Source organism: Streptomyces sp. NPDC043427, from assembly GCF_056436655.1.
In genome coordinates, this window is record NZ_JBWKCC010000020.1 from 55,613 (window position 1) to 113,283 (window position 57,671).

The 57,671-nt window shown below is 71.0% G+C and carries 42 protein-coding genes, 1 tRNA gene, 1 other RNA gene and 3 pseudogenes (2 of these 47 running past the window's edge); 15 read left to right on the forward strand and 32 right to left on the reverse strand.

What is annotated here, in order from left to right; all coding sequences use genetic code 11:
- Positions 1-815, forward strand: partial view of an MFS transporter gene (locus AC067M_RS28300; protein WP_478699857.1) — the 3' portion only. 475 nt of this gene lie to the left of the window's left edge; only the last 815 of its 1,290 coding nucleotides appear in the window; its start codon lies off the left edge, out of view; it ends in the stop codon at positions 813-815.
- Here the strand turns inward: AC067M_RS28300 and AC067M_RS28305 are convergent.
- Entirely contained in the window at positions 759-2,201 is a 1,443-nt protein-coding gene (locus tag AC067M_RS28305; protein ID WP_478699858.1) for an MFS transporter, read from the reverse strand. The genes AC067M_RS28300 and AC067M_RS28305 overlap by 57 nt on opposite strands.
- Before the next feature lie 284 nt (positions 2,202-2,485).
- On the opposite strand from AC067M_RS28305, the gene AC067M_RS28310 reads away from it, so the two are divergent.
- Positions 2,486-2,557, forward strand: a tRNA-Cys gene (locus AC067M_RS28310).
- A 386-nt stretch (positions 2,558-2,943) separates the two neighbouring features.
- Here the strand turns inward: AC067M_RS28310 and AC067M_RS28315 are convergent.
- A complete protein-coding gene (locus AC067M_RS28315) occupies positions 2,944-3,255 on the reverse strand; it encodes a calcium-binding protein (RefSeq protein WP_478699859.1) in 312 nt (103 codons plus the stop codon).
- Positions 3,256-3,521: 266 nt separating this feature from the next.
- On the opposite strand from AC067M_RS28315, the gene AC067M_RS28320 reads away from it, so the two are divergent.
- Both AC067M_RS28320 and AC067M_RS28325 read left to right on the forward strand, forming a co-directional pair.
- Complete coding sequence (locus AC067M_RS28320; protein ID WP_478699860.1) at positions 3,522-6,329, forward strand: DEAD/DEAH box helicase; 2,808 nt, start codon at positions 3,522-3,524, stop codon at positions 6,327-6,329.
- Positions 6,326-7,561 (forward strand): SWIM zinc finger family protein, encoded by a 1,236-nt coding sequence (locus AC067M_RS28325; RefSeq protein WP_478699861.1) that lies wholly within the window; start codon positions 6,326-6,328, stop codon positions 7,559-7,561. Before AC067M_RS28320 ends, AC067M_RS28325 begins: the two co-directional genes overlap by 4 nt.
- Before the next feature lie 76 nt (positions 7,562-7,637).
- Here AC067M_RS28325 and AC067M_RS28330 read toward each other — a convergent pair whose 3' ends face one another.
- The 9 genes and pseudogenes from AC067M_RS28330 to AC067M_RS28370 all read right to left on the reverse strand — a co-directional run bounded on the left by AC067M_RS28330 (position 7,638) and on the right by AC067M_RS28370 (position 19,011).
- Entirely contained in the window at positions 7,638-8,129 is a 492-nt protein-coding gene (locus AC067M_RS28330; protein WP_478699862.1) for a DUF6083 domain-containing protein, read from the reverse strand.
- A gap of 268 nt (positions 8,130-8,397) precedes the next feature.
- A complete protein-coding gene (locus AC067M_RS28335; protein ID WP_478699863.1) occupies positions 8,398-9,600 on the reverse strand; it encodes an SUKH-4 family immunity protein in 1,203 nt (400 codons plus the stop codon).
- A gap of 321 nt (positions 9,601-9,921) precedes the next feature.
- A complete protein-coding gene (locus tag AC067M_RS28340; RefSeq protein ID WP_478699864.1) occupies positions 9,922-12,231 on the reverse strand; it encodes a xanthine dehydrogenase family protein molybdopterin-binding subunit in 2,310 nt (769 codons plus the stop codon).
- A complete protein-coding gene (locus tag AC067M_RS28345; protein WP_478699865.1) occupies positions 12,228-14,675 on the reverse strand; it encodes a 2Fe-2S iron-sulfur cluster-binding protein in 2,448 nt (815 codons plus the stop codon). Before AC067M_RS28345 ends, AC067M_RS28340 begins: the two co-directional genes overlap by 4 nt.
- Positions 14,672-15,565: an FAD binding domain-containing protein gene (locus tag AC067M_RS28350; RefSeq protein WP_478699866.1), complete on the reverse strand. Its 894-nt coding sequence runs from the start codon at positions 15,563-15,565 to the stop codon at positions 14,672-14,674. The genes AC067M_RS28345 and AC067M_RS28350 overlap by 4 nt, the downstream gene beginning before the upstream one ends.
- 279 nt (positions 15,566-15,844) lie before the next feature.
- On the reverse strand, positions 15,845-17,470 hold the full coding sequence (locus AC067M_RS28355) for a beta-N-acetylhexosaminidase (RefSeq protein WP_478699867.1): 1,626 nt from the start codon (positions 17,468-17,470) through the stop codon (positions 15,845-15,847).
- A gap of 1 nt (position 17,471) precedes the next feature.
- A pseudogene (locus AC067M_RS28360) lies at positions 17,472-17,760 on the reverse strand (hypothetical protein); the annotation flags it as partial.
- Positions 17,761-17,934: 174 nt separating this feature from the next.
- Positions 17,935-18,216 carry a DUF3039 domain-containing protein gene (locus tag AC067M_RS28365; protein WP_478699868.1) on the reverse strand — a complete coding sequence of 94 codons (282 nt, stop codon included), beginning with the start codon at positions 18,214-18,216 and terminating at the stop codon, positions 17,935-17,937.
- A 222-nt stretch (positions 18,217-18,438) separates the two neighbouring features.
- Positions 18,439-19,011, reverse strand: a complete 573-nt coding sequence (locus AC067M_RS28370) for a YqgE/AlgH family protein (protein WP_478699869.1) — start codon at positions 19,009-19,011, stop codon at positions 18,439-18,441.
- Positions 19,012-19,321: 310 nt separating this feature from the next.
- Here AC067M_RS28370 and murA point away from each other — a divergent pair.
- Positions 19,322-20,659: pseudogene (murA, locus tag AC067M_RS28375) on the forward strand (UDP-N-acetylglucosamine 1-carboxyvinyltransferase); the annotation flags it as partial.
- 161 nt (positions 20,660-20,820) lie between these two features.
- On the opposite strand, the gene AC067M_RS28380 reads toward murA, so the two are convergent.
- The 10 genes from AC067M_RS28380 to AC067M_RS28425 form a co-directional block, all read right to left on the reverse strand.
- Positions 20,821-21,102, reverse strand: a complete 282-nt coding sequence (locus tag AC067M_RS28380) for an HU family DNA-binding protein (protein ID WP_004000874.1) — start codon at positions 21,100-21,102, stop codon at positions 20,821-20,823.
- Positions 21,103-21,505: 403 nt separating this feature from the next.
- Positions 21,506-22,933, reverse strand: coding sequence for an NAD-dependent malic enzyme (locus tag AC067M_RS28385; RefSeq protein ID WP_478699870.1), 1,428 nt, complete (start codon positions 22,931-22,933; stop codon positions 21,506-21,508).
- A 304-nt stretch (positions 22,934-23,237) separates the two neighbouring features.
- A complete protein-coding gene (locus AC067M_RS28390; RefSeq protein ID WP_478699871.1) occupies positions 23,238-25,772 on the reverse strand; it encodes a HelD family protein in 2,535 nt (844 codons plus the stop codon).
- Between the two features lie 82 nt (positions 25,773-25,854).
- Positions 25,855-26,625 (reverse strand): anti-sigma factor family protein, encoded by a 771-nt coding sequence (locus AC067M_RS28395; RefSeq protein WP_478699872.1) that lies wholly within the window; start codon positions 26,623-26,625, stop codon positions 25,855-25,857.
- 50 nt (positions 26,626-26,675) lie between these two features.
- The gene (locus tag AC067M_RS28400; RefSeq protein WP_037675339.1) at positions 26,676-27,197 is read right to left on the reverse strand and encodes a sigma-70 family RNA polymerase sigma factor; all 522 of its coding nucleotides are present in this window, start codon (positions 27,195-27,197) and stop codon (positions 26,676-26,678) included.
- Between the two features lie 361 nt (positions 27,198-27,558).
- Positions 27,559-28,161: a CGNR zinc finger domain-containing protein gene (locus AC067M_RS28405; protein ID WP_478699873.1), complete on the reverse strand. Its 603-nt coding sequence runs from the start codon at positions 28,159-28,161 to the stop codon at positions 27,559-27,561.
- 266 nt (positions 28,162-28,427) lie between these two features.
- On the reverse strand, positions 28,428-29,579 hold the full coding sequence (locus AC067M_RS28410) for a uroporphyrinogen-III synthase (RefSeq protein ID WP_478699874.1): 1,152 nt from the start codon (positions 29,577-29,579) through the stop codon (positions 28,428-28,430).
- 134 nt (positions 29,580-29,713) lie between these two features.
- Positions 29,714-31,096 (reverse strand): nitrate/nitrite transporter, encoded by a 1,383-nt coding sequence (locus AC067M_RS28415; RefSeq protein WP_478699875.1) that lies wholly within the window; start codon positions 31,094-31,096, stop codon positions 29,714-29,716.
- Between the two features lie 217 nt (positions 31,097-31,313).
- Positions 31,314-32,006 (reverse strand): response regulator, encoded by a 693-nt coding sequence (locus AC067M_RS28420; protein WP_478699876.1) that lies wholly within the window; start codon positions 32,004-32,006, stop codon positions 31,314-31,316.
- Positions 32,003-33,178: a sensor histidine kinase gene (locus AC067M_RS28425; protein WP_478699877.1), complete on the reverse strand. Its 1,176-nt coding sequence runs from the start codon at positions 33,176-33,178 to the stop codon at positions 32,003-32,005. The genes AC067M_RS28420 and AC067M_RS28425 overlap by 4 nt, the downstream gene beginning before the upstream one ends.
- A gap of 155 nt (positions 33,179-33,333) precedes the next feature.
- On the opposite strand from AC067M_RS28425, the gene AC067M_RS28430 reads away from it, so the two are divergent.
- Positions 33,334-34,254 carry an ABC transporter ATP-binding protein gene (locus AC067M_RS28430; RefSeq protein ID WP_478699878.1) on the forward strand — a complete coding sequence of 307 codons (921 nt, stop codon included), beginning with the start codon at positions 33,334-33,336 and terminating at the stop codon, positions 34,252-34,254.
- On the forward strand, positions 34,251-35,075 hold the full coding sequence (locus tag AC067M_RS28435; protein ID WP_478699879.1) for an ABC transporter permease: 825 nt from the start codon (positions 34,251-34,253) through the stop codon (positions 35,073-35,075). The genes AC067M_RS28430 and AC067M_RS28435 overlap by 4 nt, the downstream gene beginning before the upstream one ends.
- 63 nt (positions 35,076-35,138) lie before the next feature.
- Here AC067M_RS28435 and AC067M_RS28440 read toward each other — a convergent pair whose 3' ends face one another.
- The 4 genes from AC067M_RS28440 to AC067M_RS28455 form a co-directional block, all read right to left on the reverse strand.
- A complete protein-coding gene (locus tag AC067M_RS28440; RefSeq protein WP_478699880.1) occupies positions 35,139-36,353 on the reverse strand; it encodes an acyltransferase family protein in 1,215 nt (404 codons plus the stop codon).
- The gene (locus tag AC067M_RS28445; RefSeq protein WP_478699881.1) at positions 36,350-38,476 is read right to left on the reverse strand and encodes a bifunctional polysaccharide deacetylase/glycosyltransferase family 2 protein; all 2,127 of its coding nucleotides are present in this window, start codon (positions 38,474-38,476) and stop codon (positions 36,350-36,352) included. Before AC067M_RS28445 ends, AC067M_RS28440 begins: the two co-directional genes overlap by 4 nt.
- Before the next feature lie 83 nt (positions 38,477-38,559).
- Positions 38,560-39,468, reverse strand: a complete 909-nt coding sequence (locus AC067M_RS28450; protein ID WP_478699882.1) for a hypothetical protein — start codon at positions 39,466-39,468, stop codon at positions 38,560-38,562.
- Between the two features lie 228 nt (positions 39,469-39,696).
- Positions 39,697-40,662: a LysR family transcriptional regulator gene (locus AC067M_RS28455; protein ID WP_478699883.1), complete on the reverse strand. Its 966-nt coding sequence runs from the start codon at positions 40,660-40,662 to the stop codon at positions 39,697-39,699.
- A gap of 83 nt (positions 40,663-40,745) precedes the next feature.
- Here AC067M_RS28455 and AC067M_RS28460 point away from each other — a divergent pair, with 83 nt between their 5' ends.
- The 7 genes from AC067M_RS28460 (at position 40,746) to AC067M_RS28490 (ending at position 51,650) form a co-directional block, all read left to right on the forward strand.
- Positions 40,746-42,053, forward strand: a complete 1,308-nt coding sequence (locus AC067M_RS28460) for an MFS transporter (RefSeq protein WP_478699884.1) — start codon at positions 40,746-40,748, stop codon at positions 42,051-42,053.
- 295 nt (positions 42,054-42,348) lie between these two features.
- Complete coding sequence (locus tag AC067M_RS28465; RefSeq protein ID WP_478699885.1) at positions 42,349-43,644, forward strand: ABC transporter substrate-binding protein; 1,296 nt, start codon at positions 42,349-42,351, stop codon at positions 43,642-43,644.
- Positions 43,641-44,606: a carbohydrate ABC transporter permease gene (locus tag AC067M_RS28470; RefSeq protein ID WP_478699886.1), complete on the forward strand. Its 966-nt coding sequence runs from the start codon at positions 43,641-43,643 to the stop codon at positions 44,604-44,606. The genes AC067M_RS28465 and AC067M_RS28470 overlap by 4 nt, the downstream gene beginning before the upstream one ends.
- Positions 44,603-45,427: a carbohydrate ABC transporter permease gene (locus tag AC067M_RS28475; protein WP_478699887.1), complete on the forward strand. Its 825-nt coding sequence runs from the start codon at positions 44,603-44,605 to the stop codon at positions 45,425-45,427. Before AC067M_RS28470 ends, AC067M_RS28475 begins: the two co-directional genes overlap by 4 nt.
- A 14-nt stretch (positions 45,428-45,441) precedes the next feature.
- Complete coding sequence (gene yicI / locus AC067M_RS28480) at positions 45,442-47,691, forward strand: alpha-xylosidase (RefSeq protein ID WP_478699888.1); 2,250 nt, start codon at positions 45,442-45,444, stop codon at positions 47,689-47,691.
- Positions 47,691-48,698 carry a LacI family DNA-binding transcriptional regulator gene (locus tag AC067M_RS28485; RefSeq protein WP_478699889.1) on the forward strand — a complete coding sequence of 336 codons (1,008 nt, stop codon included), beginning with the start codon at positions 47,691-47,693 and terminating at the stop codon, positions 48,696-48,698. The genes yicI and AC067M_RS28485 overlap by 1 nt, the downstream gene beginning before the upstream one ends.
- A 39-nt stretch (positions 48,699-48,737) precedes the next feature.
- Complete coding sequence (locus AC067M_RS28490; RefSeq protein ID WP_478699890.1) at positions 48,738-51,650, forward strand: glycoside hydrolase family 3 C-terminal domain-containing protein; 2,913 nt, start codon at positions 48,738-48,740, stop codon at positions 51,648-51,650.
- Positions 51,651-51,660: 10 nt separating this feature from the next.
- Here the strand turns inward: AC067M_RS28490 and AC067M_RS28495 are convergent, their stop codons facing one another.
- From AC067M_RS28495 to AC067M_RS28515, 5 genes are all read right to left on the reverse strand, one after another.
- On the reverse strand, positions 51,661-52,305 hold the full coding sequence (locus AC067M_RS28495) for a hypothetical protein (RefSeq protein WP_478699891.1): 645 nt from the start codon (positions 52,303-52,305) through the stop codon (positions 51,661-51,663).
- On the reverse strand, positions 52,302-53,525 hold the full coding sequence (locus AC067M_RS28500; RefSeq protein WP_478699892.1) for a hypothetical protein: 1,224 nt from the start codon (positions 53,523-53,525) through the stop codon (positions 52,302-52,304). The genes AC067M_RS28495 and AC067M_RS28500 overlap by 4 nt, the downstream gene beginning before the upstream one ends.
- An 83-nt stretch (positions 53,526-53,608) precedes the next feature.
- Positions 53,609-53,997: a transfer-messenger RNA gene (gene ssrA / locus AC067M_RS28505) on the reverse strand.
- 97 nt (positions 53,998-54,094) lie between these two features.
- Positions 54,095-54,634, reverse strand: a complete 540-nt coding sequence (gene smpB, locus AC067M_RS28510; RefSeq protein ID WP_478699946.1) for an SsrA-binding protein SmpB — start codon at positions 54,632-54,634, stop codon at positions 54,095-54,097.
- A 75-nt stretch (positions 54,635-54,709) separates the two neighbouring features.
- Positions 54,710-55,879: a S41 family peptidase gene (locus tag AC067M_RS28515; protein WP_478699893.1), complete on the reverse strand. Its 1,170-nt coding sequence runs from the start codon at positions 55,877-55,879 to the stop codon at positions 54,710-54,712.
- Positions 55,880-56,039: 160 nt separating this feature from the next.
- Here AC067M_RS28515 and AC067M_RS28520 point away from each other — a divergent pair.
- Positions 56,040-56,144: pseudogene (locus AC067M_RS28520) on the forward strand (RNA-guided endonuclease TnpB family protein); the annotation flags it as partial.
- Positions 56,145-56,179: 35 nt separating this feature from the next.
- Here the strand turns inward: AC067M_RS28520 and ftsX are convergent.
- Both ftsX and ftsE read right to left on the reverse strand, forming a co-directional pair.
- Positions 56,180-57,097 (reverse strand): permease-like cell division protein FtsX, encoded by a 918-nt coding sequence (gene ftsX / locus AC067M_RS28525; protein WP_478699894.1) that lies wholly within the window; start codon positions 57,095-57,097, stop codon positions 56,180-56,182.
- A 29-nt stretch (positions 57,098-57,126) separates the two neighbouring features.
- Positions 57,127-57,671, reverse strand: partial view of a cell division ATP-binding protein FtsE gene (ftsE, locus tag AC067M_RS28530; protein ID WP_478699895.1) — the 3' portion only. 145 nt of this gene lie beyond the right edge of the window; 545 of the gene's 690 nt are visible here — the last part of the coding sequence; its start codon lies beyond the right edge, outside the window; the stop codon is at positions 57,127-57,129.

Genomic DNA, 57,671 nt, shown 5'->3' on the forward strand with positions numbered 1-57,671 from the left:
TGCTCGGGTACACGGCGGCGTTCCTGGTGGACATGGTGACGTTCCTGGTGTGCGCGGTGGCGGTGGCGCAGTTGCCCGTGCCGGAAGCGGCGCCGGGGCGGCCGGAGGCTTTTGGGAACGGGCGCGAGGAGAGTGAACGGCGTCGGGTGCCCCGTGCCGTCGCGGCCCTGGTCGCCGCCCCCGTCCTCGGTCTGATGGTGCTGCTGCGGGCGGTGGACGCGCTGGGGTCGTCCTCCCACAATGCCGCCCTGCCGGTCTACTCGACCGAGTTGGACACCGACAGCCCCGCGGTGTTCGTGAGCGTGTTCTGGTGCGTGTGGGCGGTCGGCAACGTCCTGGTCCAACAGGTGATCCAACGCTGGACGCGCCGCTCGGGCCGGGCCGTCGGCGCGCTGGGCTTCGGCTTCGGCACCATCGCGATGTCCGCCGGGTTCATCCTGGCCTTCGCCGGGCTGCCGTGGGCGGCGACGGTGCTGGTCGGGCTGGTGGCGGGCGCGGCCGACGGTCTGACCGAGGTGTCGTACACCTCCCATCTCCAGACCCTGCCGGACACCCTGCGCACGCACGCCTTCGGCCTGTCGGCCACGGTGGAGAGCCTCGGCTTCGGCGTCGGCATGGTCGCGGTGGGCGCCGCGCTGGAGGCGTACTCGCCGCTGGCGGTCGTCGCGGTCGCGCACGGTGTGGCCATTGCGATCGCGGTGGTGTTCGTGGCGATGGTGCTGCGGGAGCGGACGGGGGCCGGGGTGGAGTCGCTTCGCTCACTGCCTCCGTTCGCGCAGTCGGGTGGTCACCCACGCCCCCAGGAGAGCGACTGACGCCATGGGCAGGAAGACGGCGGCGAAGGCGGCGGGGTGGGAGGTGGCCGAGGCCGCGGTGGCGTTCTGTGTCGCGCCGTGGGTGACGTCACCGCCGCCGAGCGCGGCGAAGGCGGCACCCCCGGCCGCGAGCAGCAGAACGTTGGAGAGTCCGTCGGAAATCTGCAGGGCGGCGGAGTTGGTACCGGCTTCCTCCGGCGCGGAGAGGTGCAGCAGAAGCACACTGGTGGAGGAGATCACCAGCCCCATCCCGAAGCAGCCGAACGCCCACGCCACGGCGACGACCCACACGGGCACGGCGGGGAGCAGCACACTCGGCGCGGTGGCGATGGCCGCCGCCACCAGCACCATCCCCACCGTCATCAACCTCTCCCGGTACGGCTCCACCCGCGACCGTGACTGCACCCACGAAGCCAGCGCCCAGGTCGCCCCGCCCGCCGCGAGCGACAGCCCGGCGAGCGTCGGCGCGAGGCCCCGCTGGGTGACCAGCATCAGCGGTACGAAGGACTCGGCGCCGACGAAGGATCCCGCGGCCACGCCCCTCAACAGCACGACGGACGGCAGACCGCGCGCCGCCCGGTAGGTCCCCCGCGGCAACAGCCCGAGCACGGCCGGCACGAGCAGCGCGGCACCCACGACACCGGGCACGAGCGAGACCCAGCGCAGGTCCTGGGCGGCGTACTGAAGGAGCCCGGCGCCGAGAGAGATCCCGAGCGCGAGCCGGATACGACGCCGGTCGAAACCGCCTGCGGGAAGGCCCGCCACCGGACCGGCCGCCCGCCGCCGGATCTGCGGCAGCGCGAGCGCGAGCGGAAAGACGACAAGGACGGGTATCCCGACGAACACCCACCGCCACCCGAGCTGTTCGGTCACGACACCCGAGACGAGCGGCCCGACGACGGACGGCACGACCCAACTCGCCGCGAACGCGGCCATGATCGCCGGCCGCAGCGCCTGCGGATAGGCCCGGCCCACGACGACGTACAGCGCGACGATCACCAGCCCGCCCCCGAGCCCCTGCACGGCCCGCCCGAGGATGAACAGCCACATCACACCGGCCGTCCCCGACACCACCAACCCCGCCGCGAACGCGGCGATCCCCCCGGTCAACGCCCCCAGCGGCCCCCGCCGATCCGACCACTGCCCGGCCAGCACCATCCCGAACAAGCTCGTCGTGAAATACCCCGAGAACGCGAACCCGTACAACGACACCCCGTCCAGCTCCCGCGCCGCCACGGGCATCGCCGTCCCAACGGCGGTCGCCTCGAAGGCGATGAGCAGAACAACGGAAACGATGCCCACACTGAGGGCGCGATAGGACCGCCCCAACACCCCCTCGTCGGTCTCGCTGTCGTACGTGATCGCGGAGTTGTCGAGGGCGGCCATGCAGCCCAGCGTAAGGTCCGCAGCCGACGTTGCCCCCTGTCGGAAGCCGGACCCCTCCCTGCACCCTTGGTCCTACGACCACCCCGCCCACACCCCTTTCATGAACGGCGTGTGGCAGTCCCATTGCAGGCCCGGCGTGCCCCTTGAGCTCCCTCCTCACCCCGCCCTACGGTCATCTCACCGAGTTCGGACGGGAGCCTCTACTCCCCTACGAACTCGGAGTCCGGCCTTGGCCCAGAGGTTCGGCCCCGCCACGGCCGAGCAGGACCAGCAAGTCAAGACACGGCCGTGTGCCCGAGTGGTTTAGGGGCTCGCCTGCAAAGCGAGTTACGTGGGTTCGATTCCCGCCACGGCCTCTGACTGCCTGACCAGGCAAAGCGACAGGGCGGCACTCCTCCGGGGATGCCGCCCTGTCGGTTGTCCGTCTCAGTTGACGGGAATGAGGGGGCCAACCGCCCCAACCGCGGCCGACCTCGGCCTGTCGTTTGGATCAGGTCGCGTCGACGCGGCCACCTGGCCAGCGTAAGCGGTCTCCTCGGTGATCCTGCCGCCGTGGTGCCGCAAGTCCCCGAAGATCAGCGAGGTGCTGCCGCTGCTCTAGCTCAACGGCCTGTCCTCCGACGAATACTGCGGTATGCGCGCTACATGCTCTCTGTCTGCCGCAGTCGGTCCGGTCAGCGGCAGTCGGGGCGACTGTCCGTTCGAGCAGGGGCTCAGCTGGGCAGTTGTGCGACGGTCCGGTTCAGCGGGCCCAGTAGCGGTACGCCTCGATCCATTGCGAGCCCTCGGGGGCGGGTTCCGGCAGCGGCAGGTCCAGAATTCCGATGTCCTGTCGGACCGACCCCCGGGCGCAGCGCGCGACCACGCGTCCGTCGTCGGTCAGATCGACACCGACCACGCTCACCTCGACGCCGAGAACAGTCGTGGTGAACGGCACGGCAAGGCTCTCCTCGATCATCGTGAAGAAGCCGGTGAGCTGCTCATCCTCGCCGTAGGCGTCGACGGTGGCCTCTTCGATCAACGCCTCCAGCGCGACTGGGTCCCAGGTGCTCATGGCCTCACCGTAGCGCCGCACCGTACGGTTGAGGACCGGTGTGTTCAGCAGCGGCGTATCCGTCGCGGCGCCGTCGCCAGCAGTCAAGCCATGGCTCGCGGTTGCCAGCGTGTGACGTTGCCTGGTGGGGTTCGGTAGTGAGCGCGGCCCAGGGGAGGGTCCGGCAAGCGACAGGGCGGAAGAGAGTGGCACGAGCCGTCGTACGAGAGCCGAGTACGGGCGCGAGGAGCGCACCGCCGCTGGCCCGGCAGGAAACATCCGCCTTCGTGAGGGAGTTGCTCGGAGCCGGCTGGGCGGCGGTGTTCCTGCCCGGTGAGCCCGCCCGCCTTGGGCGGCTGCTGCTGTGGAAGCCGACCGGCGCAGCAGTCGGAGACAGTATGGCGCCCACCGGCCTTGATACCGAGGCGGTGGAGCTGGTCCTGCCGCACGGCCGCTCGGTCAGGCGGCGCAGGGTCGAGGGTTACGCGCTGCCTGTCGCCGTCGCTGTCTCCGCCCTGGCCGATGCGGAGCCGACGCATCCCTCCGGCGCCGCCTGGCAGGCCGCCACTCGCTTCGCGCTGCGGCTGCTTGCCGACGGCCGCCTCCACCCGGCGCTCACCCCCGCCGGTTACGACACCTGGCAGGTGGGTCCCTTTACCGCCGCCCAGCGCCAGACGCTGGACGCCCTGGCCGCCGCCTTCCCGCCACACGCCCACTGCCTGCCCGAGCCTGGCCCTGCTCCGGTACGGATCGCCGAACCGGCCGCGCTGGTACGCCAGTTCTGCGACGCGGTCGCCGATGATCTGGTCCGTACGCCGGCCGCGCCGCTCGCCATGGGAGCGCTGCCGTACGCCTGGCGCGAGGCCCGCGCCGTGCCCGCCTTGCGTGAATGGGCCGAGGAAACCCAGGCGGCGCTCACCGCCGAGGTCGGTGTCTCCCTGCGCGTCGACGTACCCGAAGGACGCCGACGGCAGTTCCGGGCCGTCCTGCAACTGCACACCGCGGCGGACCCGGCGCTCGTCATCGAGGCCGCACGGCTCTGGAGCGAGCCGACCGAAGTGGAGCGGCTGCTCGGCCCACGCGCCGAGACCGAGACCCTTCTCGCCCTGCGCCGAGGCGCCCGCGCCTGGCCCCCGCTGCGGCGGCTGCTCGACGATGCCGCTCCCGATCAGCTCCGGTTGACCGACGACGAGGCCTTCGAACTCCTTGGGGACGCCACGGACGCGCTGCGCGCGGCCGGTGTCGACGTGCACTGGCCGCGCGAACTGGTCAAGGCGCTCATCGCGACCGCGGAGATCGGGCAGCGCACCGCCCCCGGTTCCGCCGCGGGCGGCCTGCTGGACACCGAGGCGCTCCTCGACTTCCGCTGGCAGGTCTCCCTCGGCGGCGAGCCTCTCACCGAGGCCGAGATGGATGCTCTCGCAGAGTCACGCCGTCCCCTCGTCCGGCTTCGCGACCAGTGGGTGGTCGCCGGCCCGAAGCTGGTGGCCCGCGCCAAGCGCCGCCGGATGGAACCGCTCGCCCCCATGGAGGCGTTGAGCGCCGCGCTGACCGGCGAGGCCGAGTGGGACGGTGACCGTGTCCCCTGTGCGGCGGTCGGTGCGCTCGGCGACCTGGTCGCTCGTATCCGCGACCCCGAGTCCCGCACCCCTGTGCCCCGGCCCGCCGCCCTCAAGGCCACGTTGCGCGAGTACCAGAAGCGGGGCCTGGCCTGGCTGGCCGAGATGTGCGCACTCGGCCTCGGCGGCTGTCTCGCCGACGACATGGGCCTGGGCAAGACCATCACCTTGCTCGCTCTGCACCTGCACCGCCAGAGCGACCCCACCACCGCGGGCCCCACCCTTGTCGTCTGCCCGGCCTCCCTGCTCGGCAACTGGCAGCGCGAGGCCGCCAGATTCGCACCGCTCACCCCCGTACGCAGTTACTACGGCGGCGACCGCCACCTCAAGGACCTGGCCGGCGACGAGATCGTCCTGGTCACCTATGGGGTGCTGCGCCGCGACCGCGAAGTGCTTGCCGAGACAGCCTGGTCGCTGGTGGCCGCCGACGAGGCCCAGCACGTCAAGAACCCCTACGCCGTCACCGCCCGCGAACTGCGTGCTCTGCCTGCCCGCGCCCGCGTCGCTCTCACCGGCACCCCCGTGGAGAACAACCTCTCCGAGCTGTGGGCACTGCTCGACTGGACCACCCCCGGGCTCCTCGGCTCACTCACCGCCTTCCGTGACCGGCATGCCCGAGCCATCGAGGCGGGCGAGGATCCCGAGGCAGCCGAGCGCCTGTCCCGTCTCGTACGTCCCTTCCTGTTGCGCCGCAAGAAGTCCGACCCCGGCATCGCGCCCGAACTGCCGCCCAAGACCGAGACCGACCACGTCGTCCCGCTGACGGCCGAGCAGACCAGCCTGTACGAGGCACAGGTCCGCGAGAGCACGGCGAAGATCGCGGAGTCGGAGGGCATCGCCCGACGCGGTCTGGTACTCAAGCTGCTCACCGCGCTGAAGCAGATCTGCAACCACCCCGCCCAGTACTTGAAAGAGCACAGCCTGCGCCAGTCCACTGACCTGCGGGGCCGCTCGGGCAAGCTCGACCTGCTCGACGAACTTCTCGACACCATCACCGCCGAAGGCGAATCCGTGCTGGTCTTCACGCAGTACAAACAGATGGCGGCTCTGCTGGAGAAGCATCTCGCCGAGCGCGGCGTACCCACTCTCTTCCTGCACGGTGCCACCCCCGTCGCGCGGCGCGAGGAGATGGTGGACCGCTTCGAGCGCGGTGAAGTGCCGGTGTTCCTGCTGTCGTTGAAGGCGGCGGGCACCGGACTCAATCTCACCCGCGCCACTCACGTCGTGCACTACGACCGCTGGTGGAACCCGGCCGTCGAGGACCAGGCCACCGACCGCGCCTACCGCATCGGCCAGGACAAACCCGTCCAGGTACACAAGCTCCTCGCGGAGGGCACCGTGGAGGACAAGGTAGCGAAGCTGCTCGAAGCCAAGCGCGCCCTCGCCGACGCCGTCGTCGGCTCCGGCGAGGCAGCCCTGACCGAACTGTCCGACGCCGACCTCGCCGAACTCGTCGCCCTGGGAAGGCAGTCATGAGCCCCGCTGTCCCTGGCCCGCGCCGTGCGCCCGCCCGCGGCAAGCGAGCCTTCGCCGCGACCTGGTGGGGCCAGGCATGGGTGGCCGCCCTGGAGGACTCCACCCTGGACGCCGGACGGCTCTCGCGCGGACGCACCTACGCCCGCAAAGGCATGGTCGGCCCGGTCACCGTCGCTCCCGGCAAGGTCAATGCCGCTGTCCAGGGCAGCCGCCCACGCCCGTACCGCTCCTCAGTCCACCTGCCCGTCCTCACCGACCCTCAGTGGGACACCCTGCTCGACACGATCGCGGCCCGCGCCGGACATCTCGCAGCACTTCTCGACGACGAGATGCCCGCCGAACTCGTAGATGACGCCCGGCACGCAGGCGTCCCACTGCTCCCACTGCCCACCGAGCTCGATCCGGAGTGCTCCTGCCCCGACTGGGGATACCCCTGCAAGCACGCCGCCGCGCTCTGCTACGCCGTCGCCGCCACCATCGACACCGACCCATTCGTGCTCTTCACGCTGCGCGGCCGCAGTCGCGAGGAAGTCTTCGCCCAGCTGCGCCCACTCCGTACGGCAGCGCAGGAGACCGCCGCCCCACCGGCACCGGCCGGCATCCCGGCCGCCGCCGCGTACGCCCACTGGGCCGAAGAGCCCCCCGAACTGCCCGAACTCCCGGAACCCGCCGCCCACACCACGGCACTGCCCGTCGCCCCGCCACCCGGCACCGGCCTGGCCGCCGCGGACCTGGAACGCCTCATGGCCGACGCCACCGCGCGCGCCGCCCGGCTCCTCGCGGGCGACACCGCCGACCTGTACCTGACCCAGCACCAGGACGCCGTCCGCATCGCCGCAAGCAACCCCGGACCCGAGTGGTTCCACCACCTGATCCAGAACACCGGCACCAACCCCACTGCCTTCGCACGCCTCACCCGCGCCTGGCGCCACGGCGGCCCCACGGGCATCACCGTCGCCGAACAGCCCTACGCCCCCGACCCTACGGTGATGAAGGCCACCCGCATCGCCCTGGACGCGGCCCTCGCCGAGATGACCGACTCCCCCACACACCTCAGAACCTGGCGCAACCGCCTCACCCTCCCCCACCACGGCATCCAGCTGCGTCTGGGCCCCGACGCCCGCTGGTACCCCTACCTCCAGGACGACGACGGCGAATGGCGGCCCGCGGCACCAGCCGACAGTGACCCGGTCACCGCGCTCACAGCGGTCTGGTCGCAGAACGGGGAGTAAGGAGGCGATTCCCCGCTGACCAGGAACTACGAGCAGAAGCTGGACACACTCGATGACGGTACCAAGTGGTATGCCTTCAGCCGACGTTCGGCAACGCCCCCGGTGTGCCCTCCGCGTCCGCCTTCCGCTGCGCGCGGCGTGCGTTCTCCGCGCGGACGGCGTCCAGCCACCGCCACAGCCCGATCTCCTCCAGCGTGAGGCCGGGGCAGGCGAGCTGGTGCGGCACACGGCACAGGGCGCCGGGCTGTGGCTCGTTCTCGCGGCTGTTCCACGCGGTGCCGTTGGAGTCGACGTACCAGCGGTGCCAGGCAGGGACCATGTGGGCGGGTACGGGTAAGCCCGGTTCGAGGAGGACATGGGTGTCGTAGTACGTGGCGTGCCGGTCGCCGGTGAGCCCGCAGTGGGGGCAGACCGGTGGGCCCGGCGGTTCGGGGCCGGTGGCGCCCTCCATCGCGGCCTGGGCGCGGTCGGTGTTCTCCCACGGCTGTGGCGCGTCCGGTGGCCGGTGGCGGTGCCCGTCGGGGCCCGGCAACTGGATGATGCTCGACTCCTCGCCTGTGTCCCCCATGAGGTCGAGCGTGCGGCCGGTGTCCGGCGGCGGGTAGGGCGCGAATGGGGCGCAACGGGAGCAGACGGGCGGGGCGCGCTCAACCATGCTGATTGAGCGCCGTCAGTTCCGTCATCACCACGTCCGTGAGCGCCATTCTGTGGAGGCGGCACGTCGACGTTGCGGCGGCTTTCAGGGTGCCGTGTTCAGCGAGTTTGTTGGACGGGTAGCCGCCGTCAGGGCGGTTGGGTTACGCCGTACGAGGTGCGGCCCTCCTGTGCGGACCCGCCTACGCGTACAGCCCCCCGCCCGCCTGGTCCTCGAACACGCCCGGCCAGTAACGCCAGCCGTCGTCCTGCGGGGTCGCGGGGACGGCGTTGCAGGCGATGGGGTCGACCACGGCCAGGGTGCGGGTCATGGTGTCGGCCAGTTGTTCGTAGGCCTCGGTGAGGTCGTGTTCGGCGTCCAGGGTCTGTTCGCGGCAGATGAGCCAGAAGGTGAACGCGAGGGTGGAGATGTCGGCGTTCAGGGGGCGCAGGGTCGCGTCCGGCTCACTCCAGCACAAAACCGCGCCGGTCACCCCGTCGATCACCAGGCTGGTGTCCTCCAGGAGGTGGCCGAGGCGGATCAGGCGGTCCGCGCCGTCGGGGAGGCCCGCATCGGTGAGGTCGGCCTCCGCCGCGTACTCGGCGAGTGTCGGCAGGGGCATGTCCGTGTCCAGGGTGAACCAGATGACCTCCTCCGGCAGGCCCACCTCGCGCAGGAAGCGGCGGGTCGGCTCGTGGGTGAGGGCGGGCGGGAAGTCGACGTCCTCGAAGCGGACGATCGCGCCGGCGCCGAACTCCTCGTCCAGGAGGCGGGGCGGGAGGTCCAGGGCGAGTTCGGAGACGGTGCCACGGCCCGCGACCAGGGCCAGGGGGCGGATCACCGCCGCCATCTTCCAGAAGGGGGCCACATCACCTCCCGTGCCCTCCTCGTACAGAGCCAGCAGCTGGCGTGACGCCTCCGCCACCGCCTGCGGGCCGAAACGACCGGCGTACGCCGCGAACTGGCCGCGCAGGGCCGCCAGTTCGTCGGCCGCCGTGGCGAAGCGGACCAGCTTCTCCAGGGACGGTGCGAAGGGGCGGCGGTCCATCAGGTCGGGACGGTCGTGCAGGAAGTACGTCGTCGAGACCTCGCCCGTCGACCCGTCGAGCAGGACCGACTCCGTCTCCGGGCCCTCGGCGCCCAGCAGGCCCCCGATGACCAGCTGGTCCCGCAGCTCGGGCGACAGACGGCTGTCCGGATCGCCCGTGGAGTCCGCGACCGTGCGCAGGCCGTCGCGGCGCAGCGCCTCGAACGTCAACAGGCCGCCGACGCCCGGGAGTCCGGGGCCCGTCAGCCAGCGGCGCGTCGGCGCGTGGGTGACGTACCCGCGCAGCTCCGTCTCGGTCAGGACGATCATCGCGGTGCCGAAGGTGTCCGCGGTGTCCACGGTGCCGGTCGTGCTCATCGTTCTTCCCCCGCGTGAATGTTCCTCGTCCCCGGGCAGGGCAGGCACCGGCCGTACGCGGTGATCGCAGGCGGGCCTCCCCACTGCCCAGAACACTACGCCGCACCACTGACAACGGCGCGCAGCGCCAACGCCGTACCAAGGCAGCGCCGACCAGGGCCGTATCAGAAGACGTCAGGCGGCCCTCGCGCGTTCCCCGCTCAGCGCATCACGTGAGGTAGACCCCGCCCAGCACCACCGCGATCGCCGCCAGTACGAACACCAGCACCCACATCAGCACCTTGCCGACGCTGGGCGGCGGTTCGTACCGCGGTTCCTCGGTCACTGCGCGGTCACCACCGCGGCCTGTGGCCTTATGGGCAGCCTGTTCACCGGGCGGCCCGTCGCGGCGCGCACGGCGGAGGCGATGGCCGCCGGGGAGGTCACCACCGGGACCGCGCTGGCCGCCTTCGCGCCGAAGGGGGCGACCACGTCACGTTCCTCGACGAGTTTGACGATGTGGATGTCGGGGGCGTCGAGGGCGGTGGGCAGCGCGTAGCCCGTCAGGTCGGGGTGGCGGATCAGGCCTCGGGGGGTGCGGAGGTTCTCCGTGAGGGCGATGCCGACGCCCTGGGTGACGCCCGCCTCGATGCGCGCGGCGAGCTGGGTCGGGTTGAGCACCCGCCCGACATCCTGCGCGATCGCCAGCTCCACCACCCGTACGGAGCCCAGTTCGATGTCGACGTCGACGACCGCGCGGATCGCGCAGAAGGCGAGCCCGACGAAGGCGTCACCCTGCCCTGCGCCGTCCAGCGGCTCGGTGGGGTGCGGGCGGCACTGCGCGGTCGCCCACAGCTCCTTGCCCTCCAGCGCCTCGGTGACGGTGGTGGAGAGGACACCGTCGTACGAGGTGATCTTTCCGTCGGTGATCTGGAGCAGTTCGGTGGACATGCCGAACTTGTGGGCCAGGGGCTGGAGCAGTTGCGTGCGGACCATCTTCGCCGCGCGCTCCACCGCACCGCCCGACACCCACGTGTGGCGGCCGCGGCAGCCCGGGCCCGCGGGCGGCTGGTCGGTGTCCACGGGCGCCACGTGCACCTCGTCGACGCCGAGGGTCTCCTGGACGATCTGCCGGGCCAGGGTGGTGAAACCCTGGCCGGTCTCGACGGCCGCGCACAGCACGGTGGCGACGCCGTCGTGGACCTTCACGGTCGCCGTGGAGACCTCGTCCGCGCCCTCCGCCCCGAGCATGTGCACCATGCCCAGGCCGTAGCCCACGCCCCGGCGTACCGCGCCCGGCTCGCCCGCGCCCTCGGGGCCGCCCGGCAGCAGCCACTCCTCCTCGGGAGTGTCCTTGGGCAGGGCCGGCAGCGGGTAGTCCTGGACGGCCTGCAACAGCTCCGCGACCGGCGCCGGACACGTCACCGTCTGGCCTGTCGGGAGGACGTCACCGGTGGCCAGGGCGTTACGCAGGCGCAGTTCGGCCGGGTCGACGCCGAGCTTCTTCGCGAGCTTGTCCATCTGCGCCTCGTAGGCGGCGCACACCTGCATGGCGCCCTCGCCGCGCACATGGCCGGAGGGCGGGTTGTTGGTGCGCACGACCCAGCCCTCGATGAAGGCGTTCGGGACGACGTACGGGCCACAGGCGAAGGAGACGGCGGCGGCCAGGGCCTCCGACGACGTGTCCGCGTACGGGCCCGCGTCCAGCAGGATCTGTGCCTCGACCTTCACCAGCCTGCCCTCGGCGTCCGCGTGGTGGCGGTAGCGCAGCAGGGTGGGGTGTCTGTGGGAGTGCCCGAGGAAGGACTCCTCGCGGGTCGCGGTGAGCTTGACCGGGCGGCCGGTCTTCAGCGCGAGCAGGCCGAGCGGGAGTTGGAAGCCCTGGTCCTCGCGGTCGCCCGTGGCGCCGGGCACGCCGGTGACGACGATCTTCACGCGTTCGGTGTCGAGGCCGTAGCAGGCAGCGGCGGTGTCGCGGTCGGTGTGCGGGTCGGTGGAGGCCAGATAGAGCTCCACACCGCCGTCGGGGCGGGGCACGGCGAGCCCTGCCTCGGCGCCGATGGGGGCCGGGTCCGCGCGGCCGATGCGGTACAGGCCCTCGACGACGACCTCGCCGGCCGCGTCCGGGTCGCCGTGGCGCAGCGGGATGTGCCGGATCAGGTTGCCCTCGGGGTGCAGGGGCTCGGCCTCGAAGGCCTGCTCCGGGTCGAGCACCGGGTCGAGCACCTCGTACTCGACGATGACGGCCGCGGCGGCCATCCGCGCGGTGTCCGGATGGTCGGCGGCGACGGCCGCGATGGGCTCACCGTGGTGGCGAACGACGTCGGAGGCGAACACCGGACGGTCGGCCGTGCCCCTGCCGTACACCGGGCGGCCGGGGACGTCCTCGTGCGTGACGACGGCCCGTACGCCGGGCATGTCGCGCGCGTGGGAGGTGTCGATGGACACAATGCGCGCGTGCGGGTGCGGTGAGCGCAGCACGGCGGCCCACAGCAGGCCCTCGGCCCACAGGTCGGCCGCGTAGGGGAACGTGCCCTCCGTCTTGGCGCGGGCGTCGGCGGGCGGCAGGGAGGCGCCGAGGCCGTGCGGGATCGGATCGGGGGCAGGTGCTGCCTCCGCGGCGGTGGTCGCGGTGGCGGCTTCGTTGCTCACGCCTGGCCTCCGTCCTGGCCGTACGCCTGGTCATGCGGTCCGGTTGAATCCGTGGGTGCCTGAGGGCTGTTGGGCCCGTTGGCGCTCGGGAACCCCGGGGAGTCGAACGCCGACGGGTGGACGCCGCCGGCGCCCGGGCCCGCCTGGTGCGGAATACGTGCCTCGCCCGTGTCCGTCTCACCGTCGGCCCCGGTGTGCGCCTCGCGTCCGGCGACGACCTCCTTGACGGCCTCCAGGACGCCCCGGTAGCCGGAGCAGCGGCACAGGTTGCCGCACAGGGCCTGGCGGGTCTCCAGCTCGGTCGGCGCCGGGTTGCCCTCCAGCAGGTCGTGCACGGTCATCGCCATGCCGGGCACGCAGAAACCGCACTGCACCGCGCCGCACCGGGCGAGCGCGCGCTGCACGTCGGAGGGCTGACCGTCGACGGCCAGTCCCTCGACCGTGCGCACCTCGCTGCCGGCGGCGGTGACGGAGGGCACCAGGCAGGACGCCACGAGCCGCCCGTCGACCTGCACGTTGCAGGCCCCGCACTCGCCCTGCGAGCAGCCGTCCTTGGCGCCGGCCAGCCCGAGGCGCTCGCGCAGCACGTAGAGCAGCGACTCACCGATCCACGCGTCGGTGACGGGCCGGTCCACGCCGTTGACGCGCAGGACGTACGAGGCGAGCGGGTGCTCCTCCTGGGGAGGCGCGGGGGCGTCGTGCGGGGTGGCGGCGTCCGGGGCGGGGACGGCGGCGGGGGCGGGCTCCGGAGAGGCCTCTGTTCCGTCGCCGGGGGCGGTGTCCGCCACGTCCGACGCGCCCGGCACGTCGTCCGGGGAGGCCGAGGACTCCCCGGGTTCCGGGGATTCCGGGGATTCCGGCGTCGCCCCGGTGTCTTCCGCGGAGGCAGGGGCCGGTTCGAGTCCGGGGGCGGGACGCTCGGGAGGCAGCGGGGGCGAGACCTCGGAGGCCGCTCCGTCCGGGAGGCCTTCGGTCGTGCCGTCCCCGTCGCCGGGTGCCCGCCCGTCGGGGAAGTCCGCGGTTACGGCGGCCTGGGCACCGGAGTCCGAGCCGCCGGAGGCACCCGAGGGCGCGCCCTCTTCGTGTCCGACGGCCGCTCCGTCCGGCGAACCGGGACCCGCGTGGCCCTCGGCACCGAGTGCCGACTCGCCCGGGAAGCCTGAGGGCGCGTCACCCTCGGGCCCGGAAGTCGACCCGTCCGTGGCACCCGGTGTCGCGTCCGCGCCCCCGGAGACGGAGCCGTGCGGGGTACCGGGTTCCGTCGGCCGCGGGGTTCCGGCGTCCGTCTGCTCCGTGGAACCTGCCGGGGCGTCCGGGAAGCCGTCCGTCGGCGCGTCGGAGAACTCGCCCCTCGCCTCGTCCGGGAACCCGGTGGTCGCCCCTTCCGGGGAGCCGGAGGGCGTGTCGTACGCCGAGCCCGGCGCCGTGTCGTACGCCGTCCCGGCGCCGGAAGCCCGCAGCGGCTGCTCCGCGCCGGCCTCGCCGAAGGCGAACTCGCCGCCCTGCCCGAAGGTCGACTCACTCCCCCGCCCGAAGGCGGGCTCGCTCTGCTGCCCGTAGCCCGGCTCCGCTCCGGCCGGCCCGTGGCCTGCGGCAGTGTCCGCCGGGCCGGGCAGCGCGGGAGAGCCGGTGAACGTCTCGTACGCCGCGGCGGTCGAGGACGCCTCGGCGGCCGTGTGGGCCTCGTCGAGCGCCGCGTCGGCCGCGGAGGCATACCGCTCGGCCTCCGCCGCGCCCGCGGCCGGGGAAGGCCCGCCGTGGGCACCTCCGCCGGGCAGGCCCGGTGCGCCGGAGTCGTAGGGCCCCGGCGGCTGCGCGTACGGATCGGCACCCGGTGCCGTCCCACCGCCCCCGGGAGCCGTCTCCTGCGGCCCCCACGGCTGCCCACTCGCGCCGCCCGCCCCGGTCGCCCAGGGCGCGGGTGCGCCGCCCGGCAGCGTGGCCGGGGGCGTGCCGCCCCACTGCTCCAGCAGGACCGAGGTCGAGTACTCGCCCGACTCGTCGGGAAGGTCGCCGCCGGCGACGGGGATGGACCACTGGCCGGTGACGTCGTGGCCGGGACCCGGGGCCGGTTCGGGCCCGTTGGCGTCGCCGAAGTTCCACTGGCCCGTGGTCCCGGGGTTGTACGTGAACCGGTCGCCCGGGCCCGGCTCCTGCGCCGGTACGGCGTTCGGGTCGGGCCACTGGGTGCCGCCGGCCGGGGCTCCCCACGCGCCTGCCGCCGGGTCGGTTCCGTCGTGCGCGGGGGGTGTCGCCGTTATCTGCGGGGGCACGTAACCGTGGCCCGGCGCGGCGAGCGGGCTGTCGCCCGAAAGGAGTGCGTCGATGCCGCCCTCGGGGAGTTTCACGAAGGCGGTGGCGCCGTCGTCGTAGTCGCCCTGGGGCAAGGGGTCCCAGCGGCCGCCGCCCTGGGGCGTGCCCTCTCCGTGCTGGTCGTCGGTCACGACAGCGCCCTCCCCAGTGCTCGTCGGGCCAGCGCGGCGACGGTGCGCCGCAGGTGCAGTACGGCGGGCGGAAGCGGTTGTACGGACCCGTCCTCGGCCGGGACCGGGTCGGGGATGCAGGCCGCGGCGACGTACTCGCCGAAGGCGCTCAGCGCCTCCGGGACGATCGCGCGGTTGTTGTCCCAGTCGATCAGCTGGGCGACCCACTGCTCGGCCTCCAGGGGCCGCAGCGGCATCGGCGCTATGGCGCCCACCGCACATCTCACGCCCCGGCGCGCCGGGTCGAGGACCAGGGCCACGGAGGCCAGCGCGCGGCCCGGGCCGGTGCGGCCGGTCGCCTTCAGGAAGACCTGCGGCGCGTGCAGCAGCGGCACGCGCACATAGCCGATGAGTTCGCCGCCGCGCAGCATCTCCACCCCGGCCAGCAGGTGCGACACCGGGATCTCCCGGCGGGCTCCGCCCGGGCCCGCGATGATCAGTGTCGCTTCCAGAGCGGCCAGCACCGGCAGTGCGTCCCCGGTGGGGGCGGCCGAGGCGATGTTGCCGCCCAGGGTACCGGCGTTGCGGATCTGCGGCGGTCCCGCGGCGCGCGCGGAGGCCGCGAGCGCCGGGATGAGGGCGGCGAAGTCGGGGCGGCCCATGCGCGCGTGCGTGAGGCCGGCGCCGAGCAGGGCGTGGCCGTCCAGGTACTGCCAGCCGCGGATCTCGCTGATCCGCCCGAGACCGACCAGTCCGGTGGGCCTGAGTTGCCCGGAGTTGACGGCGGCCATCAGGTCGGTGCCGCCCGCGACGGGCACCGCGGCGGGCATGGCGGTGAGCGCCGCCACTGCCTCGTCCAGCGTCGTGGGCAGCGTGACGGCCTGCGCCGCCTGCGGTGCGTGCGTGCTCAAAACCGGCTGCCCCTTCCCGCTGCCCCACCTGGTCCCACCTGTGTTGCCGTACGGTACGTGCTGACAGGGCGGACGTGGCAACTCTGGCACATCTTCGCAACACCCGAGGACGGGGGTCCGCTAGGAGGCATTCGCCCACCTCACCAGGGGGATGGTCCGTTTTGGGGCGACATCACCGGTGCGCGGGAATTGCCACTCTTCAGCGATACAGCCGGAATTTTTCCGTCACTTGTTCTACATGTCCTGCTTCTTCTGCTTCTTCCGCTTCCTCTGCTTGTTCTACTTGTTCGGGGGCGGGCCGTCGATCGGCCGCCCCAGCACGCCCGGCCGCCGCTGCCACGGCCTCGGCCCGGACGGTGGCCGGTAGCCGACCCCCAGGGCGTCAAGTCGCCGGTAGTGGACGGCCATCCGCCGCTCGAAGTCCGCGAAGTCCCGCTCCCCCGGCGCGGGCAGCGCACTCCACGCCACCTCGGCGAAGGCCGCGAGCCTCGGGAAGGTCTGGTAGTCCACGCGTGCCTGGTCCTCCATCACCTCGGTCCACACGTTGGCCTGCGTGCCCAGCACACGGCGGGCCTCCTCCGCGTCGAGCTGCGGTGGAACCGGCTCGAAGCGGTAGACGTCCTCCAGGGTGCGCACGTAGCCGATCGGCACCGGCTCGTCCGGTCCGGGGTCCTGCCGGTGGTCGAGATACACGTGCTGCGACGGGCACATCACGACGTCGTGCCCGGCCCGCGCGGCCGCGATCCCGCCCGCGTACCCGCGCCAGGACGACACCGCCGCCCCCTCGGCCAGCCCGCCCTCCAGGATCTCGTCCCAGCCGATGAGCCTGCGCCCGCGCGCGCTGAGCCACCGGTCGAAGTGGCCGATGAACCATGCCTGGAGCGCGTCCTCGTCGGCGAGCCCCAGCTCCTTGATCCGCGCCTGGGTGGTGGGCGACTCCCGCCACTGGTCCTTGAGGCATTCGTCACCCCCGACGTGAACGAACCGGGCGGGGAACAACTCCAGGAGTTCTTCGAACACGCCCTCGTAGAAGCGCAGGGTGGTGTCCGTGGGGGCGAGTACGTTCGCGGAGATCCCCCAGTTGTCCCAGACGGTCAGAGAATTGGTGTCGATGACATCGGTGTTGCCGAGTTCCGGGTACGCGGCGATGGCGGCCTGCGAGTGGCCGGGGACGTCGATTTCGGGGACCACGGTGATATGCCGCTCCGCGGCGTAGGCGACGATCTCCCGGATGTCGTCCTGGGTGTAGTAGCCGCCGTGCGGCTTCTCCTCCCACAGCGGTGAGGCACCATGGCCGATTTTCGTGCGGCTGCGCCAGGAGCCGATCTCGGTGAGCTTCGGGTAGCGCTTGATCTCCACGCGCCAGCCCTGGTCGTCCGTCAGATGGAAGTGGAGGACGTTGAGTTTGTGGACGGCCATCAGGTCCAGGTAACGCAGAACGCCTTCCTTCGGCAGGAAGTGCCGGGCCACGTCGAGCATGAGTCCGCGCCAGCCGAAACGGGGGCTGTCCTCGATCGTGACGCAGGGAAGTTCCCAGTCCTGCTCCGGCCGGACCGCCGCCCGCCGGAAAGCGTCGGGGCCGAGCAGTTGACGGAAGGTCTGGGCGCCCCAGAAGACGCCGGCCGCGCTGCCGCCCTCGATACGGCGCGTGGGGCCGTCGACCACGACGCGGTACCCCTCCGGGTGCAGATCCGGCTCGATACTCAAGACGATGCTGTTGTCCGAGCCGCCCCCCTCGGGAAACGGCAGCCCCGTCGCCACTCCGACGGTGGCCCGCAGCCAGCGCGCGACGCCCTCGGTGCCGGGCCGCGCCACCAGGCGCGTCTCCTCGTCCAGGCTGCCGTAGCCGGCCTCGGTCAAGAACACGCGCCGCGGCGCAGGAATGAGTTCCGTCTCTGAAATCACGTCAGTCCTTCACCGCTCCGCCGAGGCCGGAGACGAGTCGTCGTTGCAGGTGTACGAAGAAGATCAGCACCGGAATCGTCAAGCGGGAAGCATCTGCCACAGGAATCACGCCCGGGCACCGTCTGAACCACCGAAAACATGATCAACAAAGCAGTCCGGAAGCGGAAGCGGAATAGCGTCACGGCGGTCGCCGCGAGAAACACGATCAACGTCGAGACGATCAAGACACCGCACACCACGACCAGACCGTCGATGACGTGTCGGCTGAATTCCCGCTGTTCGAGCACCTGGCTTCATGGAGGAGGTTAGAGACTTCATGAACACCCCCACAAGAGGTCTCGACCACTCCGTGACCGGTGGACGCACCCCGCGCAACGACAAAAGACGCGAAGGCCCCCGGAGCGCGTCAAAACGCGCCTCGAGGGCCTTCGTGAGGTCTGCCCGGGCGGGCGGCTACCGCCTACCTACTTGTCGCCATCCTTGCCCTGGTCGCCGCCGGCACCCATGGAGTCGTAGATCTCCTTGCACATGGGGCACACGGGGTACTTCTTCGGGTCGCGGCCCGGCACCCACACCTTGCCGCACAGCGCCACGACGGGAGTCCCGTCGAGGGCGCTCGCCATGATCTTGTCCTTCTGGACGTAGTGGGCGAAGCGCTCGTGGTCGCCGTCGCCGTGGGACACCTGCGGCGTCGGCTCTACGAGGGTCCCCGTACCAGTCCCGCGCTCGGGCTCAAGAGTGCTCATATCGCCAAGGGTAAACAACTGCGCGGGACTCTGGTTCGCAGGCATGCACAACGGGCGCCACGGGCTGTGAGACGTCGTTTGCGTTCGGCCCCGCCCGGAGGATCCCCAGAAGGGACCGGGGCGGTTGATCGCGCCCCGCCGCCACAACTCCCCATTCGAACACCTCCGTAGGCACCCGAAAGAGTGATCGACCCCCTGTGCGCTCTCCGCCCTTGGTCCGTGTCAGTTGAGCGAGGGGTCGTCCGGGTACGTCGCCACCATCGCCAGTTCACTGCGCTGGCGCCGCAGGACCTCACGCCAGAGTCTCTCGGGGGACGGGGAGGAGACATCACCCGGCTCGGACTCGACGACGTACCAGGCGCCCTCGACGAGCTCGTCCTCGAGCTGGCCGGGGCCCCAGCCGGCGTAGCCGGCGAAGATCCTCAGGGAGCCCACGGCGGAGGCGAGCAGTTCGGGCGGGGCCTCCAGGTCCACCAGGCCGATGGCGCCGTGGACCCGGCGCCAGCCCAGCGGGGCCCCGTCGACGGTCGTGCCGCCGGGGATGACGGCGATGCCGAGGGCGGAGTCGAGGGAGACCGGGCCGCCCTGGAAGACAACGCCGGGCTCACCGGTGAGGTCCGCCCAGCCCTCCAGGATGTCGCCCACGTCCACGGGAGTGGGACGGTTGAGGACGACGCCGAGGGAGCCCTCCTCGTCGTGGTCGAGAAGGAGCACCACCGCGCGGTCGAAGTTCGGGTCCGCCAGGGCGGGCGTGGCCACGAGCAGCCGCCCTGTGAGCGAGGACACCTCGGTCATGCCAGACATGATCCCGCATCTTCCCGTGGAGTGGGGAGGCAATCGGGCTTCGGGAGTGAACGCAGCCATGAATTGAAGAGGTGGCCTGGTAAGGCCTCGTTTTGAGGGTGGCGGTGGGAGACGGGCGGGCGCACGGGCGCGTCCCGAGCGCACGCGGCTCCATGGTGACCCCATGTGCACGACGATGAACGGTTCGTGTTGTGACACACCTATGACGTACCTGGCTGGTCCTTGGGCTTACAGAAGGGGGGTCCCCGGCGATTACCCTTTCCCTCCTGGCCCCTGCCCCACTCATCGGAACGCGAGATACATGACCGTCAACGACGATGTCCTGCTTGTCCACGGCGGAACCCCGCTGGAGGGCGAGATCCGTGTCCGCGGTGCGAAGAACCTCGTACCGAAGGCAATGGTCGCCGCGCTGCTGGGCAGTGCGCCAAGTCGACTGCGCAACGTTCCGGACATCCGTGACGTGCGTGTCGTACGAGGCCTGCTGCAGCTGCACGGTGTGACGGTCCGTCCGGGCGAGGAGCCGGGCGAGTTGGTGATGGACCCGTCGAACGTGGAGAGCGCGGACGTCGCCGACATCGACGCGCACGCCGGTTCGAGCCGCATCCCGATCCTGTTCTGCGGTCCGCTGTTGCACCGGCTCGGGCACGCCTTCATCCCCGGCCTCGGCGGCTGCGACATCGGCGGCCGACCGATCGACTTCCACTTCGAGGTGCTGCGGCAGTTCGGCGCGCGGATCGAGAAGCGGGCGGACGGGCAGTACCTGGAGGCTCCGCAGCGGCTGCGCGGCACGAAGATCCGGCTGCCGTACCCGTCCGTCGGCGCGACCGAGCAGGTGCTGCTGACGGCGGTCCTCGCGGAGGGTGTCACCGAGCTCTCCAACGCGGCGGTGGAGCCCGAGATCGAGGACCTGATCTGCGTCCTTCAGAAGATGGGCGCCATCATCGCGATGGACACCGACCGCACGATCCGCATCACCGGTGTGGACCAGCTCGGCGGCTACAACCACCGCGCCCTCCCGGACCGCCTGGAGGCCGCCTCGTGGGCGTCCGCGGCGCTGGCGACCGAGGGCAACATCCTCGTCCGCGGCGCCCAGCAGCGCTCGATGATGACGTTCCTGAACACCTACCGGAAGGTCGGCGGGGCCTTCGAGATCGACGACGAGGGCATCCGTTTCTGGCACCCCGGCGGGCAGTTGAAGTCCATCGCCCTCGAAACGGACGTGCACCCCGGCTTCCAGACGGACTGGCAGCAGCCGCTGGTCGTGGCGCTCACCCAGGCCACGGGTCTGTCGATCATCCACGAGACGGTCTACGAGTCCCGGCTGGGCTTCACCTCCGCGCTGAACCAGATGGGTGCCCACATCCAGCTCTACCGCGAGTGCCTCGGCGGCTCCGACTGCCGCTTCGGCCAGCGCAACTTCCTGCACTCCGCGGTCGTCTCCGGCCCCACCAAGCTCCAGGGCGCCGACCTGGTCATCCCCGACCTCCGCGGCGGCTTCTCCTACCTGATCGCCGCCCTCGCCGCCCAGGGCACGTCCCGCGTCCACGGCATCGACCTGATCAACCGCGGCTACGAGAACTTCATGGAGAAGCTCGTGGAGCTGGGAGCGAAGGTCGAGCTGCCCGGCAAGGCGCTCGGACAACCCCTCTCGCATACGCCGATGGGCGGCCACCCGGAATCCGGGTGGCCGCCCATCGGCGATTCACGCGCCCTTGACGGACGCGCCCCAAAGGGGCGCGGGGAACTGCGCGACCAGCCCACGGCGGCCCGCAGTCGCCCACGACGCTCTCAGCGGAGCGATTACTTGCCCTTGGCCGCTTCCTTGAGCTTCGAGCCCGCGGAGACCTTCACGCTGTAGCCGGCCGGGATCTGGATCGGGTCGCCGGTCTGCGGGTTGCGCGCGGTGCGAGCGGCACGGTGGGTGCGCTCGAAGGTCAGGAAGCCGGGGATGGTGACCTTCTCGTCGCCCTTGGAGACGATGTCGCCGACGACCTCGGCGAACGCGGCCAGCACGGCGTCGGCGTCCTTGCGGGTCACCTCGGCGCGGTCGGCCAGCGCGGCCACCAGCTCACTGCGGTTCATGTTGTTACTCCCGTGTTCTTCTTGCCAATGAGGCGTGCCACGCGGCGGAGCCGCATGTTGGGCACAGCGAAGCCGATGCTGCCAGGGTCCTCTGACAGTCCCCGGAGCCGGGTCCGTCGTCAGACCCTCGCGCCCAGGGACGCATCCTGCCCCTACCTGCGGCGGGAAAGCCAATCCGGCACCCGCAGGAGTCGCCAGAACACCCCTGGGAGTCACACGAAGAGCGCCACTGCCTCGGTGTGGTGACGCTCCGGTTCCTCCCGGCAGCGGACCGCAAGGCCCTGAGGACCTGAGCCTGGCCGCCACGATAGAGGGCGGCCCAAGGCCCCTGGTTCCACGACGCGCCGGTGCCCGGCCAGTCGTGGCGATCCTCACAACTGCGCGAATGGCCCTACGAGCGAGCCTACGACGCCGTCGGCGCCGTCGCTCCGACGGCCTTCGCGGCCTCCCGCACCGCGCCGGCGACGGCACCGGCGACCTTGTCGTTGAAGACGCTCGGAATGATGTAGTTCGGGTTCAGCTCGTCCTCGGTCACCACGTCCGCCAGCGCCTTCGCCGCCGCGAGCATCATCTCGGTGTTGACCGTGCGGGACTGCGCGTCCAGCAGACCGCGGAAGACGCCCGGGAAGACCAGCACGTTGTTGATCTGGTTCGGGAAGTCGGAGCGGCCGGTGGCCACGACCGCGGCGGTCTGGCGGGCGATCGCCGGGTCGACCTCGGGGTCGGGGTTCGCGAGCGCGAACACGATCGCGCTGTCGGCCATGGCCGCCACGTCGTCGCCGTCGAGGACGTTCGGGGCGGAGACGCCGATGAAGACGTCCGCGTCGCGCACGGCCTCCTTCAGCGAGCCGGTGAGGTTCTCGGGGTTGGTGTTGTCGGCGATCCAGCGCAGCGCCGAGCCCGGAGCGGCGTCGACGAGATCCTCGCGGCCGGAGTGCACGACGCCGTGGATGTCGGCGACGACGGCGTTCTTCACGCCCGCCGCGATCAGTAGCTTGAGGATGGCCGTTCCGGCCGCGCCGGCGCCGGACATGACGACGCGGATGTTCTCAATTGCCTTGCCCGCGACGCGAAGTGCGTTGGTGAGGGCGGCGAGGACGACGATCGCCGTGCCGTGCTGGTCGTCGTGGAAGACGGGGATGTCGAGGGCCTCGCGCAGCCGTGCCTCGATCTCGAAGCAGCGCGGCGCGGAGATGTCCTCCAGGTTTATGCCGGCGAACCCGGGGGCGATGGCCTTGACGATCTCGACGATCGCGTCGGTGTCCTGGGTGTCCAGGCAGATCGGCCAGGCGTCGATGCCGGCGAACCGCTTGAAGAGGGCCGCCTTGCCCTCCATGACCGGCAGGGCGGCCTTGGGGCCGATGTTGCCCAGGCCCAGCACGGCGGAGCCGTCCGTCACGACCGCAACGGAGTTGCGCTTGATGGTGAGGCGGCGGGCGTCCTCGGGGTTCTCGGCGATCGCCATGCAGACGCGCGCCACACCCGGCGTGTAGACCATGGAGAGGTCGTCACGGTTGCGGATGGGGTGCTTCGACGCCATCTCGATCTTGCCGCCGAGGTGCATGAGGAACGTACGGTCGGAGACCTTGCCCAGCGTGACGCCCTCGATGCCGCGCAGCTGCTCGACGATCTCGTCGGCGTGCGCGGTGGAGGTGGCCGCGATGGTGACGTCGATCCGGAGCTTCTCGTGCCCGGAAGCAGTGACGTCGAGGCCGGTCACCGAGCCTCCGTGGGACTCGACGGCTCCGGTGAGCTGGGAGACCGCGGTTCCGCTCGCGGGCACCTCCAACCGGACCGTCATCGAGTAGGAGACGCTGGGCGCCGTTGCCATGGCCGACTTCCTCTGCTTTCACCTGTGCCGCTGGATGTGCCGTCCGATCGTCGCACCTACCGCCCAGTACGCGGTAGCCGCCTGGGATTGCGAACGTTTTGTTCTCAACAGAAGAGGTCCACGTCACATGTGACGTGGACCTCTTCTGCATGCTCAGTGACACCGACCCGCCATGCTCGCCTCGCGGCAAGTGGTCGCTCGTAGCGACGAAGGTTGGGCCCGGGGGCTTGGATCGGGCCGGTGCCACATCCAGGCTAACAAACAGATCCCGTAAGGCCATTCCCGTGCGCGGAGTTCATCGGAATCAGTCCCTCAGCAGGTCCGGCACCCCCGCCGCGTCGGGTTCGTCCCGCTCCCCCGAGACGACCGTGAGCTGCTGGGTGGCGCGGGTCAGGGCGACGTAGAGGACCCGGAGGCCCGCCGGGGACTCGTCGGCGATCTCGGCCGGGGAGACCACCACGGTGGCGTCGTACTCCAGGCCCTTGGCCTCCAGGCTGCCCAGGGCCACCACGCGGTCGCCGAGGCCGACGAGCCAGCGCCGTGCCTCCTCGCGGCGGTTCATGGCGACGACGACGCCGACGGTGCCGTCGACCCGGTCCAGCAGCCGTTCGGCCTCGGCGCGGACGGTGGCGCCCAGGGCGCCCTCCACGGCCGCGAAACGCGGTACGACGCCGGTGGACCGGACCGCGGAGGGCGACTCGGCGCCGGGCATGGCGAGGGCCAGCACCTTGGCGGCGAGTTCGGCGATCTCGGCCGGGTTGCGGTAGTTCACGGTCAGCTGGAAGCGGCGGCGCGGGCGGGTGCCGAGGGCCTCGTCGCGGGCCTCGGCTGCCTCGTCGGGGTCGGACCAGGAGGACTGGGCCGGGTCGCCGACGACCGTCCAGGTGGCGTGCCGGCCGCGGCGGCCGACCATGCGCCACTGCATCGGCGTGAGGTCCTGGGCCTCGTCGACGATGACGTGCGCGTACTCGGTGCGCTCCTGGGCCAGGCGCTCGGCCCGTTCGCGCTGCGACTCCTCGCGTACGGGCATCAGCTCCTCCAGGCCGGTGAGCTGGTCGAGCGGGTCGTACTCGCGCCGCTTCTTCGGGCGGGCCGGGGCGCCGAGGATCGCCTGGAGCTCATCGAGCAGGGCGATGTCGTGCACGGAGTGGCCCTGGCGCTTCAGGGAGCGGGCGACCCTGCGCACCTCGCCGGGGTTCAGGATGCGGCGGGCCCAGCGGCCGAGGCGCCGCTCGTCCGCCATGGCGTCCAGGACGGCCCCGGGGGTCAGCTCGGGCCACCAGGCGTCGAGGAACGCGATGAAGCTGTCCTCGGAGGTGACGTCCTCGTCGAAGGAGGACCGCAGCTCGGCGGCGAGTTCGGGGTCGGTGTGCCGGCCGGCGGCGCCGGAGCGCTCCCACAGGGCGTCCAGGAGCAGCTTGCGGGCACGGGGACGCAGCAGGTTCACCGGCGCGGTGCCGCCGAGGGCCGCCTGGCGGACACGGGCGAGCTCGTCGGCCTCCAGCTCCAGGCGACGACCGAACGCGACGACGCGGAGACGGGTGGGCGGGCCGGCGGGGACGGTGTCCTCGGGAACGTCGAAGGCGAGCTGGCCGGCGAGGGCCGCGGCACCGGAGCCTCCGGCAGCAGGGGAACCGGCACGGGCCGCAGCACCGGACCCCTCGGCAGCATGCTGCCCCGCCGGAGCCGCGGCACCGGAGCCTGCGGCAACACCCGAACCGGCACGCCGGCCCGGCCGGGCACCCTCCTCGGCGGCCGCGGAGGCGCGGCGGCCGGCCGGGGCGGCGGGGCCGAGTTCCAGTGCCCCCCGCGCCGCCTTGCGGAGCACTCTCAGCATCCGGTACGAGCCCTTCGCGCGGGCCACCGCCGGGGAGTCGTACAGGGTGGCTTCCGTGCCGTCGACGAGGGAGCCGATGGCGCGGATGGCGACCTGGCCCTCCTCGCCGAGGGAGGGCAGGACGCCCTCGGTGTAGGCGACGAGCAGCGGGGTCGGGGAGACGATCAGGATGCCGCCGGCGTAACGGCGCCGGTCCTGGTAGAGGAGGTAGGCCGCGCGGTGCAGGGCGACGGCGGTCTTGCCGGTGCCGGGGCCGCCCTCGACGTACGTCACGGAGGCGGCGGGGGCGCGGATGACGAGGTCCTGCTCCGCCTGGATGGAGGCGACGATGTCGCGCATGGTGTGGCTGCGGGCCTGGCCGAGGGCGGCCATGAGGGCGCCGTCGCCGATGACGGGCAGTTCGCCGCCGTCGAGGTGGGCCTTCAGCTCGGGGCGCATGAGGTCGTCCTCGACGCCGAGGACCCTGCGGCCCTTGGAGCGGATGACGCGCCGGCGCACGACCCGGCCGGGGTCGACCGGCGTGGAGCGGTAGAAGGGGGCGGCCGCCGGGGCCCGCCAGTCGATCACGAGCGGGGTGTAGTCGGCGTCGAGGACACCGATGCGGCCGATGTGCAGGGTCTCGGCGATGTCGGCGGTGTTGTCCGGGCGGACCGCGCCCTCAGCCGGTTCCACGGCGGTGTAGGCACCGTCGGGCCCCTTCTTGCCGTCCTTGCCGAGGAGCAGGTCGATCCGGCCGAAGAGGAAGTCCTCGAACTCGTTGTTGAGCCGGTTGAGGTGGACACCCGCCCGGAAGACCTGGGCGTCCCGCTCTGCGAGCGCGCCGGGCGTGCCGACCTGGCCGCGCTTGGCCGCGTCGTGCATGAGGAACTCGGCCTCGTGGATCTTCTCCTCGAGGCGCTGGTACACCCGGTCGAGGTGTTCCTGTTCGACGCTGATCTCCCGATCACGAACGGAGTCGTGAACCGGGTCGAGCGCGGCTTCCTGCTGAGCCTGAGCGGCCACCGGGCCCCCTTCTGACGTGCTGGGCAGCCGTCAACCGTACGCGAAGGGGGCCAGTGGTGGCGAGGGGCTTGCGGGGCAGTCCCTACGCTTCGATCTGGACGAGCTTCTTGCCGTCGAAGGTCATGACCTCGAAGTGGTCGATCTCGTCCGGGGTGAAGGCGGCGCCGCCCTGGACGTAAAGCGGGTTCTTGGCCTGTTCCGTCTTGGCTCCGGGGAGGCCGTAGCCCCATTCCGGGACGGACCAGGAGGAGATGGTCTCGCGCTCGCCGTTCTTGCCGACGGCGATGAGCGAGCACTTGTTCGGGCCGGCCACGTTGTTCAGCTTGACCACGGCCTCGGTGCCCCAGGCCTTCTTCTCCATGCCGACGGTCGCCGTGACCTTGGTGGCGGCGTCGGTGCCGGTGACCTTCTGGGGGAGCTTGTCGAAGACCGACTTGGCGGGGCTGGCGCCCGCTTCGACCTTCGTACCGCCGCCGCCGTCGCTGTCGCCACCGGACGCCGCCATGGCCGCGAGCGGGCCGGCGATGATCAGCGCGACCGATGCCGCGAGCATGAAGAAGCTGCGCCGGCGCTTCTGCGCACGCTGGACGACGACCTCGTCGACGAGCTTCTCCGCCATCCGTGGGGCGGGCTTGGCGGACAGCGAGTCGCCGATGGTGGGTGTGCCGGAGCCGGGCAGGTCCGCGAGGGCGGCCAGCATCGGTTCCATCCCGGCGAGCTCGTCGAGCTGCTGGGCGCACCACTCGCAGGTGGCGAGGTGTGCTTCGAAGGCGGTTGCTTCTGCGTCGTCGAGGATCCCGAGGGCATAGGCGCCGACGGTCTCGTGCTCGTTCGGAGCCTGAGATCCCTGCATGGGCCCAGACATACCCGAACCACCTGTTCCGAATCCCCCGTACATGCTCATCACGCCGTCACCCCCCGCTCTTCCAGAGCAAGTTTCATCGACCTCAGTGCATAGAAGACCCGCGAGCGCACAGTGCCGCTGGGTATCCCCAGGGTCTGCGCCGCCTCATTGACGGTACGCCCCTTGAAGTAGGTCTCGACGAGCACCTCCCGGTGAGCCGGGGTCAGGTCGTCGAGTGCGTCCGACAGCGTCATCAGCCACAGCGCCTTGTCGATCTCGTCCTCCGCGGGGATGACCTCCAGCGGCGACGGGTCGACCTCCTGCGGCCGGGCCTGCCGGCTGCGGTGGCCGTCGATGACGATGCGGCGAGCGACCGTCACCAGCCAGGGGCGTACCGATCCGGTCGCCCGATTGAGCTGACCGGCGTTCTTCCAGGCACGGATGAGGGTTTCCTGCACGACGTCCTCGGCGCGCTGCCGGTCTCCGGCAACCAGACGAAGGACATAGGCGAGCAGCGGTCCCGCGTGCTCTCTGTAGAGGGCACGCATCAGCTCCTCATCAGGTTCCGAGGGCTGGGACATGCGATGTCGGGCCCTCGTTCCATGTTCATTGGCCACGACGGAATCTTTGCGCACGCCCACCTCCGATGTCCGGGGGTTCCCCCTGCCGGTCGCTCAACACGGGGTACGCACGGGGTGGGTTGCGTGTTCAAAGTGACGCGACACTTTTCTTCGGGGTGACGTGACGAGGGGGACATGGGTGCACATACTCCCCGCTTCTTCTTTACATTTCCGCCACGTTGGCAAGTTCGGGGGCGCTGCCCCTACGCCGCCGTAACCAAACAGAATGTTATCGAAATCACTTCGATGATCACTCCACAGAAGCCGTATATCGGGCGCCAGGAAGGCGTACGGCCGTGCACATACCCGTAGTTGGGGTCTCTCAAGCGCGTGTGAGGGCCACTCGACGGCGGTGCCGGGCCACTCTCTCGCGGTTCCCGCAGACCTCGCTGGAGCACCAACGGCGTCTGCGCCCGCGGGAGGTGTCGACGTACACGATGGGGCAGTTGTCCCCTTCGCACTGACGCAGTCCGGCGTGGGCGGCGGGGTCGGTGAGCAACTCCACGGCGTCCCGGGCGACGGCGGCGAGCAGCGCGGCGCAGGCGGGCGGCCCGGCCAACTCCCGTACGAGCGCCCCGTCCTCGCCCGGTACGGCGAGGGGGGCCGGGGGAGCGGCGCGGGCGAGGTCGTTGACGCGGGCGAGCGCGAGGCCGTAGGCCACCGCCCGCGCCTCGGGCGCGGCGAGCCGGCCGTGCACCAACAGGCCGACGGACCGGCGCAGTTCCCGGAAACCCACGACCCAGGAGGCGTCGGCGTGCGCCAGCGGGGTGCCGGCCGGGACGAGTCCGGAGCCGGTGATCCAGGCGCACAGGGGCGGAAGGGAGTCGAGGTGTTCGAAGGGGTGGGTGGTGGCGAGCAGATCCAGACAGATCCGCCCGGCGTCGAACCGCAGCTCGTACGAGGCCGTGGCCGTACCCAGTGCCATGTGCCTGTCACCGCCTAGGGGTTGCCCCGGGGAAGGGGCCAGTGAGAAGGGCGGGAAGAACCGTTGCCTTCTTACAGTGCCTTCCCGCTGGCGTGGCTGGAACCCCTTGTACCGGCGTGGGCTCCTTCTCGGCGCGGTCCAGCACGCCCAGCCCGTCCGGCGCTTGAGGACGAGGCCGTCCAGGTTGAAGCGGGGGTCTGGGGGCGGCGGCCCCCAGCGGGGTCGGCACCAGCGCACGGTGCCTCAAAAACACCGGGCCTCCGAACTCACGCGTCCGCGTACTTCGCGTCCGCCGCCGGGTCCAGCGCCAGCCGGTACCCCCTCTTCACCACCGTCTGGATCAACTTCGGCGCCCCCAGGGCCGTACGGAGGCGGGCCATCGCCGTCTCCACGGCGTGTTCGTCCCGGCCCGCACCCGGCAGCGCGCGGAGCAGGTCCGCGCGGGGGACGACCCAGCCCGGCCGGCGGGACAGGGCGCGCAGGAGTGACATTCCGGCGGGCGGTACGGGCTTGAGCTCGCCGTCCACCAGGACCGCGTGGCCGCGGATCTCCACCCGGTGCCCCGCGACCGGCAGAGACCGCGCCCGGCCGGGCAGTTCCTGGCACAGCAGTTGGACGAGGGGGCCGAGCCGGAAGCGCTCGGGCTGGACCGTGTCGATACCCCGGGCCTGCAACGGCAGCGCGGTGACCGGGCCGACGCAGGCCGGGAGCACGTCGTGGTTGAGGGCGGCCAGCACCTCGGGCAGCAGCCCGCGTTCCTCGGCCCGGGCCAGCAGGGACACGGCGGCCGGCGCGCTGGTGAAGGTGATCGCGTCGCAGCCGCGCGAGACGGTGGCGTCGAGGAGCCGGTCCACGGGCGAGAGGTCCTCGGGCGGCATCCACCGGTAGACGGGCACGCCGACGACCTCCGCTCCCGCCTCCCGCAGCGCCTCGACGAACCCGGGCAGCGGCTCGCCGTGCAGCTGGACGGCGACCCGACGGCCGTCGACGCCCTCCTCCAGCAGCCGGTCGAGCACCTCGGCCATGGACTCGCTGGACGGCGACCAGTCCTCGGTCAGCCCGGCGGCCCGGACCGACCCCTTGACCTTGGGCCCGCGGGCGAGCAGTTCCACCCCGCGCAGCCGCTCCAGCAGCGACTCGCCGAGCCCCCAGCCCTCGGCGGCCTCGACCCAGCCCCGGAAGCCGATCGCGGTGGTGGCCACGACGACGTCCGGTGCCTGGTCGATGAGGTCCTTGGTGGCGGCGAGCAGCTCACCGTCGTCGGAGAGCGGCACGATGCGCAAGGCCGGGGCGTGCAGAACCGCCGCGCCGCGTCGCTGGAGCAGCGCTCCGAGCTCGTCGGCCCGGCGCGCGGCCGTGACTCCTACCGTGAACCCCGCGAGGGGCCCGTGTTCCGGTCGCTGCTGTTGTTCGTACATCACACTCGTCCCGCTCGAGTTCGTCGCACCTACATGCCGAGCGAGCCTGTCAACGGTGCGTGACAGGCTCGGTTCGGCTTCATGTCGCCGGTGTTACGTCATACCCCCGGCACGTGTTCCGCCGGTGGTACAGCTCACACCTCGGCGTAGCTGAGCTGCGGCTTCGCCTCCGAAGCGCCGCCCGTGGCCGTGATCCGTCCGGCCGACCGGCGAAGGTATACGGCCCAGGTGACCACGAAGCAGACGCCGTAGTAGGCGAGGAAGGCGACGAACGCGCCGGTGCCCGAGCCGTAGGAGAGGAAGGACTGGCGGAAGGCCAGGTTGATGCCCACGCCGCCGAGCGCGCCCAGCGCTCCGATGAGGCCCATGGAGGCCCCGGACAGGCGCCGCCCGTAGCTCGCGGCCTCCTCGCCCTGGAGTCCCTTCGCCACGGCCTTGGCCTGGAAGATGCCGGGGATCATCTTGAACGTCGAGCCGTTACCGAGGCCGCTGAGGACGAACAGCACCACGAAGACGGCCACGAAGAGCGGCAGCGACTTCTGCATGCTGGCGTAGACGAGGCCACCGGTGGCGGCGGCCATGCCGACGTAGTTGTAGAGGGTGATGCGGGCGCCGCCGTAGCGGTCGGCGAGCCAGCCGCCGAGGGGGCGGATGAGGGAGCCGAGCAGCGGACCGATGAAGGTGAGGTACGCGGCCTGGAGCGGGGTGCGGCCGAACTGGTTCGTCAGGACCTGGCCGAAGGCGAAGCTGTAGCCGATGAACGAGCCGAACGTGCCGACGTAGAGGAAGGACATGATCCAGGTGTGGGCGTCCTTCACGGCGTCCTTGGCTGCGCCGGTGTCGTTCTTCACGGACGTGAGGTTGTCCATGAACAGCGCGGCGAGGACGGCGGCGACCAGGATCAGCGGGATGTAGATGCCGAGCAGCACGCGCGGTCCGCCGCTCGCGCCGATGACCGCGAGCGCGACCAGCTGGAGCACCGGCACACCGATGTTGCCGCCGCCCGCGTTCAGACCGAGCGCCCAGCCCTTCTTCCGCAGCGGGAAGAACGCGTTGATGTTGGTCATGGAGGAGGCGAAGTTGCCGCCGCCGATGCCGGCGAGCAGGCCGACGAGGAGGAAGGTGTTGAAGGAGGTCCCCGGCTCCATCACCGAGAACGCGGCGACCGTGGGGACGAGCAGGAGCCCGGCGGAGATGATCGTCCAGTTCCGACCGCCGAAGATGGCGACGGCGAAGGTGTAGGGGACGCGGACGACCGCGCCGACCAGGGTGACCACCGAGGTCAGCAGGAACTTGTCGGCCGGCGTCAGGCCGTACTCCGGGCCCATGAAGAGCACCAGCACCGACCACATGGTCCAGATCGAGAACCCGATGTGCTCGGAGAGGACGGAGAAGAACAGGTTGCGGCGGGCGACCTTCTCGCCGCTCTGCTGCCAGAAGGTCTCGTCCTCAGGATCCCAGTGCTCGATCCAGCGACCTCCCCTGTTTCGTGCGGGGGCTGTGCTAGGGGCTGTCATGACGCCTCCACGGGGCTTCGGGGCTCGGGTGCTCGGGTGCTCGGGTGCTCGGTCGGTGCGGGGCGAGTGAGCGGTGATGAGTCCGAAGGTAGGGAGGGCGCGTTTCCTGTCTATGGCTGTGGGTGACCGGAAAGGAACTTTGCTCTCACCTTCGACGAGGACAGGGTGAGAGGTTTTCCGCCGACCTTCACATACCGTCCCTCACCGTGCTCGCCGCTCAGGCACAAGAACTCGAACCTGGACGCCATGAGGGAGGCAGCGTGACGAGCCCCATCTCGAAGGCGGTGATCACGAGCTGGACCCGGTCCCGGGCGCCCAGTTTGGTGAGCAGCCGTGACACGTGCGACTTGGCGGTGGCCACCGTGATGAACAGGTCCTCCGCGATCTCGGTGTTCGACCGGCCGTGTCCGACGAGGGTCAGCACCTCCCGTTCCCGCTCGGTGATGTTCTCGACCGGCCGTGGGGAGCGCTCCGGGGCCGCCATGGGGCGCCCGACGAAGTCCGCGATCAGACGGCGCGTCACACTCGGCGCGATCAGTGCGTCGCCGGCGGCGACCACACGGATCGCCGCGAGGATGTCGTCCAGCGCCATGTCCTTGACCAGGAAGCCGCTCGCGCCGGCCCGGAGCGCGCCGTAGACGTGGTCGTCCTCGTCGAAGGTGGTCAGGACGAGGACACGGGTCGTCCCCGGACCGGCCATGATCAGACGGGTGGCCTCGATCCCGTCCATGCCGGGCATCCGTACGTCCATCACCACGACGTCGGGGCCGAGGTCGCTGACGAGCCTGACCGCCTCGGAGCCGGTGGCGGCCTCACCGACGACTTCCAGGTCGGGATGGTCGGCCATGAGCACGCGCAAACCGGACCGCACCAACGGCTGGTCGTCGGCGAGCACGATCCGGACGGTCATCGGGCCTCCACCGGAACCCCGACGGGCGCCGGCAGCGGCAGCCGGGCCGCCACCCGGAAGCCACCCTCGGGACGCGGGCCGGCACTGAGGTGGCCGTGCAGGAGTCCGACCCGCTCTCGCATGCCCACGATGCCGAAGCCCTGGGCCGACCCGTCCCCGGAGACGCCCCGCCCGTCGTCGACGACCTCCACGGACAGCTCCTGTTCCCCGTAGTCGACGGCCACCCGGCAACGCCCGGTGCCCGCGTGGCGGACCACGTTGGTCAGCGCCTCCTGGACGATACGGTAGGCGGACAGGTCGATGTCGGCCGGCAAGGGACGCCGTTCCCCGGTGCGGCGCACGTCGACGCGTACCCCTGCTTCCGCGGTCGCCGCCGCCAGCCGCTCGATGTCCTCGAGCCCCGGCGAGGGAGCGAGCGGTGCCTGCTCCGAGGCCCCCGCGCCAGGGTCGGCCCGACGGAGCGCCACCAGCGTCCGCCGTAGGCCCGCCAGGGTCTCTCTGCTGGTGGCCTCGATGGCTCGCAATGCCGCGCGGGCCTCCGCGGGCTGCGTCTGGACGACTCGGCTCCCCACTCCGGCCTGGATGGCGATGATGCCGATGCTGTGCGCGACCATGTCGTGCAGCTCCCGCGCGATCCGCAGCCGTTCGGCGGTCACGGCCTCGGCCACCCCTTGCGAACGCAGGGCCACCGCGTGCTCGCGACGCTCGCGACTCAGCAGACCGACCATGCAGCTTGCGCCCATCGCCAAGAGGGCGATCACGACGTTGACGATCAGGTTGTCCCCGTGTGCGAAGACGCCGATCACCAAGAGCTGCACGGTGAACGACACGGCCACGGTGACGATCGAGGTCCGGCGCGTGCGGGTGGCGACAATGAGGCCCAGGACGAGGTCCACTGCCAGATACGACAGGAACTGGCCCTGGAACGACACCTCCAGGCTTTCGTGGACGGAGCTCGCAGTGCCCGCCACCACGGCGGTGGACCCGAAGAGCGTCATGGCCAGAGCCAGCAGTGGCATCCGTCGCAGCACACCGACGAGCAGGCTCACAGCCAGCAGCGCCCCGACGGCGTGGACCGTGCCCGAGGCCCGCGGCGCACCCCCCACCAGCAGACCCACCGTGATGAGATACAGGACACCGCCTGCCCAGGCCATGCCCTTGGTACTCGTCATCGGCGGTGTGCCCTCTGCGTGCATGCCGCGAGACTAATCAGCCGCCGCCCCCGCGGCATCGGCCCGTGGACGTACGCCCACGGGCCAACCCGGGCCGCGCGATTGCCGCCCACGGCCCCATGCCGTGACGCGAACCTCCCGGCAGGGTTGCCCCTGTGATCGAAGTCAACGACCTCACCAAGCGCTACGGCGGCAAGACGGCCGTCGACCATCTGTCCTTCACCGTGCGGCCGGGCCAGGTCACCGGATTCCTCGGCCCCAACGGAGCCGGCAAGTCCACCACCCTGCGGATGATCCTCGGCCTGGACGCGCCCACCGGCGGCACCGCCACCGTCAACGGCGTCCCCTTCCACCATCATCCGCGCGGACTGCGGCACGTCGGCGCCCTCCTCGACGCCGGTCAGGTCCACGGCGGCCGCAGCGCCGCCGCCCACCTGTCCGCACTGGCCCGCAGCAACGGCATCCCGCGGCGCCGGGTGGACGAGGTGCTTCAGGAGGTGGGGCTGGCCGATGCGGCGGGCCGCCGCATCGGCGGGTTCTCACTCGGTATGAAGCAGCGGCTGGGCATCGCCACCGCCCTGCTCGGCGATCCGCCCGTGCTCATGTTCGACGAGCCGGTCAACGGCATGGACCCGGAGGGCGTGCTCTGGGTACGCCGGCTCTTCCGCCGCCTGGCCACCGAGGGGCGCACGGTCTTCCTCTCCAGCCACCTGATGTCGGAAATGGAGAACACCGCCGACCATCTGATCGTCATCGGCCGGGGCCGCCTCATCGCCGCCGAGCCGCTACGGGACTTCGCGGCCCGCAGCACCCACAGCAGCGTGGTGGTGGGGACACCGCAGGCCGCCGAACTGGCGGCGGTGCTGACGGCGGCGGGCGCCTCGGTCGAGCCGGAGGGCTCGGCGGGCGCCGAGAAGCTCGCCGTGACCGGGCTCCCTGCGGACCGGATCGGGGCGCTCGCCTTCGAGAACGGTATCCGGCTGGACGAGCTGACCACCCGTACCGCCTCGCTGGAGGCGGCCTTCATGGAACTGACCGCCGACAGCGTCGAATACCTGGCAGGACAGCCCCGATGACCGCACTCGCCTCCGTCTCCCCGGCCACCCCCGTCGCCGTGCCACCCGCCCGCTTCCGCGATCTGCTCGCCTCCGAGTGGATCAAGATGCGGTCTCTGCGCTCCACCCCGTGGACGATCGGTCTCACCGTCCTGTTCGTCATCGGGTCCGCCGCCGTGGCGACGCTGGCGGACGACGCCGCCCGCTCCGGCCCCGCTGATTTCCTGCCCTTCGACGCCTACCCCGCGGCCGGCTACTGGACGCTGATGCTCGTCGCCGGCAGCATGGGCGCCCTCACCGTCGTGAGCGAGTACAGCAGCGGGCTGATCCGCACCACCACCGTGGCCGTCCCGGCCCGCGGCTCGGTGGTGCTGGCCAAGGCGGCCGTCACCGCCGTGCTGTGGACCGTGGTCGGCACGGCCGCCTCCACCGGTTCCTTCCTGGTCTCCCAGGCCGTCCTGGACGGGCACCATGCCGGCGTTCCGATCACCCACCCCGGGGTGTTCCGGGCGATGGTGGCATCCGCGTTGCTGGCTCCGGTCTGTGCCCTGGTCGGTCTGGGCCTCGGCGTCCTGCTCCGGCATGCCGCCGGGACCATGGTCACCAGCGTCTTCAGCCTGCTGATGCTGCCCACCATGTTCTCCGAGAGCAACCGCTGGTCGGCGGACATCAAACACGCGCTGGTGTCGGCCGCCTGGAACCGCCTGGTCCAGAACTGGGGGCCGCAACCCGGATCCCTGGGCTACACCGCCACGGTCCCCGGCTCCTGGATCGTGTACGTGCTCTGGCCGCTGATCGCGGTCGCACTCGCCGTGCTCGTCGTGAGGCACCGCGACGTGTGAGAGGCGCCGAGCCGCGAGGAGGTCGTCATCCAGTTGACGCCCCTCGCGGACGGGGGACGGCCCTCAGGCCCGGTGCACTCCCGCACGGCCGCGCCCGAGTCGCGGCTGCGACCCGTCCGGCCACAGCCGCGGCCTGCGCCGTGCGGCGAGGTCCTCCGCCCAGCCGAAGCAGACCACACAGCCGGCGACGAGGATCCAGACGAGGACGAGCACCGGCCAGGAGCTCTCCAGGAGCCAGGAGAAGTGCACCTCCAGGGCCTCGAAGCCCCAGAGCCGGTCCCACAGTGCCGCCGCGACGACGATGCAGACGTTGTGCCAGAGGTAGATCGTCACCGCGCGGGAGTTGAGGAGCGTGATCAGGCGGTCCCAGCGGCGCAGCCGGCGCGGCCACTCGGTCCAGGTCGGGCTGAGGTGCAGGAGCAGCAGGACCGTCGCGAAGGACCACAGGGCCTGGCCGAAGGGGATGTCGTCGAGGTCGTGGCCGGGCCGGAAGCCGTGGGTGAGGGCGTACCAGAGGCCCACGGCGGCGACGGCGGGCGCCACGGACGGGACGACGTACCGGGGCAGGCGTTTCAGGATGCCTTCCTGGTGGGCCATGCCGAGGAGCCAGCAGGCGCCGAAGGTGGCGAAGTCGGCGACGGCGGAGTCGAGCCGTGTGCTGGGGATGCTGACCCAGCCCCAGGTGACGGCGCCGGTGAGGGCGACCGGGGCGAGGATCGTCGGCCACGGCAGCGCCCGCAGGGCCTTGAGCAGGAACGGGGAGAGCAGGACGTACCAGAGGTAGGCGCGGACGTACCAGAGCGGGACGGCGAGCTGGGCCGCCCAGTCCTCGCTGAGGAAGCCGTGGACGCCGGGGAGGGTCTCGGCGGCCGACGGTTCGCTCAGCGGCAGGATCCAGTAGGCGAGGTGGAACCACCACCAGCCCGGGTGGCCCTCGGAGTCCGGTCCCCAGCCCTGGAGCAGCATGCCGGTCACGCCGATCGCGCCGAGCAGCCACAGCGGTGGCAGCAGTCGGCGCAGTCGGCCGCGTACGACCTGCAGGGCGGGTCGCTTGAGAGAGCGGGCCATGAGGTTGCCGGCGAGGGCGAACATCACGCCCATCGACGGGAACACCACGGGGAGCCAGGCCCAGCCCATCAGGTGGTAGAAGACGACGCGGAAGAGGGCGACCGCGCGCAGCAGGTCGAAGTAGCGGTCGCGGGCCGGTGGTTTGCGCGCCGGTTCGACCGGGGCGGGCTCGTCCTGGGTGTCGGTGGGCAGGGTGGGAGTCGTGGTCATCGGGCCGCCTCCTGGTCCACGGCCTTCTGGCGGGCCGCCGCCTCGGCGGGCGGCGCGGCCACCTGGCCCTTGCGCCGAAGTTTCTGCCAGCGCAGCCGGCCGCCGGTCAGGGCGGTGATCCAGGACTGGAGCAGGACGACGTACATGAGCTGGCGGTAGAGGATCTGCTGCAGGGGCAGTGAGATCAGCGGGGTGAGGCGTTCGCGGTCGAGGACGAAGGCGTACGCGGCGCAGGCGGCCTGGATGGCCAGTACGCCGAACCAGGCGGCGATCGTCTTGCCGGTGGGCCCGAAGAACAGCCCGTAGAAGAGGAACACGTCGAACAGGGGCGCCAGCAGCGGCGCGACGATCATGAACAGTGCCACCAGGGGCAGGCCCACGCGGCCGAAGCGGCCCGAGGGGCCCCGTTGGACGAGCGCGCGGCGGTGCTTCCAGATCGCCTGCATCGTCCCGTACGACCAGCGGTAGCGCTGCGACCACAGCTGCTGGACCGACTCGGGGGCCTCCGTCCAGGCGCGGGCCTTCTCCGCGTACACCACCCGCCAGCCGTCGCGGTGGATGGCCATGGTGATGTCGGTGTCCTCGGCGAGGGTGTCGTCGCTCATGCCGCCGACCCGGTCGAGGGCCCTGCGGCGGAAGGCGCCGACCGCGCCGGGGATGGTGGGCATGCACTGCAGGACGTCGTACATACGGCGGTCGAGGTTGAAGCCCATCACGTACTCGATGTGCTGCCAGGCACCGATGAGGGTGTCCTTGTTGCCGACCTTGGCGTTGCCGGCGACGGCGCCGACGCGCGGGTCGGCGAAGGGCTGGACGAGTTCGCGGACGGTGGCCGGTTCGAAGACGGTGTCGCCGTCCATCATCACGATCAGGTCGTGTTGGGCGTTGGCGATGCCGCGGTTGAGGGCGGCGGGCTTGCCCGCGTTGAGCTGTCTGACGACGCGTACGTTCGGCAGGTCCAGGTCCTCCACGATGCGGGCCGTGCCGTCGGCGGAGCCGTCGTCGATGACGAGGACCTCGATGGGGTGCTCGCTGCGCATCAGGGAACGCACGGTGTTCTCGATGCACTTGGCCTCGTTGTACGCCGGGACCAGCACCGAGACCGGCTCGGTGACCGGCGCGTCCGGACCCCAGGCGAAGCCCTTGCGGCGGGTGCGGCGGACGTGGATGCCGGAGAGCAGCAGCATCAGGCCGAAGCGGGCGAGGACCAGGAAGCCGATCACCGCGAGGCAGACGACCAGGACGGTGGTGATGGTGTCGGAGGCCCCCACCAGGAAGACCCAGGCCTTGCCCTTCCACAGGTCGAGGCCGGTGACCTCGGTGTGCGCGGAGGGGGCGTTCAGGGCTTCGGTGAGGTTCTGGAACCGGTAGCCGCGCTCCTTGAGTTCGGGCAGGAGCCGGTCGAGGGCCTGGACGGTCTGGTGGCGGTCGCCACCGGAGTCGTGCATCAGGACAATCGCGCCCTTGCCGTCCTTCGGGGTGGAGTTGCGGACGATCTCCGCGACGCCGGGCCTGCGCCAGTCCTCGCTGTCGTCGGTGGTCAGGACGGTGATGTAGCCGTGGCTGCCGACGTACTGGGTGACCGGCCAGGTCGCGTCGTCCATGGCGGAGGCGGTGGAGGAGTACGGCGGCCGGAACAGCGAGGAGCGGATGCCGACGGCGCCCGCGAGCGCCATCTGGTTCTGGGACAGCTCCCAGTCGATGCGCTTCTTGGTCTGGAGGGAGAGGTCGGGGTGGTTGAAGGTGTGCAGGCCGATCTCGTGGCCCTCGGCCGCCATGCGCCGGACCAGGTCGGGGTAGCGGGAGGCCATGGTGCCGGTGATGAAGAAGACGCCGTGCGCGTGATGCTTCTTCATCACGTCGAGGACCTTGGGCGTCCAGGCCGGGTCGGGGCCGTCGTCGAAGGTGAGGACGATCCGGTGGTCCGGCACGTCGAGGGTGGTGGCGGTGCGGCCGCGGGTGTCGATGACGGGGCCGCCCTCGAGGATCTTCTCGGGCACCCGGTCGGCGGCTGCCTCCGAGCGGATGCGGTGGTCGGCGAGGATCTCGCTGTGCACGTAGCCGCGCAGCATCAGCATCGCCGCCATGGCGACCAGGAGGAGCAGCGGCAGCAGTTGCCGCATCGGAAGCGGGCGTCGTCGAGCGGCCGTCGAACCGCCTGCCTTCCCGGTCTGCCTGGCGGATCGACGGTTGGTGCGGGTTGCCATCAGACGACGTTCTCCGGGGACGGGGAGGCGGGGCTCGACGAGTCCGGCGCCGGGGACGACGTCTGCTCGGACGCGGTGGGCACCGGCGAGGGCGTTCCCTCGGCCATGGTGCCGGTGCCGTCCCCGGCCGGGGACGGGGAGGAGACGGGCGAGGGGCTGTCGCTCGTCGGGGAGGGCTGCGGGGAGGACGGCGGCGGCGGCAGGACCGGCGCGCTCGAACCGGGGGCCGGGCCGGGCGTGGTGACGGCCGGGGTCGGCTTGACGGGGGCGCTGGTCGTGGGCCCGGGTTTGGCGGACGGGCTCGGTCCGGGCACGCCGGCGGAGGCGCTGGGCCGCGGAGTGCTGCCCGGCTTGAGGGCCACGCCGCCCACGGAGGGCGTGACGACCACGCCGGGCAGGAAGGGGCCGACCGGGCCGGGCAGGAGGGGGCCGACCGGCGGCAGGACCGGAGCGGTGGTCCTGCTGGGCTGCGGCGGGCTGTCGGCCTCGACCGTGGAGGCGGGTTTGTCATCGTTCTGGACCGGTACCGGCAGCCACGGCGCGTCGGAGTTGCCCGACAGGAGCGTGCCGACGATGACGGCGGCGTAGGAGGCGCAGGCGACGCCCAAGCAGATGCCGAGGCGACGGATCCGGAGCCTGCGGCGGCCGGTCTCGTCGACGAACACCGGTCCGTCGGAGGCTTCCTGGGCGCCGCCCGCCTCGCCCGCGCCCTGCGGCACGGCGTCACCGGACCGCACGGGGTCGAGCTGGACGGTCACCTCGCGCGGGTCGCTGGCCGCGGCCCCGCTGTCGCCGGGCTGTTCCTGCCAGGGGTCCCGGATTTCGGTGCCGGGGAGCTCGGCCACCGGGACCGGTGAGCCGTCACTCGCTCCGGTTTCCGGGAATTCCTGTGTGTTGACGCCCGTCACCGGTGTGCCTCGGGTCGAGGATGCCGCTTCGGGCCACTCCGGTTGAGCGTCTTCCCGCCATTTCTTCACGTGCGCTGTTCCCCCCACGGGACGATTCCGGGTGCGCGAAACGACCCGAGCGCACGTCGATGGAACCCGGCCCCCACCGGATTTTGCGCGCCCCCTTGACACAGGGCGCTCGGGGGCCCTGAATCTAGCGCAGAGGCGACCGGTAAGTGCGCCAACGCGTCAATTGCCTGTTTTTAGCATGTCCACGTCGATGGCCGGAATCCATCCATCAGCGGGCCGTATGAGCCATCCCTCCTCGGCCGACAGAAGGGCCGCGGCCCGTCGAAGCGCATCGAATCCCGGATGCACCAGGCCCTTTCGCCACACGAGCGACACCGGGGACAGTGGGACGGGATCGACGAGCGGCCGCAGCACCGTTCCGGGCATGGCCGGAAAATTCACCACTGCGAGGACGGGATTGCCCGTCTTCGACATGATCCGCCGGAACTCCTCGTCCCCGACGGCCAGCGGAACGGCCGGTGCCACCTCGATCTCCCGTCCGTCGAACAGCAGTTGGGCGAGATCGGTCCACTCCGGCGTGCGCGGGTTCCCGGCGCCCGCGTACACCCGCTCCCCCGCCAGCGCGGCCAGCGGCACCTCCTCCAGCGCCGCCAGCCGGTGCTCCTCGGGCAGCACCACCGCCATCGGCTCGAGGCGTACGGGCTGATGGTCGAGCTGGGACCGCAACGCCGGGGCCAAGCCCGCGAACCGGCCGAACGACGCGTCGAGCCGGCCGGCGATCATCTCGCCCGCGGCGCCCGTCAGCCCGCTCTCGTAGCGGGCCATCAGCTCGCAGTCGGGGGCGAGTTCACGCGCCCGGTGCAGCACGCGCCGCCCGGTGCCCAGCCCCGGGGAGTTGAGGTCCACCAACAAGGGCCTGGCCTGCCCGAACGCGGCCAGCAGCGCGTCCTGCGCCGCCAGCACACGGCGCGCGTACGGCACCAGCCGCTCGCCGTCGGCCGTCAGCGTCACCTGCCTGGTCGTCCGCACGAACAGCTCCGCGCCCAACTCCCGCTCCAGCCGCCGCACATCCCGGCTGAGCGCCTGCTGGGCGACGTAGAGGCGGGTCGCTGCACGCGTGAAGTGCAGATCCTCGGCGACGGCGAGGAAGGCGCGCAGGAGTCGGGGGTCGAGGTGTTGGGGCATCGGGCGAACTTACAACGCGGGTGCGTCAATCGGTACGGAGTAGGTGTTGGACCCCGTGATCACTCCCGGGCGACGGTGAGCACATGCCGCAATCGCCCCCGCACCGACGACCCCTGTACACCGTCACCGCCGACGCGCTGGTCGCCGTCGACTTCGACGCCCGCCGCGCCCCGGCTCGCGAGCGCCCGCCCGGCCCCTACCGTCGCCTCCTCGGCCTCCCGGGCGCCCGGGCGTTCACACTCGGGAATCTGATCGCGCGGCTGCCCATGGGCATGTTCAGCGTGAGCGCGGTCGTGATGATCGCCGGGACGCGTGGCTCGTACGCCCTCGCCGGCGCGGTCACCGCGACCGGGCTCGCGACGACCGCGCTGGTCGCCCCCTGGATCGCGCGGCTCGTCGACCGTCACGGCCAGGCACGGATCGCCGTACCGGCCGCGCTGATCGCCGCTCTCGGCTCGCTCGCGCTGCTGCTGTGCGTGCGTCACGGCGCCCCCGACTGGACCCTGTTCGCCGCGTACGCCGCGACCGCGACGACCCCCAACACGGGCGGGATGTCCCGGGCCCGCTGGGCGCACCTGCTGAAGGGCGACGCACGCGCCCTGCACACCGCGAACTCCTTCGAGCAGGCCGCGGACGAGCTGTGCTTCATGCTGGGCCCGGTCCTCGCGGCCTTCCTGAGCGGCACGCTCTTTCCGGAGGCGGGCACCCTGGTCGGCGTGGTGCTGCTGGTGACCGGCGTCCTGCTCTTCGCCGCCCAGCGCTCGACCGAGCCGCCACCGCGGCGCCGGCCGCCCGGTGGCGCCCCCTACCGCGCCCCCGGCATACCGCCGCTGCTGGCCGCCTGCCTCGCCATGGGAGCGGTGTTCGGCGCGACGGAGGTCGTCACGATCGCGTTCGCGGACGCACAGGGGCACCGTACGGCCGCGGGGGTCGTGCTCGCGCTCCAGGCGGCCGGTTCGTGCGTCGCGGGCCTGGCCTACGGGGCGATGAAGCCGGCCGGTCCGGCCGAGTCCCGCTACCCGTGGTGCGTCGCCGCGATGACGTCCCTGCTCACGCTGCCGCTGCTCGCGGCGACCCTCACCGGCTCGCTCCTCGCCCTGTCCGGCGCACTGCTGGTCGCCGGGATGGCGACCGCCCCGACCATGGTCACCGGCATGGCCCTCGTCCAGGAGCGCACCCCGCCCGGCCGTCTGAACGAGGGCATGTCCCTCGCGGTGACCGCCCTGCTCGGCGGCATCGCCTGCGGCAGCGCGACCGGCGGCTGGGTCGTGGAACACGCCTCCCCGGCCGCCGGTTTCGGAGTCCCGCCGGCGGCCGCGGCAACGGCCCTGCTGATCGCGCTCACCCTCACCGCCCACCGACCTGGTAGCGGCGGGCCCGCAGCCGCATGACAACGGGAGCGGGCCGTGGCGGTGCGTCGCAGCCCGTCGCTCAGCTGGTCCCGACGCCGCTGAACTGTGGAAGCACACAGAGGGACGCGACCCGCGACGGGCTGGACGCACCGCCACGGCCCCGACCCACCCACTCACAACAGGCGCCAATTCGTGCACACCCCATTGACGCACTCTCAGCCGCCACATACCTTCGCCCGTCGAAGCGCTTCGACGTCACGCATCGAATCGATTCGATGAGCGCTGCGTGACAACCCGAGACCCATCCGAACTCCGACCCCTCTGGAGACCCTGGATGTTGACGGCACGAAGGCGTGTGGTGGCGAGCGCGGTGATCCTGACGGGATCCCTGCTGATGACCTCCTGCGGCGGATCGGACGACGACGGCTCCTCCGACGGCAAGACCCTGCGGCTGTGGCACTACGAGGCCCCGAACAGCGCGATGGGCATCGCCTGGAACGAGGCCATCAAGGAGTTCGAGGCCACGCACCCGGGCGTGAAGGTGAAGTACGAGGAAAAGAGCTTCGAGCAGATCCAGAAGACCGCCCCGATGGTCCTGAACTCCTCCGACGCGCCCGACCTCATGGAGTACAACAAGGGCAACGCGACGGCGGGCCTGCTCTCCAAGCAGGGACTCCTCACGGATCTGACCCCGGAGGCGACCAAGCGCGGCTGGGACAAGAAACTCAGCGCGGGCGTGCGCACCACCAGCGTGTACGACACCAACGGCGTGATGGGCTCCGGCAAGTGGTACGGCGTGCCCAACTATGCCGAGTACACGATGGTGTTCCACAACAAGGACCTCTTCGCCAAGTACAAGATCGCCGAGCCGAAGACGTTCGACGAGCTGACCGCCGCGATGGACACCTTCGTCAAGAACGGCGTCACCCCGCTGGCCAACGCGGGCGCCGAGTACATCGCCCAGCAGTACCTCTACCAGCTGGCCCTCTCCAAGGCCGACCGCTCATGGGTCGACTCCTACGAGCTGTACAAGGGCAAGACGGACTTCCACGACCAGGCCTGGACGTACGCCGCCGAGACCTTCGCCGACTGGGTGAAGAAGGGGTACTTCGGCAAGAACTCCACCAGCACCAAGGCCGAGGAGGCCGGCGTCTCCTTCATCCAGGGCAAGGCGCCGATCCTGTTCTCCGGCAGCTGGTGGTACGGCCGCTTCCAGGACGAGGCCAAGTTCGACTGGGGCACCTTCCTGTGGCCCGGCTCGAACCTGACCCTGGGCTCCGGCGGCAACCTGTGGGTCGTCCCGAAGAACGCCAAGAACAAGGACCTCGCCTACGACTTCATCGACATCACCATGTCGAAGAAGATCCAGGACCTCCTCGGCAACAAGGGCGGCGTCCCGGTCGCGGCCGACGCCAACGCCATCACCGACCCCAAGGCCAAGACCCTCATCGCCAACTTCAACACACTGAGCCAGCGGGACGGCCTGGCCTTCTACCCGGACTGGCCGGTCCCCGGCTTCTACGACGTCCTCGTCTCCGAGACCCAGAAGCTGATCACGGGCAGCGGGAAACCGGACGCCTACCTCGACGCCCTCCAGGAGGCGTACGACAAGGGCGCGCCGAAGCAATGACGGTGACCGTCGAACGGGACGCGCGGGTGGTCGGCAAGGGCCACGGCCCCCGGCCCCCGCGCCGCCCCCGCTCCTCGTACGCGCTGTTCCTGCTCCCGGGCGCCCTCGCCTTCGCCGCGGTGGTCGTCGTCCCGTTTCTGATGAACACGGGCGTGAGCTTCACCGACTGGCAGGGCGTGGGCAGCCCGAAGTGGGCCGGGCTCGCCAACTACCGCGAGCTGATGGACGACTCGGAGTTCTGGGAGTCCTTCCGGCACAGCCTGTTCATGGTCGTCGCCATGGCGGCGATCCCCACGGTCCTCGGACTGGTCCTGGCGGCCGCCCTGTTCGACTTCGTCGGCAAGCACTTCGGGGCGAGGACGGCCGCCGTACTCCGTGCCTGCTTCTACCTCCCCCAGGTCCTGCCGATCGCGGTCGCGGGCATCGTCTGGAGCTGGATCCTGGCCCCCGACAACGGCTCGCTCAACGAACTCCTCAAGGCGATCGGCCTGGGTTCCTGGCAGCAGGACTGGCTCGGCGACCCCGATCTCGCGCTGTACAGCGTGATGGGCGTGATGGTGTGGGTGCAGCTCGGCTTCCCGCTGGTCGTCTTCATGGCCGGCCTGCAACGCGTCGACCCGCAGCTGTACGAGGCGGCCGAGCTGGACGGCGCCGGCTGGTGGCGCCGCTTCTGGCACATCACGCTGCCGCAGATCCGCCCGGAGACGTATGTCGTCCTCACCTGGTGTTCGATCGCCGCGCTGAAGGTGTTCGGCGCGGTGTACGTCCTGACCAAGGGCGGACCCGGCGGCGCCACGAACGTCCCGTCCTACTTCTCCTTCACCACGTTCTTCGAGAAGACCCAGGTCGGCTACGGCGCCGCGATCTCCACCGTCCTGACCGTGATCATCCTCGCCCTCTCGCTGGTCGGCCTGAAGCTCCAGACCCGCGCGGAGGACGCCGAGGAAGGGGTGCGCACATGACGAGGGCCCTACGCCGTTACCCGGTTCTGATCGCCCTCTGCCTCGCCGCCCTCTTCATGGTCGTCCCGTTCCTGATCGTGGCGGTCAACGCGGTCAAGTCCCCGGCCGAGTACTCCCGGAGCGGCCCGCTGAGCCTGCCCGACGGCCTCTACCTGGACGGCCTGAAGGACTTCTGGGAGCGGGTGGACTACAGCCAGAAGCTGATGAACTCCGTGCTGATCAGCGGCTCGGTGGCGATCCTCGCGGTGGTCCTGTCAGTCCTCAACGCCTACGCGATCGGCATCGGCCGCATCAAGGGCCGCACCTGGGTGCTGGCCTTCTTCGTCCTGGCCAACATGCTGCCGCAGGAGGCGCTGGTCTACCCGGTGTACCACCTGAGCAAGCAGGTCGGCCTGTACGACACCAGGCTCAGCGTGATCATCGTCTTCACGGTGATCCAGGCGGCCTTCGGCACGTATCTCCTGTCCTCCGTGCTCGGACAGTTCCCCCGGGAGATCATCGAGGCCGCCCGTATCGACGGCGCGAACAAGTGGCAGGTCCTGTGGCGGATCGTCGTCCCCGTCAGCCGACCCACCCTCGGAGTGCTGATGGTGTTCTTCTTCATCTGGACCTGGAACGAGTTCCTGCTCCCCCTGGTCATGCTGATCTCCAACGACAACCAGACGGTGTCGGTGGCCCTCGGTGTCCTGCAGGGCCAGCGCCTGATGGACGCCACGATGACCAACGCGGCGGCCTTGCTCGGCGTCCTGCCCGCCCTCGTGTTCTTCCTCGTCTTCCAGCGAACGCTCACCCGCGGCATCGCGGCGGGAGCCGTGAAGTAAGGAACCCCCCACCCATGAAGTTCACCGACGGTTACTGGCTGCTGCGCGAGGGCGTCACCGCGTCCTACCCGGCCGAGGTGCACGACGTGACCGCGTCGGACGGCACGCTGGAGATCCACGCGCCGACCAGGCCCATCCGCTCCCGCGGCGACCTGATGACGGGACCCGTCATGACGATCAACGCGCACACCCCCATGCCCGACGTCATCGGCCTCACCCTGACCCACTTCACGGGCGAGGAGCAGCACGGCCCCGAGTTCGAGCTCACCGGGAGCGAGACCACCCCCCAGGTCTCCTACGACGACGAGCACGCGACCCTGACCTCCGGCGCGCTGTCCGTGAAGGTCGCCCGAGGCGGCCCCTGGCACGTCGAGTTCCTCGCCCACGGCCGCGTCCTCACCTCCAGCGGCCACAAGAGCATGGGCATCATGCGGGACGCGACCGGCGCGCACTACCTGCGCGAACAGCTCAACCTGGGCGTGGGGACCAGCGTCTACGGCCTCGGTGAACGCTTCGGCCCCCTGGTCAAGAACGGCCAGGTCGTCGACGTCTGGCAGTCCGACGGCGGCACCTGCAGCGAGCAGGCGTACAAGAACGTGCCTTTCTACCTGACGGACGCGGGCTACGGCGTCTTCGTCGACCACCCCGGCAAGGTGTCCTTCGAGGTGGCCTCGGAGGTCGTGTCGCGGGCACAGTTCAGCGCGGAGACCCAGGAGTTGACGTACTACGTCATCTACGGGCCGACCCCGAAGGACATACTGCGCAAGTACACGGCCCTCACCGGCCGCCCGGCCCTGCCGCCCGCCTGGTCGTTCGGGCTGTGGCTGTCGACGTCGTTCACCACGTCCTACGACGAGGAGACCGTCACCTCCTTCATCGACGGCATGCGGGAGCGCGAACTGCCGCTGTCCGTGTTCCACTTCGACTGCTTCTGGATGCGCGAGTTCCACTGGTGCGACTTCCAGTGGGATCCACGGGTGTTCCCGGACCCGGAGGGCATGCTGGCCCGGCTGAAGGATCGCGGGCTGCGGATCAGCGTGTGGATCAATCCGTACATCGCGCAGAGGTCGCCGTTGTTCGCGGAGGGCAAGGCGCTCGGGCATCTGCTGAAGCGGCCGGACGGCAGCGTCTGGCAGTGGGACATGTGGCAGCCCGGCATGGCACTGGTCGACTTCACCAGCCCGGCCGCCCGCGACTGGTACGCGTCGAAGCTGGAGGCGCTGCTCGCGCAGGGCGTCGACTGCTTCAAGACCGACTTCGGCGAGCGCGTCCCGCTCGACGTGACCTGGTCCGACGGCTCCGACCCGGAGCGGATGCACAACTACTACACGTACCTCTACAACCGCACCGTCTTCGATGTGCTGCGCAGGCACCGGGGCGAGAACGAGGCGGTCCTCTTCGCCCGGTCGGCGACGAGCGGGAGCCAGAAGTTCCCCGTGCACTGGGGCGGCGACTGCGAGGCGACGTACGAGTCGATGGCGGAGTCGCTGCGCGGCGGGCTCTCCCTCGGGCTGTCCGGCTTCGGCTTCTGGAGCCACGACATCGGCGGCTTCGAGGGCACCCCCACCCCGGCCCTCTTCAAACGGTGGCTGGCCTTCGGCCTGCTCTCCTCCCACAGCCGCCTGCACGGCTCCTCCTCCTACCGCGTGCCGTGGCTGTTCGACGAGGAATCGGTGGATGTGCTGCGGCACTTCACGCGGCTGAAGCTCCGGCTCATGCCGTATCTCTACGAGGCCGCCCGCGTCGCCCACAGCGAGGGCCTGCCGATGATGCGGGCGATGGTGCTGGAGTTCCCGGACGACCCCGGGTGCGCTCACCTGGAACGGCAGTACATGCTCGGCCCGGACCTGCTCGTCGCGCCCGTGTTCTCCGACGAGGGGGACGTCTCCTACTACGTCCCCGAGGGCACATGGACCCACTTCGTCACCGGCGAGACCGTGACCGGGCCGCGCTGGGTGCGCGAGCAGCACGAGTTCTCCAGCGTGCCGCTCCTTGTGCGGCCGGGTGCGGTGATCCCGGTGGGCGCGGTGGACGACCGGCCCGACTATCCGCACGCCGACGGGGTCACCCTGCGGGCGTACGGGCTGCGGCGCGGCGTCCAGGTGACCGTTCCGGTCGGGGACGCCACCTTCACCGTGGTACGGGAGGGGGACACGCTGCGGGCGTCCTCCAGTGATCCCTCGGCGCCGTGGGCGCTCGCGGTCGGCGAACGGATCGCGCGGGCGCAGGCGGGCACCGGCTTCCTCACCCTGGAGCTGGACTGATGGTCAAGATCACCGATGTGGCGAAGCACGCCGGTGTCTCGCCCAGCACGGTCTCGTACGCGCTGAGCGGCAAGCGCCCGATCTCCGAGGAGACCCGGCAGCGCGTCGAGGTGGCCATCCGCGAGCTGGGCTACCGGCCGCACGCGGGTGCCCGGGCGCTGGCCAGCAGCAAGTCGAACGTGCTGGCGTTGGTCGTACCGCTGCGGGCGGGGATCCATGTGCCGGTCGTCATGCAGTTCGCGGTCTCCGTGGTGACCACCGCGCGCCGGCACGACCACGATGTCCTGCTGCTCACCCAGGAAGAGGGCGAGGAGGGGCTGCGGCGGGTCGCGGACACCGCGCTGGTCGACGCGCTGATCGTGATGGACGTCCAGCTCGACGACCCCCGGCTGGCGCTGCTGCGCTCGCTGGAGAGACCGTCCGTGATGATCGGCTTTCCCTCCGACGCGGCCGGGCTGACCTGCATCGACCTCGACTTCCGGGCGGCCGGCGAGGTGTGCGTGGACCATCTGGCGCGGCTCGGGCACCGGGTGGTGGCGCTCGTCGGGTCGCCGCCGGAGGTGTATGTGCGCGGGACGGCGTTCGCGCAGCGCGTGGTGCAGGGGTTCACCGCCGCCGCCGACCGCAGCGGGCTGGCGTCGTCCGTCCATCCGTGCGAGGCCGGGCCCGCCGCCGCCCGCCGGGTCGCCGAGCAGCTGCTGCGCGAGCAGCCCGCGCTGACCGGGGTGGTCGTGCACAACGAGCCGGTCCTGGAGCCGCTGATCGACGCGTTCGAGCAGCTCGGGCTGCGGGTGCCCGGCGATCTGTCCGTCACCGCCATCTGCCCGGACGAGCTCGCCGAGAGCGTCCGGGTGCCCGTCACCTCCGTCGCCCTGCCGTCGGCCGATGTGGGCGAGCAGGCGGTGGAACTGCTGGTGCGGAAGCTGGGCGGCGACGACGTACCGGAGGCGACACTGCTGCCACCCCGGCTGACCGAACGCGCGAGCACGGCACCACGCAACGCCTGAAAGCCCTGATGCCAGGCCCTAATCGAAGGAGCGGCGTTCATGAGAGGCAAGAGAGCAACACGCAGAACGACCCTGGTGATGGCCCTGGCCCTGATCGCGGGCCTCGGCGCCACGGTCCCGGCCCAGGCCGATCAGACGTACCCCTTCCGCGATCCGAAGCTGCCGGTGCGGCAGCGTGTCGACGACCTGCTCGGCCGCCTCACCCTCGACGAGAAGGTCTCCCTCCTCCACCAGTACCAGCCCGCGATCCCCCGCCTCGGCATCCAGTCGTTCCGCACCGGCGCCGAGGCCCTGCACGGCGTTTCCTGGCTCGGCGAGGCCACCGTGTTTCCCCAGGCCATCGGGCTGGCCTCGACCTGGAACCCGGAGCTGATGCAGCGGGTCGGTTCGGCGGTCGGCGACGAGACGCGCGGCTTCCAGCAGGAGCGGCCCGACGGCTGGGGCCTCAACCTGTGGGCGCCCGTGGTGAACCTGTTGCGCGACCCGCGCTGGGGCCGCAACGAGGAGGGCTACAGCGAGGACCCCCAGCTGACCGGCGCCCTGTCGACGGCGTACGGCGAGGGCCTGACGGGCGGCGACCCGGACCACCTCAAGACGGCGCCCACCCTGAAGCACTACCTGGCCAACAACAACGAGTGGCACCGCACGACCACCTCCTCCGACCTGCGCCCGCGCGTGGCGAAGGAGTACGACGAGGCCGCGTTCAAGCCGGCGATCGAGGCGGACGCGGCGACCGGCGTGATGTCCTCCTACAACCTGGTCAACGGCCGCCCCAACACGGTGAACCCGGACCTGAACGACGTCGTGCGCTCCTGGACCGACCGCGACCTCTTCAACGTCACCGACGCCTTCGCGCCGGCCAACCTCCCCGGCGACCAGCGCTACTTCCCCACCCTCGCCGAGGGCGACGCGGCCGCCCTGAAGGCGGGCATCGACAGCTTCACGGACAACGACGCGGACTCCGGGCCCACGGTCAACGCGGTCAACTCGGCGTTGCGGCAGGGCCTGCTGGACGCGTCGGACATCGACACGGCCGTCTCCCACATCCTGTCCGTCCGGGTCCGCCTCGGCGAGTTCGACCCGGGCGGCGGCAAGTACGGCGCCATCGACAAGTCCGTGATCAACAGCCCGGCCCACCGGAAACTGGCCCGCGAGGCGGCGACCGAGGGCGCCGTCCTGCTGAAGAACCAGGCGAACACGCTGCCCCTGAAGGCGTCCCGGAAGAACGTGGCCGTCGTCGGCCCCCTCTCCGACTCGGTGTTCACCGACTGGTACTCCGGCACCCTGCCGTACGCGGTCACCCCCGCCGACGGCATCGCGGCCAAGCTGGGCACGTCGGTCACGGGCAGCGAGGGCGTCGATCGGATCACCCTGAAGGACACGTCGACCGGCAGGTACGTCACGGCGGGGACGGGCACGGCGGGCGCGACGCTGAAGGAGAGCGCCTCCGCACCGACCCCGGAGACCCAGTTCGACGTGTTCGACTGGGGCCAGGGCATCGTCACCCTCCGCTCGGCGGCCAACGGCCGCTATGTCGGCTACAACTGGTCGAACTTCGTCAACGACCAGGTGCAGCCAGGCGGATGGTTCGCCCAGCAGCAGTTCCGGCTGGAGCCGCAGGACGACGGCTCCTCCCTGCTGCGGTACGCCGGGTACGAGACCGAGGAGTCCTGGTGGTCGAACCCGGTCTACCTCGGCCCGACGGGCGAGGACGGCACACTGGGCCTGGTCCCGAAGGAACAGGCCGCGCACTACACGAAGGGCGTCGTCCGCGACGGCCTGAAGGAGGCCGCGGCCGCGGCCCGGGGCAAGGACACCGCGGTGGTCGTGGTCGGCTCCAACCCGTTGATCAACGGCCGCGAGGCCCACGACCGCACCGACATGGGCCTCGCCCCCTCCCAGGAAGCCCTGGTCAGAGCCGTCCGCAAGGCCAACCCCCACACGGTCGTGATCGTCCAGAACAGCTACCCGACCACGCTCGGCGCCTTGCAGAAGGACATCCCGGCGCTGCTGTGGACCTCCCACGCGGGCCAGGAGACCGGCAACGCGCTCGCCGACCTCCTGTACGGCGACGCCAACCCGTCGGGCCGCCTCACCCAGACCTGGTACCGCTCGGCGTCCGACCTGCCGTCGATCCTCGACTACGACATCATCAAGTCCGACCGCACCTACCAGTACTTCCGGGGCCGGCCGCTCTACCCCTTCGGGTACGGCCTGTCGTACACCTCCTTCCGCTACGGCGAGTTGAGGCGCGTGCACGGCGGCTACGAGGTGAAGGTCACCAACACCGGCAAGCGGGCCGGTGACGAGGTGGTGCAGCTGTACGTCCATCAGCGCACGTCCCGCGACAAGCAGCCGCTGAAGCAGCTGAAGGCGTTCGAGCGGGTCTCGCTGAAACCGGGCGAGTCGAGGACGGTCCGCCTGGAGCTGGCCACCCGCGACCTGGCCCATTGGGACGTCACCCGCTCGAAGTGGGTCGTGGAGACGGGCACGTACGACGTCATGGCCGGGGCGTCCTCAAAGGACCTCCGCTCCCGTACGACCTGGCAGGTCAGGGGCGAGACGATCCCGCCCCGGGACCTGTCGAAGGTCACGCGCGCGGAGAACTTCGACGACTACGACGGCATCCGTCTCGTCGACGAGTCCAAGGTGCGCGGTACGGCGGTGGGTTCGGTGGCCGACCGGGCGTGGCTGAGGTTCGCGGACACCCGACTGGGCGCCGGTGCCTCGACGTTCAGCGCCCGTGTCGCCGGCGCGTCCGGCACGGTGGAGGTCCGGCAGGGCTCCCCCACCGGTCGGGTGCTCGGTACGGCCCGCTTCGCCGGGACCTCGTCGCCGTACACGTACGAGACGGTGACGGCCGAGCTGTCGGGTGCGGCGAGGGGACGTACGGACGTGTACCTCGTCGTGCGGGGCGAGGGGATGCGGCTGTCCACGTTCAGTCTGCACTGACCGGCCGCGGTCAGACGCCACCGTAGGAGACGGTCCGGCCCGGGTGCACTGCGCGGGCGACGCGTTCGGTGAGGAGTTCGCCCTCTCGCCACAGTCGCTCCATGGCTGCCTGCTCCCGGGCGCCGTCGCGGTCGTCCAGCCAGCCGTCGATGGCCGCCTTGTGGCCCTGCGCCCAGGTGTTGAGGTCGGCCACCAGGTCGTATGAGAGGTCGAGGGCGGCGGCGGGGTCGTCGGGGGCGAAGTCCATGAACCCGTCCGCGCGCAGCGGATACCACCCGTACTCGGCCTGGACGATGATGTGGACGGGGTGCGGCGGGGTGCCGTGGGCGTCGGGGGTGAGGTGGGTGCGTCCGCATCCCCAGCAGACGAACTTCTCGGTCCGGTGCCGCTCGTCCCAGTAGCGGACGGTCCAGTCCGGGCCGAGGTGTTTCGCCAGCGCACGGGCCACGTCCAGGCCCTCGGCGACGTGCTTGCGCAGCGCAGGGCGGGAGGTGAAGCCGCCCCGCGGCCGGGCCAGGGACCAGGAGCTCAGCCGGTCGGCCAGAGTGACGGGGAGCTCCTGGTCGAGTGGTTCGTCGTCGGCGAGAAGGGGCCAGGAGCAGGAGTCGGCCTCGGCGCGGACGAGCAGGTGGCGGGGTTCGGTGGGGTGGTTCATGACATCGGCCGCTCGTCCAGGATCCGGGCGTGCAACCGCTGGCCGAGGTCGGGATCGACGCGGGTCACGACCTCTGTCAGCGCGTCCGCCGTCGGTTCCGGCAGCTCCCGGTCCAGCATCTGAAGCACGTCGTCGGCTCCGTCCGTGCGGACGGGCCGGACGTCGGGCGTGAACCCGGGGTCGATCTCCCGCAGGCGCTCGACGCACAGCTCGGCGATCCGGCGCAGGGTGCCCTGGGGATCGGTGTCGAGGCGGCCTTCGTGGTCGCCGCCACGGCCCATCATCTCGCGCCACAGGAGGCGGATCGTGTCGTCGGCCAGCGGTGACTCCAGGAGCCGCAGCGCGTCCTCCAGCAGCGCGTGGGCGTGGACACCGGGTACGTCGCCGGCGCCGTCGCGGATGGCGCTGTGCACGTACTGGTCGGCCGAACCCCACAACCACGGCAGCCCGAACTCCCCGTCCAGCCGGGGCCGGACCACGTCGATTGCGTCGAAGCGGGGCCACCGGACCCGCAGACCGTCGTGGCCCATACGGAAGGGGTGCCCGAACGACGAGCCCAGGTCCTGGTAGCGGTCGTACTGGTCCAGGTCGATCGGGAGGGAGTACGCCTTCATGGCCCGCAGGTAGAGGCGGTACCCGAGGTCGGCGTCCACGTCGACGGCCACCCGTTCCAGCGCGGCCGCCGTCCCTCCCAGCGCGTCGGCGGACCGCTGGATCTCCGCCACCGCCCCGTCCCGCATGACGTCCTGTGGCTGAGGGCGCCAGTACCCCTGATACGGCCCCGGGGGCCTGCCGAGCTCCTTGCGGGGCGTACGGGCCGCGCACGTCTCGTCGATCCGCCGCAGCCAGTCGCGCACACTCACGCCCTGTGCCTCGGGGCGCCAGGCGCCGCCGGTGGCCGCGTTCCACATCTCGGCGAGCACGTCGTCCGGCAGCGTGGAGTCCAGCAGGGCCCGCAGGTCCTGGCGCAGCTCGGTGACGTACCCCCAGTCGTCGTGGAAGACGTCCCAGCCGAGGATCTTCCGCTTCTCCTCGTCGACCGTGTCCCACGTCGACCAGTCGACGAAGTGCTCGGCGTCGTCCGCGTCGAGCCGCGCCACGACCAGCGCGAGCGCGTCCTCCGCGCTGTCCACCCGCGCGGAGACGAACCCCTCCGTCACCCCGCTGAGCCCGAAATCCGTCTCGTACCGATCGCGAGCCGGCTCACCTTTCATGTTCATACCCCCTCCACAGACGAAGGCCCCGCTGCTCGCAAGCAGCGGGGCCTCGCCCACATGGGTTGGGAGGTCCGAAAACCTCCCGATCGTGGAGATGGCGGGAATCGAACCCGCGTCCAACGGTGCAGAATCAGGGCTTCTCCGTGTGCAGTTCGCTGCGATTTTCTCGGCCCCGGCGATCACGCGAACAAGTCGCCGACGGGCCCAGTCACTGTTTGATTTCCCAGCGAGCCCCGTGACCGGGCTCGATGGTTTAGTTCCCTAGATTATGCCAGGATCCGGGTCGGGAACGCTCCCGGGCTGACACCCATTAAGGGTCCTTCACTCACTGCTTATTAGGCAGCGAGGGCGAAGGACTGGGAATCGCGCTTTGTAGTGGCGATTATTTTTTGCGACATATGGTTTACGAGATCATTGCCGCTTCCTCGACACGCTTCCCCTGCTTCGACAGCCGCTGTCGAAACCGATCATCCCCATGTTGTTTTGACAATCCCTCCGGAGAGGGGCGCGCACCCGCTGTGGGGTGCAGTCACCATCGTACGTGACCAACGCAGGTGGGTGCCAGCGTATTCCTACGCGCCCCGCTGCTTCCGCTTCGCCGCCGCGATCGCGCGGTCGGTCTCCCGGCGGTCCTGCTTCTCGCGCAGTGTCTGCCGCTTGTCGTACTCCTTCTTGCCGCGCGCCAGCGCGATCTCCGCCTTGGCGCGGCCGTCCCTGAAGTACAGGGCGAGGGGCACGATCGTGTGTCCGGTCTCCTCCGCCTTCACCTCCAGCTTGTCGATCTCCTCACGGTGCAGCAGCAGCTTGCGCTTGCGGCGCGCGGAGTGGTTGGTCCAGCTGCCCTGGCTGTACTCGGGGATGTGGGCGTTGTGCAGCCACGCCTCGCCCCCGTCGATCTGGACGAAGCCGTCGGCCAGCGAGGTCCGCCCCTGACGCAGCGACTTCACCTCGGTGCCGGTGAGCACGATCCCAGCCTCGTAGGTGTCGATGATCGCGTAGTCGTGGCGCGCCTTCTTGTTCTGCGCGACGATCTTGCGCTTGCCGCCCTTCTCGCCGTCACGCGACTTGGCAGCCGTCCCCTGCTTCTGCTGGGACTCCTTGGGTACGTACATTCCCTTGCTCATAGTGCGGCCATTTTCGCACTCCGAGGGGGCCGGAGGGAAAGCCGATTAGCCGGGCTCCGTCGGCTACGGTGCGTCCCCGAGCCCGCTCAGCACGGTCTGCGCCCGCTGGAGGGCACGCCCGTCGGCCTCCAGGTCCGGTGTGATGCCCGTGCCGTCGACGCCTCGCCCGGAGGGGGTGCGGTAGTGGCCGACGGTGAGCTCGGCGACGGAACCGTCGGGCAGCCGGCTCGGCATCTGGACGGAGCCCTTGCCGAAGGTGCGCGAACCGACGACGACCGCGCGGCCGCGGTCCTTCAGGGCGCCGGTGAGCAGCTCCGCCGCGCTCATCGTGCCGCCGTCGACGAGGGCGACCAGGGGCCGGGTGGTGTCGCCGTCGGCGTCGGCGTGCAGGACCTGCTGTTCGCCGTCCACGTCGTACGTGGCGACCAGGCCGCCGTCGAGGAAGGCAGAGGCGGCGGTGACGGCCTCGGTGACCAGGCCGCCGGAGTTGCCGCGCAGGTCGAGAACGATCTTGGCGTCGGCCGGGGCCTGCCGTACGGCGGTGCGAACGGTGTCGCCGGAGCCCTTGGTGAACGAGGAGATGCGGATGACGGTGACACCGTCGGCGAGGTGGCGCACGGTGACCGAGTCCGTGGACAGGCGGGCCCGGCGCAGCGTCTCGCTCCACGCGCGGGTGCCGCGCTGGAGGTCCACGCGGACGGTGGTGCCGGCGGGCGCGTCCGTGGCGTCACCGCGCAGTAAGGAGACGACCTCGGTGACCGGGCGTCCGTCGACGCTCTTGCCGTCGACGCGGCGCAGCAGGTCGCCCTCGCGGATCCCGGCGGCCGCGGCGGGCGAGCCGGAGGCCACCTTCGTGACCTCGATACGGCCGTCGCGTTCCTGGCGCGCCCACAGGCCGACGCCGGTGTACTCGCCGTCGAGGGACTCCTCGAACTCCTCGTACTCGCCCTGGGAGTAGATGGCGGCCCAGCGGTCGCCGCTGCGGCTGACCGCGCGTTGGGCGGCCTCCGTGGGGGACTTGCCGTCGGCCATGGCCTCGGCGGCGGCCCGGGCGACCTCCTCGTGGCGGCCCGTCGGGGCGGCCTGGAGGGTCTGGCCTGGCGCGGCCCTGCGCTCCCCCACAGGGAGGGACCCCGTCGCGGCACCGGCGACGAGCACGCTCGCGAACACCAATGTCAGGGCGGCCCCGCGGCCGAAACGGCGGGGCTGACAGAACAGGTCACGACCTGACATGGCGGTGAGTCTAGGACAAGGAGAAGGGCCGTACGGACGGTTGTCCGTACGGCCCTCGTGGCATGCGTCACCTGTTTCTCGCGTGGAGGCCCCGGCGTTCACGCCGGGGAAAAGTCGCATCCGGGTGCTTGCCACGCGGAGCGTCGACGCATCCAGGGCGCGGGACACGAACTCCGCACGCGTCATGCTCGTCCGGGCTGGTCTCAACCCGGCTGGTGCCGATGGCAGAAGACCTCCTGGAGCGCTGCTCCAGGAGGCCGCCTGAGCCAGGAATCCCCTCCCCCTCAGGGAAGGGAGGATTCAAACCTTGAGGTACTTGCGCAGCGCGAAGAACGCCGCCAGCGCGGGCATCAACAGGCTGGTCGCGAGGATGAGCGGGAGCTTCGTCAGAACGGCGTCCCAGCCGATGAAGTTGATCAGGTTCAGCTTCTCCGACAGGGCAAGTCCGTGATCGATGATGAAGTAGCGCGCGATGACCAGGAATCCGCACGCGACGGTGCCGCCGATGAGTCCGGCGACCGCGGCCTCCGCGATGAACGGCGCCTGGATGTAGAAACCGGAGGCGCCCACCAGGCGCATGATCCCGGTCTCGCGCCGACGGCTGAACGCCGAGACGCGCACAGTGTTGACGATCAGCATCAGCGCGACGACGAGCATCAGCGCCATCACCGCGCGGGCGGCCCAGTTCATGCCGTTGAGCAGTCCGAAGAGATTGTCCAGGATGCCCTTTTGGTCCTGCACGGACTGCACGCCGTCACGCCCGTCGAAGGCGGTCGCGATGACCTGGTACTTCTCCGGGTCCTTCAGCTTGATGCGGTACGACTCCTGCATCTGGTCCGGCGTGAGGGAGCTGGCCAGCGGGGAGTCGCCGAACTGCTCCTTGTAGTGCTTGTAGGCGTCGTCCTGCGACTCGTACGTCACCTTGTCGACGACCGACATCTTGTCGAGGTCGGCGACGATCGCCTTCTTCTGGTCGTCGGTGACGGCGCCCTTGGCGCAGTTGGGGTCGGACTCGGCGTCGCTCTTGTTGCAGAGGAAGACCGAGACGTTGACCTTGTCGTACCAGTAGCCCTTCATGGTGGTCACCTGGTCGCTCATCAGCAGCGAACCGCCGAACAGGGCCAGGGACAGGGCGACGGAGACGATGACCGCGAAGGTCATCGTCAGGTTGCGACGGAGACCGACACCGATCTCGGAGAGTACGAACTGGGCGCGCATGGCGTCTGGTTAAGCCTTTCCGTGGATCGTCAGTGCTGGTAGCCGTAGACGCCGCGTGCCTGGTCGCGGACGAGGCGGCCCTTCTCCAGCTCGATGACGCGCTTGCGCATCTGGTCCACGATGTTCTGGTCGTGCGTCGCCATCACCACGGTGGTGCCCGTCCGGTTGATGCGGTCGAGCAGTTTCATGATGCCGACGGAGGTCTGCGGGTCGAGGTTGCCGGTGGGCTCGTCGGCGATGAGGAGCTTGGGGCGGTTGACGAAGGCGCGCGCGATGGCCACGCGCTGCTGTTCACCACCGGACAACTCACCGGGCCTCCGGTCCTCCTTGCCGCCGAGCCCGACGAGGTCGAGCACCTGCGGCACGGACTTGCGGATCTCGCCGCGCGACTTGCCGATGACCTCCTGCGCGAAGGCCACGTTCTCGGCGACCGTCTTGTTCGGCAGCAGGCGGAAGTCCTGGAAGACGGTCCCCAGCTGGCGCCGCATCTGCGGCACCTTCCAGTTGGAGAGGCGCGCGAGGTCCTTGCCCAGAACATGCACCTGGCCCTGACTGCACCGCTCCTCGCGGAGGA

Bases quoted from the DNA above. Each gene is read 5' to 3' on its own strand.
- AC067M_RS28410 (WP_478699874.1), bottom strand. From the start codon at position 29,579: ATGTACGAACAACAGCAGCGACCGGAACACGGGCCCCTCGCGGGGTTC.
- AC067M_RS28515 (WP_478699893.1), bottom strand. From the start codon at position 55,879: ATGTCAGGTCGTGACCTGTTCTGTCAGCCCCGCCGTTTCGGCCGCGGG.
- AC067M_RS28465 (WP_478699885.1), top strand. From the start codon at position 42,349: ATGTTGACGGCACGAAGGCGTGTGGTGGCGAGCGCGGTGATCCTGACG.
- AC067M_RS28415 (WP_478699875.1), bottom strand. From the start codon at position 31,096: ATGACAGCCCCTAGCACAGCCCCCGCACGAAACAGGGGAGGTCGCTGG.
- AC067M_RS28490 (WP_478699890.1), top strand. From the start codon at position 48,738: ATGAGAGGCAAGAGAGCAACACGCAGAACGACCCTGGTGATGGCCCTG.
- AC067M_RS28400 (WP_037675339.1), bottom strand. From the start codon at position 27,197: ATGTCCCAGCCCTCGGAACCTGATGAGGAGCTGATGCGTGCCCTCTAC.
- AC067M_RS28335 (WP_478699863.1), bottom strand. From the start codon at position 9,600: ATGAGCACGACCGGCACCGTGGACACCGCGGACACCTTCGGCACCGCG.
- AC067M_RS28470 (WP_478699886.1), top strand. From the start codon at position 43,641: ATGACGGTGACCGTCGAACGGGACGCGCGGGTGGTCGGCAAGGGCCAC.
- AC067M_RS28445 (WP_478699881.1), bottom strand. From the start codon at position 38,476: ATGCGGCAACTGCTGCCGCTGCTCCTCCTGGTCGCCATGGCGGCGATG.
- AC067M_RS28315 (WP_478699859.1), bottom strand. From the start codon at position 3,255: ATGAGCACCTGGGACCCAGTCGCGCTGGAGGCGTTGATCGAAGAGGCC.
- AC067M_RS28435 (WP_478699879.1), top strand. From the start codon at position 34,251: ATGACCGCACTCGCCTCCGTCTCCCCGGCCACCCCCGTCGCCGTGCCA.
- AC067M_RS28330 (WP_478699862.1), bottom strand. From the start codon at position 8,129: ATGGGGGACACAGGCGAGGAGTCGAGCATCATCCAGTTGCCGGGCCCC.
- AC067M_RS28380 (WP_004000874.1), bottom strand. From the start codon at position 21,102: ATGAACCGCAGTGAGCTGGTGGCCGCGCTGGCCGACCGCGCCGAGGTG.
- AC067M_RS28370 (WP_478699869.1), bottom strand. From the start codon at position 19,011: ATGACCGAGGTGTCCTCGCTCACAGGGCGGCTGCTCGTGGCCACGCCC.
- AC067M_RS28495 (WP_478699891.1), bottom strand. From the start codon at position 52,305: ATGAACCACCCCACCGAACCCCGCCACCTGCTCGTCCGCGCCGAGGCC.
- ftsX (WP_478699894.1), bottom strand. From the start codon at position 57,097: ATGCGCGCCCAGTTCGTACTCTCCGAGATCGGTGTCGGTCTCCGTCGC.
- AC067M_RS28325 (WP_478699861.1), top strand. From the start codon at position 6,326: ATGAGCCCCGCTGTCCCTGGCCCGCGCCGTGCGCCCGCCCGCGGCAAG.
- AC067M_RS28475 (WP_478699887.1), top strand. From the start codon at position 44,603: ATGACGAGGGCCCTACGCCGTTACCCGGTTCTGATCGCCCTCTGCCTC.
- AC067M_RS28460 (WP_478699884.1), top strand. From the start codon at position 40,746: ATGCCGCAATCGCCCCCGCACCGACGACCCCTGTACACCGTCACCGCC.
- AC067M_RS28455 (WP_478699883.1), bottom strand. From the start codon at position 40,662: ATGCCCCAACACCTCGACCCCCGACTCCTGCGCGCCTTCCTCGCCGTC.
- yicI (WP_478699888.1), top strand. From the start codon at position 45,442: ATGAAGTTCACCGACGGTTACTGGCTGCTGCGCGAGGGCGTCACCGCG.
- AC067M_RS28440 (WP_478699880.1), bottom strand. From the start codon at position 36,353: ATGACCACGACTCCCACCCTGCCCACCGACACCCAGGACGAGCCCGCC.
- AC067M_RS28305 (WP_478699858.1), bottom strand. From the start codon at position 2,201: ATGGCCGCCCTCGACAACTCCGCGATCACGTACGACAGCGAGACCGAC.
- AC067M_RS28365 (WP_478699868.1), bottom strand. From the start codon at position 18,216: ATGAGCACTCTTGAGCCCGAGCGCGGGACTGGTACGGGGACCCTCGTA.
- AC067M_RS28395 (WP_478699872.1), bottom strand. From the start codon at position 26,625: ATGCAGGGATCTCAGGCTCCGAACGAGCACGAGACCGTCGGCGCCTAT.
- AC067M_RS28385 (WP_478699870.1), bottom strand. From the start codon at position 22,933: ATGGCAACGGCGCCCAGCGTCTCCTACTCGATGACGGTCCGGTTGGAG.
- AC067M_RS28500 (WP_478699892.1), bottom strand. From the start codon at position 53,525: ATGAACATGAAAGGTGAGCCGGCTCGCGATCGGTACGAGACGGATTTC.
- AC067M_RS28485 (WP_478699889.1), top strand. From the start codon at position 47,691: ATGGTCAAGATCACCGATGTGGCGAAGCACGCCGGTGTCTCGCCCAGC.
- AC067M_RS28425 (WP_478699877.1), bottom strand. From the start codon at position 33,178: ATGACGAGTACCAAGGGCATGGCCTGGGCAGGCGGTGTCCTGTATCTC.
- smpB (WP_478699946.1), bottom strand. From the start codon at position 54,634: ATGTACGTACCCAAGGAGTCCCAGCAGAAGCAGGGGACGGCTGCCAAG.
- AC067M_RS28420 (WP_478699876.1), bottom strand. From the start codon at position 32,006: ATGACCGTCCGGATCGTGCTCGCCGACGACCAGCCGTTGGTGCGGTCC.
- AC067M_RS28405 (WP_478699873.1), bottom strand. From the start codon at position 28,161: ATGGCACTGGGTACGGCCACGGCCTCGTACGAGCTGCGGTTCGACGCC.